The organism is Leifsonia sp. PARNA 1/14 (assembly GCF_055720965.1).
The window spans coordinates 276158-320497 of record NZ_JBVQSP010000005.1; the positions used below are offsets into that span (position 1 = coordinate 276158).

52 protein-coding genes (1 of these 52 running past the window's edge) are annotated in these 44340 nt (G+C 71.2%); 25 read left to right on the top strand and 27 right to left on the bottom strand.

Going from position 1 to position 44340, the window contains the following annotated elements; translation table 11 throughout:
- The 9 genes in view from AC0HS0_RS14970 to AC0HS0_RS15010 are tightly spaced (at most 46 nt apart) and all read left to right on the top strand, a layout consistent with a single transcriptional unit that may run on beyond the window.
- A protein-coding gene (locus tag AC0HS0_RS14970) for a molybdopterin-dependent oxidoreductase (RefSeq protein WP_472964842.1) crosses the window boundary here: on the top strand, positions 1 to 1185 show its 3' portion. The gene continues 342 nt to the left of window position 1, outside the view; 1185 of the gene's 1527 nt are visible here — the last part of the coding sequence; the start codon falls outside the window, past its left edge; it ends in the stop codon at positions 1183 to 1185.
- 26 nt (positions 1186 to 1211) lie between these two features.
- On the top strand, positions 1212 to 2396 hold the full coding sequence (locus tag AC0HS0_RS14975) for a ThiF family adenylyltransferase (protein ID WP_472964844.1): 1185 nt from the start codon (positions 1212 to 1214) through the stop codon (positions 2394 to 2396).
- A 21-nt stretch (positions 2397 to 2417) separates the two neighbouring features.
- Positions 2418 to 3632, top strand: coding sequence for a molybdopterin molybdotransferase MoeA (locus AC0HS0_RS14980; protein ID WP_472964845.1), 1215 nt, complete (start codon positions 2418 to 2420; stop codon positions 3630 to 3632).
- Positions 3629 to 4633 (top strand): bifunctional molybdenum cofactor biosynthesis protein MoaC/MoaB, encoded by a 1005-nt coding sequence (gene moaCB, locus AC0HS0_RS14985; protein WP_472964847.1) that lies wholly within the window; start codon positions 3629 to 3631, stop codon positions 4631 to 4633. The genes AC0HS0_RS14980 and moaCB overlap by 4 nt, the downstream gene beginning before the upstream one ends.
- Entirely contained in the window at positions 4630 to 5043 is a 414-nt protein-coding gene (locus AC0HS0_RS14990) for a molybdenum cofactor biosynthesis protein MoaE (RefSeq protein WP_472964848.1), read from the top strand. The genes moaCB and AC0HS0_RS14990 overlap by 4 nt, the downstream gene beginning before the upstream one ends.
- A 46-nt stretch (positions 5044 to 5089) precedes the next feature.
- On the top strand, positions 5090 to 5494 hold the full coding sequence (locus tag AC0HS0_RS14995) for a TOBE domain-containing protein (RefSeq protein ID WP_472964849.1): 405 nt from the start codon (positions 5090 to 5092) through the stop codon (positions 5492 to 5494).
- Between the two features lie 11 nt (positions 5495 to 5505).
- Positions 5506 to 6315: a molybdate ABC transporter substrate-binding protein gene (gene modA, locus AC0HS0_RS15000; RefSeq protein WP_472964850.1), complete on the top strand. Its 810-nt coding sequence runs from the start codon at positions 5506 to 5508 to the stop codon at positions 6313 to 6315.
- On the top strand, positions 6312 to 7115 hold the full coding sequence (locus AC0HS0_RS15005) for an ABC transporter permease (RefSeq protein ID WP_472964851.1): 804 nt from the start codon (positions 6312 to 6314) through the stop codon (positions 7113 to 7115). Before modA ends, AC0HS0_RS15005 begins: the two co-directional genes overlap by 4 nt.
- Complete coding sequence (locus tag AC0HS0_RS15010; RefSeq protein ID WP_472964852.1) at positions 7112 to 8149, top strand: sulfate/molybdate ABC transporter ATP-binding protein; 1038 nt, start codon at positions 7112 to 7114, stop codon at positions 8147 to 8149. Before AC0HS0_RS15005 ends, AC0HS0_RS15010 begins: the two co-directional genes overlap by 4 nt.
- 84 nt (positions 8150 to 8233) lie before the next feature.
- Here the strand turns inward: AC0HS0_RS15010 and AC0HS0_RS15015 are convergent, their stop codons facing one another.
- From AC0HS0_RS15015 to moaA, 3 genes are all read right to left on the bottom strand, one after another.
- On the bottom strand, positions 8234 to 8572 hold the full coding sequence (locus AC0HS0_RS15015; RefSeq protein ID WP_472964853.1) for a hypothetical protein: 339 nt from the start codon (positions 8570 to 8572) through the stop codon (positions 8234 to 8236).
- A 64-nt stretch (positions 8573 to 8636) separates the two neighbouring features.
- A complete protein-coding gene (locus AC0HS0_RS15020) occupies positions 8637 to 8888 on the bottom strand; it encodes a MoaD/ThiS family protein (protein WP_055919320.1) in 252 nt (83 codons plus the stop codon).
- On the bottom strand, positions 8881 to 9945 hold the full coding sequence (moaA, locus tag AC0HS0_RS15025; RefSeq protein ID WP_472964854.1) for a GTP 3',8-cyclase MoaA: 1065 nt from the start codon (positions 9943 to 9945) through the stop codon (positions 8881 to 8883). Before moaA ends, AC0HS0_RS15020 begins: the two co-directional genes overlap by 8 nt.
- Before the next feature lie 63 nt (positions 9946 to 10008).
- On the opposite strand from moaA, the gene AC0HS0_RS15030 reads away from it, so the two are divergent.
- The 6 genes from AC0HS0_RS15030 (at position 10009) to AC0HS0_RS15055 (ending at position 15783) form a co-directional block, all read left to right on the top strand.
- A complete protein-coding gene (locus AC0HS0_RS15030; RefSeq protein WP_472964855.1) occupies positions 10009 to 10602 on the top strand; it encodes a sulfite oxidase-like oxidoreductase in 594 nt (197 codons plus the stop codon).
- On the top strand, positions 10599 to 11351 hold the full coding sequence (locus AC0HS0_RS15035; RefSeq protein WP_472964856.1) for a ferredoxin reductase: 753 nt from the start codon (positions 10599 to 10601) through the stop codon (positions 11349 to 11351). Before AC0HS0_RS15030 ends, AC0HS0_RS15035 begins: the two co-directional genes overlap by 4 nt.
- A gap of 5 nt (positions 11352 to 11356) precedes the next feature.
- Entirely contained in the window at positions 11357 to 11611 is a 255-nt protein-coding gene (locus AC0HS0_RS15040; RefSeq protein ID WP_472965008.1) for a DUF6510 family protein, read from the top strand.
- 41 nt (positions 11612 to 11652) lie between these two features.
- Positions 11653 to 13149 (top strand): SDR family NAD(P)-dependent oxidoreductase, encoded by a 1497-nt coding sequence (locus tag AC0HS0_RS15045; protein WP_472964857.1) that lies wholly within the window; start codon positions 11653 to 11655, stop codon positions 13147 to 13149.
- A gap of 127 nt (positions 13150 to 13276) precedes the next feature.
- A complete protein-coding gene (locus AC0HS0_RS15050; protein ID WP_472964858.1) occupies positions 13277 to 15301 on the top strand; it encodes an APC family permease in 2025 nt (674 codons plus the stop codon).
- A gap of 47 nt (positions 15302 to 15348) precedes the next feature.
- Positions 15349 to 15783, top strand: a complete 435-nt coding sequence (locus tag AC0HS0_RS15055; RefSeq protein ID WP_472964859.1) for a DUF1622 domain-containing protein — start codon at positions 15349 to 15351, stop codon at positions 15781 to 15783.
- Positions 15784 to 15801: 18 nt separating this feature from the next.
- On the opposite strand, the gene AC0HS0_RS15060 is transcribed toward AC0HS0_RS15055, so the two are convergent.
- Positions 15802 to 16179: a DUF5997 family protein gene (locus AC0HS0_RS15060; protein ID WP_472964860.1), complete on the bottom strand. Its 378-nt coding sequence runs from the start codon at positions 16177 to 16179 to the stop codon at positions 15802 to 15804.
- Positions 16180 to 16233: 54 nt separating this feature from the next.
- Here AC0HS0_RS15060 and AC0HS0_RS15065 point away from each other — a divergent pair, with 54 nt between their 5' ends.
- Together AC0HS0_RS15065 and AC0HS0_RS15070 are read left to right on the top strand one after the other, a co-directional pair.
- The gene (locus AC0HS0_RS15065; RefSeq protein WP_472964862.1) at positions 16234 to 16923 is read left to right on the top strand and encodes a LysR family transcriptional regulator substrate-binding protein; all 690 of its coding nucleotides are present in this window, start codon (positions 16234 to 16236) and stop codon (positions 16921 to 16923) included.
- Between the two features lie 46 nt (positions 16924 to 16969).
- On the top strand, positions 16970 to 18298 hold the full coding sequence (locus tag AC0HS0_RS15070) for an alpha-hydroxy-acid oxidizing protein (RefSeq protein ID WP_472964863.1): 1329 nt from the start codon (positions 16970 to 16972) through the stop codon (positions 18296 to 18298).
- Positions 18299 to 18331: 33 nt separating this feature from the next.
- Here the strand turns inward: AC0HS0_RS15070 and AC0HS0_RS15075 are convergent, their stop codons facing one another.
- The 5 genes from AC0HS0_RS15075 to AC0HS0_RS15095 all read right to left on the bottom strand — a co-directional run bounded on the left by AC0HS0_RS15075 (position 18332) and on the right by AC0HS0_RS15095 (position 22079).
- On the bottom strand, positions 18332 to 18739 hold the full coding sequence (locus AC0HS0_RS15075) for a cupin domain-containing protein (protein ID WP_472964865.1): 408 nt from the start codon (positions 18737 to 18739) through the stop codon (positions 18332 to 18334).
- A gap of 11 nt (positions 18740 to 18750) precedes the next feature.
- The gene (locus AC0HS0_RS15080) at positions 18751 to 19677 is read right to left on the bottom strand and encodes an NADP-dependent oxidoreductase (protein WP_472964866.1); all 927 of its coding nucleotides are present in this window, start codon (positions 19675 to 19677) and stop codon (positions 18751 to 18753) included.
- Between the two features lie 74 nt (positions 19678 to 19751).
- A complete protein-coding gene (locus tag AC0HS0_RS15085; RefSeq protein WP_472964867.1) occupies positions 19752 to 20285 on the bottom strand; it encodes a P-loop nucleotide/nucleoside kinase family protein in 534 nt (177 codons plus the stop codon).
- A 5-nt stretch (positions 20286 to 20290) separates the two neighbouring features.
- The gene (locus tag AC0HS0_RS15090; protein ID WP_472964869.1) at positions 20291 to 21319 is read right to left on the bottom strand and encodes a 6-phosphofructokinase; all 1029 of its coding nucleotides are present in this window, start codon (positions 21317 to 21319) and stop codon (positions 20291 to 20293) included.
- Positions 21320 to 21458: 139 nt separating this feature from the next.
- Positions 21459 to 22079, bottom strand: coding sequence for a CYTH domain-containing protein (locus AC0HS0_RS15095; protein ID WP_472964870.1), 621 nt, complete (start codon positions 22077 to 22079; stop codon positions 21459 to 21461).
- Between the two features lie 74 nt (positions 22080 to 22153).
- Between AC0HS0_RS15095 and AC0HS0_RS15100 the strand changes: the two genes are divergently transcribed.
- Together AC0HS0_RS15100 and AC0HS0_RS15105 are read left to right on the top strand one after the other, a co-directional pair.
- Positions 22154 to 22549, top strand: coding sequence for a DUF3224 domain-containing protein (locus AC0HS0_RS15100; RefSeq protein ID WP_472964872.1), 396 nt, complete (start codon positions 22154 to 22156; stop codon positions 22547 to 22549).
- Between the two features lie 59 nt (positions 22550 to 22608).
- Positions 22609 to 22797: a hypothetical protein gene (locus AC0HS0_RS15105; protein ID WP_472964873.1), complete on the top strand. Its 189-nt coding sequence runs from the start codon at positions 22609 to 22611 to the stop codon at positions 22795 to 22797.
- Positions 22798 to 22806: 9 nt separating this feature from the next.
- Here AC0HS0_RS15105 and AC0HS0_RS15110 read toward each other — a convergent pair whose 3' ends face one another.
- From AC0HS0_RS15110 to AC0HS0_RS15120, 3 genes are all read right to left on the bottom strand, one after another.
- Complete coding sequence (locus AC0HS0_RS15110) at positions 22807 to 24981, bottom strand: DEAD/DEAH box helicase (protein WP_472964874.1); 2175 nt, start codon at positions 24979 to 24981, stop codon at positions 22807 to 22809.
- A gap of 170 nt (positions 24982 to 25151) precedes the next feature.
- Positions 25152 to 25487, bottom strand: a complete 336-nt coding sequence (locus AC0HS0_RS15115; RefSeq protein WP_472964875.1) for a DUF6804 family protein — start codon at positions 25485 to 25487, stop codon at positions 25152 to 25154.
- Between the two features lie 80 nt (positions 25488 to 25567).
- The gene (locus tag AC0HS0_RS15120) at positions 25568 to 26188 is read right to left on the bottom strand and encodes an RbsD/FucU domain-containing protein (RefSeq protein WP_472964876.1); all 621 of its coding nucleotides are present in this window, start codon (positions 26186 to 26188) and stop codon (positions 25568 to 25570) included.
- A 65-nt stretch (positions 26189 to 26253) separates the two neighbouring features.
- On the opposite strand from AC0HS0_RS15120, the gene AC0HS0_RS15125 reads away from it, so the two are divergent.
- The 3 genes from AC0HS0_RS15125 (at position 26254) to AC0HS0_RS15135 (ending at position 28416) form a co-directional block, all read left to right on the top strand.
- The gene (locus AC0HS0_RS15125; protein ID WP_055919275.1) at positions 26254 to 26532 is read left to right on the top strand and encodes a metal-sensitive transcriptional regulator; all 279 of its coding nucleotides are present in this window, start codon (positions 26254 to 26256) and stop codon (positions 26530 to 26532) included.
- Position 26533: 1 nt separating this feature from the next.
- Complete coding sequence (locus tag AC0HS0_RS15130; RefSeq protein WP_472964877.1) at positions 26534 to 27061, top strand: O-acetyl-ADP-ribose deacetylase; 528 nt, start codon at positions 26534 to 26536, stop codon at positions 27059 to 27061.
- A gap of 68 nt (positions 27062 to 27129) precedes the next feature.
- Positions 27130 to 28416: a M20/M25/M40 family metallo-hydrolase gene (locus AC0HS0_RS15135; protein WP_472965009.1), complete on the top strand. Its 1287-nt coding sequence runs from the start codon at positions 27130 to 27132 to the stop codon at positions 28414 to 28416.
- A gap of 21 nt (positions 28417 to 28437) precedes the next feature.
- Here the strand turns inward: AC0HS0_RS15135 and AC0HS0_RS15140 are convergent, their stop codons facing one another.
- The 11 genes from AC0HS0_RS15140 to AC0HS0_RS15190 form a co-directional block, all read right to left on the bottom strand.
- Positions 28438 to 29031, bottom strand: coding sequence for a GDSL-type esterase/lipase family protein (locus AC0HS0_RS15140; RefSeq protein WP_472964878.1), 594 nt, complete (start codon positions 29029 to 29031; stop codon positions 28438 to 28440).
- Between the two features lie 52 nt (positions 29032 to 29083).
- Positions 29084 to 29944 carry an aldehyde dehydrogenase family protein gene (locus AC0HS0_RS15145; RefSeq protein WP_472964879.1) on the bottom strand — a complete coding sequence of 287 codons (861 nt, stop codon included), beginning with the start codon at positions 29942 to 29944 and terminating at the stop codon, positions 29084 to 29086.
- The gene (locus AC0HS0_RS15150) at positions 29941 to 31464 is read right to left on the bottom strand and encodes an aldehyde dehydrogenase family protein (RefSeq protein ID WP_472964880.1); all 1524 of its coding nucleotides are present in this window, start codon (positions 31462 to 31464) and stop codon (positions 29941 to 29943) included. Before AC0HS0_RS15150 ends, AC0HS0_RS15145 begins: the two co-directional genes overlap by 4 nt.
- A 16-nt stretch (positions 31465 to 31480) precedes the next feature.
- Positions 31481 to 32521: a deoxyribose-phosphate aldolase gene (gene deoC / locus AC0HS0_RS15155; RefSeq protein ID WP_472964881.1), complete on the bottom strand. Its 1041-nt coding sequence runs from the start codon at positions 32519 to 32521 to the stop codon at positions 31481 to 31483.
- Positions 32518 to 33492 (bottom strand): sugar-binding transcriptional regulator, encoded by a 975-nt coding sequence (locus tag AC0HS0_RS15160; RefSeq protein WP_472964883.1) that lies wholly within the window; start codon positions 33490 to 33492, stop codon positions 32518 to 32520. Before AC0HS0_RS15160 ends, deoC begins: the two co-directional genes overlap by 4 nt.
- A gap of 65 nt (positions 33493 to 33557) precedes the next feature.
- Positions 33558 to 34790, bottom strand: coding sequence for an MFS transporter (locus tag AC0HS0_RS15165; protein ID WP_472964884.1), 1233 nt, complete (start codon positions 34788 to 34790; stop codon positions 33558 to 33560).
- Positions 34787 to 35731 carry a bifunctional riboflavin kinase/FAD synthetase gene (locus AC0HS0_RS15170; RefSeq protein WP_472964886.1) on the bottom strand — a complete coding sequence of 315 codons (945 nt, stop codon included), beginning with the start codon at positions 35729 to 35731 and terminating at the stop codon, positions 34787 to 34789. Before AC0HS0_RS15170 ends, AC0HS0_RS15165 begins: the two co-directional genes overlap by 4 nt.
- The gene (locus AC0HS0_RS15175; RefSeq protein WP_472964887.1) at positions 35728 to 36240 is read right to left on the bottom strand and encodes a hypothetical protein; all 513 of its coding nucleotides are present in this window, start codon (positions 36238 to 36240) and stop codon (positions 35728 to 35730) included. Before AC0HS0_RS15175 ends, AC0HS0_RS15170 begins: the two co-directional genes overlap by 4 nt.
- A gap of 57 nt (positions 36241 to 36297) precedes the next feature.
- Positions 36298 to 36666 carry a hypothetical protein gene (locus AC0HS0_RS15180; RefSeq protein WP_472964888.1) on the bottom strand — a complete coding sequence of 123 codons (369 nt, stop codon included), beginning with the start codon at positions 36664 to 36666 and terminating at the stop codon, positions 36298 to 36300.
- Positions 36663 to 37586: a tRNA pseudouridine(55) synthase TruB gene (gene truB / locus AC0HS0_RS15185; protein ID WP_472964889.1), complete on the bottom strand. Its 924-nt coding sequence runs from the start codon at positions 37584 to 37586 to the stop codon at positions 36663 to 36665. Before truB ends, AC0HS0_RS15180 begins: the two co-directional genes overlap by 4 nt.
- Complete coding sequence (locus AC0HS0_RS15190) at positions 37583 to 38221, bottom strand: TetR/AcrR family transcriptional regulator (protein WP_472964890.1); 639 nt, start codon at positions 38219 to 38221, stop codon at positions 37583 to 37585. Before AC0HS0_RS15190 ends, truB begins: the two co-directional genes overlap by 4 nt.
- Positions 38222 to 38312: 91 nt before the next feature.
- Here AC0HS0_RS15190 and AC0HS0_RS15195 point away from each other — a divergent pair, with 91 nt between their 5' ends.
- Together AC0HS0_RS15195 and AC0HS0_RS15200 are read left to right on the top strand one after the other, a co-directional pair.
- On the top strand, positions 38313 to 39830 hold the full coding sequence (locus AC0HS0_RS15195) for a DHA2 family efflux MFS transporter permease subunit (protein WP_472964891.1): 1518 nt from the start codon (positions 38313 to 38315) through the stop codon (positions 39828 to 39830).
- A gap of 98 nt (positions 39831 to 39928) precedes the next feature.
- Positions 39929 to 40930 carry a ketopantoate reductase family protein gene (locus tag AC0HS0_RS15200; RefSeq protein WP_472964893.1) on the top strand — a complete coding sequence of 334 codons (1002 nt, stop codon included), beginning with the start codon at positions 39929 to 39931 and terminating at the stop codon, positions 40928 to 40930.
- A gap of 24 nt (positions 40931 to 40954) precedes the next feature.
- Here the strand turns inward: AC0HS0_RS15200 and AC0HS0_RS15205 are convergent, their stop codons facing one another.
- Positions 40955 to 41545: a nucleoside/nucleotide kinase family protein gene (locus AC0HS0_RS15205; protein WP_472964894.1), complete on the bottom strand. Its 591-nt coding sequence runs from the start codon at positions 41543 to 41545 to the stop codon at positions 40955 to 40957.
- 51 nt (positions 41546 to 41596) lie between these two features.
- Between AC0HS0_RS15205 and AC0HS0_RS15210 the strand changes: the two genes are divergently transcribed.
- Positions 41597 to 42469, top strand: coding sequence for an HhH-GPD family protein (locus tag AC0HS0_RS15210; RefSeq protein ID WP_472964895.1), 873 nt, complete (start codon positions 41597 to 41599; stop codon positions 42467 to 42469).
- A gap of 10 nt (positions 42470 to 42479) precedes the next feature.
- Here the strand turns inward: AC0HS0_RS15210 and AC0HS0_RS15215 are convergent, their stop codons facing one another.
- From AC0HS0_RS15215 to rbfA, 3 genes are all read right to left on the bottom strand, one after another.
- A complete protein-coding gene (locus tag AC0HS0_RS15215; protein ID WP_472964897.1) occupies positions 42480 to 42770 on the bottom strand; it encodes a YciI family protein in 291 nt (96 codons plus the stop codon).
- 4 nt (positions 42771 to 42774) lie between these two features.
- Positions 42775 to 43740, bottom strand: a complete 966-nt coding sequence (locus tag AC0HS0_RS15220; protein ID WP_472964898.1) for a class I SAM-dependent methyltransferase — start codon at positions 43738 to 43740, stop codon at positions 42775 to 42777.
- Positions 43741 to 43854: 114 nt separating this feature from the next.
- On the bottom strand, positions 43855 to 44292 hold the full coding sequence (gene rbfA, locus AC0HS0_RS15225; protein ID WP_472964899.1) for a 30S ribosome-binding factor RbfA: 438 nt from the start codon (positions 44290 to 44292) through the stop codon (positions 43855 to 43857).
- Positions 44293 to 44340: the final 48 nt, after the last annotated feature.

Here is a 44340-nt window from a genome sequence, read left to right on the forward strand (position 1 = left end):
GGGATCGTGGATGTGCTGCCGTCGGCCCTAGCCGCGCTGGTCGGCATCCTCTTCCTCGGCTGGCTGATCGGGCTCCTGCGCGGCACGGAGCCGACCAGGGTCGCGCCCGACGGCGCCGTCAGCCGGCGCCGGTTCGTCGCGGCGACCATCGGTACCGCGCTCGGCGGCATCCTCGCAGCGGTCGTGGGCCAGGTGATCGCGTCCGGCTACCGCGGCGCCGCCGCTGCGCGCGCCGCGTTCCATCTGCCGAAGGCGGCCGTCGTTGCGCCGCCGGTGCCGGCGGCCGCCTCGTTCGACATCGCAGGGCTGTCGCCGATCATCACGCCGAACGCCGACTTCTACCGCATCGACACGGCCCTGCAGATCCCCGGCATCCAGCCGCAGGACTGGAAGCTGAAGATCACCGGGATGGTCGAGGAGGAGGTGGAGCTGACCTTCGCCGAACTGCTCGCCCTGCCGCTCGAGGAGTCGATCACGACCCTCACCTGCGTCTCCAACGAGGTCGGCGGCGACCTGATCAGCAACGCGCTCTGGCTCGGCTACCCCATCCGGCACCTGCTCGCGCGGGCGAAGCCGTCGGCCGACGCCGACATGGTGCTCTCGCGCAGCCAGGACGGCTGGACCGCCGGCACGCCGCTGGAGGCGCTGACCGACGAGCGCAACGCGATCCTGGCGGTCGGGATGAACGGCCAGCCGCTGCCGCTCGAGCACGGCTATCCCGTGCGGATGGTCGTGCCCGGCCTGTACGGGTACGTCTCGGCGACCAAGTGGGTGGTCGAGCTGGAAGTCACCCGGTACGACAAGGCCACGTCGTACTGGACCGACCGCGGCTGGTCGGAGCGCGGGCCGGTCAAGCTGGAGTCGCGCATCGACGTGCCCGGCGACGGCCGGCAGGTGAAGGCGGGCACGGTCGCCGTGGCCGGCGTCGCATGGTCGCAGCACGTGGGCGTCGGCGCCGTGCAGGTGCAGATCGACGGAGGCTCGTGGCAGCCGGCGACGCTCGCGGACGCGATCTCGGCCGACACCTGGCGGCAGTGGAAGTACGCGTGGGACGCGACCCCCGGCTCGCACACGATCAAGGTCAGGGCCACCGACGCGCACGGGACGGTGCAGACCGCCAAGGTGGCGGACGTCGTGCCCGACGGCGCGACCGGGCTGCACACGATCAGCGTGAACGTCGCCTAGCCACCAGACGGTGCTTGACTAGCGTTATGGCCTCCCTCGATCGTCCGCCCGCCCTCGTGGCACCCGGCCCCGCGCTCCCGTCGGAGCTCCGCGCACGCTACGCCCGCACCGAGCAGCTGCCGGGCTTCGGCGAGACGGCACAGCGCCGCCTGCGCGCCGCCCGGGTGCTCGTCGTGGGAGCAGGCGGGCTCGGCTCGGCCGTGCTCCCACTGCTGGCGGGCGCGGGTTTCGGCACGATCGGGATCGTCGACGACGACAGCGTGGAGGCGAGCAACCTCCCCCGGCAGACGATCCACGGCGAGCGCGACCTCGGCCGGCAGAAGACGGCGTCGGCGGCCGACGCGATCCGGGCCATCGACTCCGGGATCGCCGTGCGGGTGTTCCCCGAGCGGCTCACGTCGGCGAACGCCGAGCGCATCCTGAGCGGTTTCGACCTCGTCGTCGACGGCAGCGACAACTTTCCCACGCGCTACCTGGTGGACGACGCGGCCCTGTTGGCCGCGCTTCCCGTGGTCTGGGGCGCCGTGCACCGGTTCGGAGGCCAGGTGGGCCTCAGCTGGGCCGGGCACGGACCGCATTACCGCGACCTCTTCCCGCAGCCCCCCGAGCCCGGCACGGTGCCGAGCTGCGCGGAGGCCGGCGTGCTGCCGAGCGTCTGCGGGGTGATCGGGTCGCTGATGGCGAGCGAGGCGATCAAGCTCGTGACCGGGGAGGGCGACCTCCTGCTCGGCCGCGTCATCGTGCACGACGCGCTGCGCGGCACGTTCCGCGAGCTCGCGTATGCCCCGGACCCGAGCGCGGAGCCGGTCACCGAGCTGATCGACTACGACCTGTTCTGCGGCGTCGCGCCCGAGCCCGCCGCCACGGCCTCGGCCGCCTCCAGTCCTGTCATCTCGATCTCGGTCGCCGAGCTCGCCACGCGCCTTGCGACCGGGCAGCCGCACACCCTGCTCGACGTGCGCGAGCCGTGGGAGGCCGACATCGCCGAATTGCCCGGCTCGCTGCTGGTACCGCTCGACGTCGTCGTGCGCGACGCCGCGGGCGTCGCCGATCGGCTGAGCGACGACCCGATCGTCATCATCTGCCACCACGGCGTGCGCGCCGAGACCGCCCGCCGCTCGCTCGACGCTGTCGGCGTGACCAGCGTCGTCCTCGCGGGCGGCCTCGACGCGTGGTCGCGCGAGATCGACCCCGCCCTCCCGCGCTATTGACCATCGCGGGATACTGAACGCATGACCCCACCGCGCAGCGTCGAGGAGCATGCCGACCACGTCACCCGCCTCCTGGCGCCGCTGACCGCCGAGCCCGATGTGGAGGCCGTGCCGCTCGCCGAGGCCGCAGGCCGTGTCGCAGCGACGGACGTGCGCTCCGAGGTCGACCTACCGCTGTTCCGCAATTCGCAGATGGACGGGTTCGCCGTCCGCGCCTCGGACGTCGCGCACGTCCCGGTCGCGCTGGAGGTCACCGGCGACGTGCCGGCCGGGCACGAGGTGCCGCTCGTCCTGGCCGCCGGCACGGCGATCCGCATCATGACCGGAGCGCCGGTGCCGAGCGGCGCCGACGCGATCGTCCCCGTGGAGGACACCGAGCTGGTACTCGGCAGGGACGACGACCTCGAGGGCGCCGTCGTCGAGATCCGCCGGCCGAGGAAACGTGGAGAGTTCGTGCGCGAGCGCGGCAGCGACCTCAGCCGCGGCGAAGTGCTCGTGCGCGCGGGCACGCGGCTCGCGCCGCGCCATCTGGCCGCGCTGGCGGCGGCGGGTGTCACCGCCGTCGATGTGCGGGCGCGCCTGCGCGTCGCCATCCTGACCACCGGCTCCGAGCTCGCCGCGCCGGGCGACAGCGTGCGCTTCGGTCAGGTGTTCGATGCGAACGGCGTGGCACTCGCAGCGCTCGTCGAGGAGGCCGGCGCGGTCGTGTCGCTTCGGGCGAGCAGCGACGACGACCCGGAGGCGTTCGCGCGGATCTTCGACGCCGCCGTCGCCGCCAGCGATCTCGTGGTGACCTCCGGAGGCATCTCGAAGGGCGCCTACGAGGTCGTCCGCGAAGTGCTCCTCCCCCGCGGCGCCGAGGTCACGACGGTCGCGATGCAACCGGGCGGACCGCAGGCGACTGCGGTCGTCGACGGCGTCCCCGTACTGTGCTTCCCGGGCAACCCGGTCAGCACCCAGGTGTCGTTCGCCGTCTTCCTGCGCGCGCCGCTGCGGCAAGCCGCCGGGCTGCCCGAGCTTCCGCTGCGCCACGCGCCATTGACGGAGGCGGTGCGCTCTGTGCCGGGCAAGCGCCAGTTCCTGCGCGGCCGCGCCGGCGCCGACGGGGTCGCCCCGGTGTCGGGCCCGAGCTCGCATCTGGTGGCCGCCATGGCGAACGCCGACGTGCTCATCGACCTGCCCGCCGACGCCGAGGCCGTGGAGGCCGGCACGGACGTGACAGTCTGGACCCTATGAGCGAGCTCACCCACCTGGACGCCGACGGCCGTGCCCGCATGGTCGACGTCGGGGCGAAACCGGAGACCGATCGAGAGGCCGTCGCCCGTGGCCGGCTCGTGACCACGCCCGAAGTGGTGCGGCTCGTCGCGGCCGACGGCCTGCCCAAAGCCGACGTGCTGCCCACGGCGCGCATCGCCGGGATCACCGGCGCCAAGCGCACGAGCGAGCTCATCCCGCTCTGCCACCCGCTGCCGCTCACCTCGGTGCGAGTGGACTTCGCCCTCGACGAGACGGCCGGCACGATCGAGGTGGAGGCCGTCGCCCGCACCCGCGGCCGCACCGGCGTCGAGATGGAGGCGCTGACCGCGGTCGCCGTCGCCGGGCTGACCCTGCACGACATGGTCAAAGCCGTCGACCCGGCGGCCAGCATGACCGACGTGCGGCTGGTCGCCAAGAGCGGCGGCAAGCGCGGCGACTGGCGACGCCCGGGCGAGGACATCGAGGCGGCGGCGCAGCCGGCCGCGCCGGCCGCGGCGCGACCCGACGCCGCTGTGGTCATCGTCGCCTCCACCCGCGCGGCCGCCGGAGAGGCGGCCGACACCACCGGCCCGCTGATCGCGGACTGGCTCGCCGGCCAGGGCCTCCGCCCCGAGGTGCGTGTCGTCGCTGACGCCGACATCGCCCCCGCGCTGCGGGCCGCGGTCGCCGAGCGGCCCGGCGTCGTTCTCACGACCGGCGGCACCGGGGTGTCTCCCGACGATCGCACGCCGGAGGCCACTGCCGCGGTGCTCGACCGCGAGCTCCCCGGGCTGGCGGATGCCTTGCGGGCGCGCGGTGCGGCCTCCACCCCGCTCGCCGCACTGAGTCGCGGCCGCGCCGGCGTCGCGGGGACGACCCTCGTCGTGAACCTCCCCGGTTCTCGCGGTGGCGTGGCCGATGGGCTGGCCGTGCTGGAGCCCGTGCTCGCGCACCTGCTCGACCAGCTGCGCGGCGGCGACCACGAGGGAGCGACGCGATGAACGATGTGTTCGCGGACGTCTCCGACCGCCCGCTCGACCCGACCACGCTGGACGAGTTCGTCTGGCGTCGCGAGGCCGGCGCCGTGGTCTCGTTCCAGGGCATCGTGCGCGATCACGACGGCGGCCGGTCCGTCGTCTCGCTCGACTACCGCGCTCATCCCGAGGCGGACGACTTCCTGCGCGCCTGCTGCGAGGAGGTCGCGTCGCGCACCGGCCTCCGCGTCGCCGCCGTGCACCGGGTCGGCTCGCTCACCATCGGCGACCTCGCCCTCATCGCCTCGGTCGCCGCGCCCCACCGTGCTGAGGCGTTCGCCGCGTGCGCGGAGCTCGTGGAACTCATCAAGTCGCGCGTGCCGATCTGGAAGCGGCAGCACTTCGCCGACGGAGAGTCGGAGTGGGTCGGGCTCTGAGCGATTCCGCTCGATTCGCCGCGTCTGCCGGTCTAGAGTTCTTGTCATGCCGCAGATACGGGTTAAGGACGCCGCCGCGTTTCTCGGGGTGAGCGACGACACCGTGCGCCGTTGGATCGACGCCGGGGTGCTGACGAGCGCGAAAGACGAAGGCGGGCGAACGGTCGTCGACGGTCTTGAGCTCGCCAGGATCGCCAAGCAGAACGCCGTGCTGCCGCCGGACCCGTCCAATGTCGGCCGCTCCGCACGCAACCGGTTCGTCGGGATCGTCACCGACATCGTCATGGACAAGGTCATGGCGCAGGTCGAGCTGCAGTGCGGGCCGCACCGCGTCGTGTCGCTGATCAGCAGCGAGGCCGTACGCGATCTGGGACTGGAGCTGGGCTCCGTCGCTGTCGCCGTCGTCAAAGCCACCAACGTCATCGTCGAGACCGCAGCGGTCAAGGAATGAGGAGCACCGGAATGAGCACCAGAACGAGGGCGCGCAGCAGACTCGCGATCGCTGGAGCAGCGCTCGCGGCCGTGCTGCTCGCCGCGACCGGCTGCTCGTCCACCGCGTCCGCGCCGGCGTCGCAGACACCCACGAAGCACGCGATCACGGGCACGATCACCGTCTTCGCCGCAGCCTCCCTCACCAAGACCTTCACCGAGCTCGGCCGGGAGTTCGAGAAGACGAACCCCGGCAGCACCGTCACGTTCAGCTTCGCCGGCTCCTCCGACCTGGTCACCCAGCTGAGCGGAGGCGCTCCCGCCGACGTCTTCGCCTCGGCGGACGAGAACAACATGAAGAAGGCCGTCAGCGCCGGAGTCACCAGCGGCGACCCCGTCGACTTCGCGACGAACGTGCTGGCGATCGCCGTGCCGCCGGGAAACCCGGCGCACATCACGTCGTGGGCCGACCTCGCCAAACCGGGCGTCAAGACGGTCGTCTGCGCGCCGCAGGTGCCGTGCGGCGCCGCGACCGTCAAGGTCGAGGCGAACACCGGCGTTACCCTGGCCCCGGTGAGCCAGGAGTCGTCGGTGACCGACGTGCTCGGCAAGGTGTCCTCCGGGGAGGCCGACGCCGGCGTCGTCTACGTCACCGACGTCAAGGGCGCGGGCAAGAGCGTCGACTCGGTTCCGTTCCCGGAGGCGAAGGCCGTCGTCAACACCTACCCGATCGTCGCGATCAAGCAGGGGCCGAACGCCACCGGCGGCGCCGCGTTCATCGCGTACGTGACCGGGCCCGAAGGAAAGAAGGTGCTCGAAGCCGCCGGTTTCGGCACGCCGTGACCCGGCGACGCCCGCCGGGCGGCACCACGACGGGCATCCCGGACTGGATCCTCGTCGTCGCCGCGCTCGGCGCACTTTTCGTGCTGCTGCCCGTGATCGCGATGGTGACGCGCGTGAACTGGGCGCAGTTCGGCGCCCTCATCACCTCGCAGGAGTCGATCGACGCGCTCCTGCTCAGTCTGCGCACGTCGGTGACCGCGACGGTGGCCTGTCTCGTGCTCGGCATCCCCATGGCCGTCGTACTCGCCCGTGTGCCGTTCCGCGGACGCGGGCTCGTGCGCGCCATCGTGCTGCTGCCGCTCGTGCTGCCGCCGGTGGTCGGCGGGATCGCGCTGCTGGCCCTCTACGGCCGGCGCGGCCTGCTCGACGGCGCGATCCCGATCGCGTTCTCGACGCCGGCCGTCATCATCGCGCAGACGTTCGTCGCACTGCCGTTCCTCGTGCTCAGCCTGGAGGGCGCGCTGCGGACGACCGGCGAGCGCTACGAGGCCGTCGCCGCGACCCTCGGCGCGGGGCCGTCATCGGTCCTGTTCCGGGTGACGCTCCCGCTGGTCACCCCGGCCATCGTCTCCGGCGCGATCCTGTCGTTCGCCCGCGCGCTCGGTGAGTTCGGCGCGACGCTGACCTTCGCCGGCAGCCTCCAGGGCACCACCCGCACCCTCCCCCTCGAGATCTACCTGCAGCGCGAGACCGACCCGGACGCCGCGATCGCCCTGTCGCTGGTGCTCATCGCCGTCGCGATCGCCGTCGTCGCGGTCGCGCACGGCGCGGGCGAGCCCCTGCGCCGGAGGACGACATGACGCTGCGCCTCTCGGCCCAGGTGGCCGAACGCGACGTCGACGTCGAACTGAGCCTGGCCTCCGGCGAGACACTCGCCCTGCTCGGCCCCAACGGCGCGGGCAAGTCGACCGTGCTCGGCGTGCTGGCCGGCCTGATCCGGCCCGACGGCGGCAAGGCGACGCTGGGCGAGGAGACCCTCTTCGACCTCCCCTCGACCTGGCTGCCGCCGCACAGGCGCGCCATCGCCCTGCTGGCTCAGGACGCCCTGCTGTTCCCGCATCTGACCGTGCGCAGGAACGTCGAGTTCGCCCCGCGGTCGTCCGGGGCTTCGCGCGCCGAGTCCCGCGCGAAGGCCGACGAGTGGCTGAGCCGCACCGGTGTCCATCCGTTGGCCGACCGCCGGCCGAGCGGGCTCTCCGGAGGCCAGGCCCAGCGGGTGGCGATCGCGCGTGCGCTGGCCGCCGAACCGGACCTCATCCTCCTGGACGAGCCGCTCGCCTCCCTCGACATCGCCGTCGCGGGAGAGCTCCGCGGAATGCTGGCGGAGGTGCTCGCCGGGCGCACCGCCATCGTCGTCACGCACGACGCGCTCGACGCCTATCTGCTTGCGGACCACGTCGCGGTGCTGCAGGGTGGGCGCGTCGTCGAGCAGGGCGCGGCGCGGGAGGTCCTGACCCAGCCTCGGCACCCGTTCACGGCCGAGCTCGCCGGACTCAGCCTCGTCACCGGGGCGCGGACGGCGAGCGGCCTGCTGACCGACGACGGCCTCGCGCTCGACGGTGCGCCGACAGCGCCGATCCCGGAGGGCCGTGCCGTCACCGCCGTGGTGCGGCCGTCGTCGGTGACCCTGCGGGCGGGCGCGCCCGTCGAGGGCGCGGCGGGCATCGCCGCCATCGTGACCGCCCTCGAGCCGCGCGACGACCTCGTGCGTGTGCGCACCGACCGCCTCACGGCTCTGGTGCCCGCCGCCGTCGTCGCCGAGTTGCGCCTCACGATCGGCGCGCGCGTCACGCTCACCGTCCCGCCCGCCGAGGTACGCATCTCCCCCGCCTGACGCCCTGAGTACCGAGTGATTTGCGCCGAATGTGGCGTTACGCAGCGCCCAACGGCACATTTGCCGCAAATCACGTCCTCGTCGTCAGTGGGAGCCGAGCTGCATGCCCGCTGTCGAGTAGCCGCCGACGGGGTTCTTCGACGGCTGCGGCTCGTCGAACGCCGGGTTCGCTTTGCCCGGGAGGCTCTGCAGGACCACCCGCGACCGCACCGCGCCGACGATCGCGACCGCGCACGCCGCGACCAGCACGACACCGGCGGCGACGAGCGCCCAGCCGGCCGCTTCGCCACGGGTCAGCAGCACGATCCCGAACGGCAGCACCGCCCACGCGGCGACACCCGCGAGGACCGCGGCCACGATCAGCAGCCGGACCCGTGCTCTCCGCCTGGCGACCCGATCGAACTCCTGCATGTGCGCGCTCATGGCGACCTCCCCCGGTCAGGCCGAAGCCTGTTGACCGGAGCATACTGCACGAGCACCGGAGGGATCAGCCTCCCGCGAATGGCGGCAGCACGTCCACCCGCTCGCCGATCACCGCGGCGGGGTCGCGCGAGACCACGCCGTCGACCAGGAACGACCCGTTCCGCAGCACGAGCCGCATCGCGTCGCCGTAGCGGTTCGCGAGCTCCTCGCGCAGCGCGGCCACCGTGGGCTCGCTCAACGCCAGGCGCTCCTCCTCGCGTCCCGCGGCCTCCTCGGCCGCCGCGAAGTATCGCACCAGCACAGCCGTCTCAGCCACCGATCGCTCCCATGCTCCGAACCGGAGGCACGAACCCGGCGCGCTCCATCCCGTGCCCGGACTGCTTGTTCCACATCGCGCCGCGCCACCAGCGGGCGATCTCGGCGTCGTCCGCGCCACCGCGCAGCAGCCTCCGGAGGTCCGTCTCGTCGTCGCCGAACAGGCACGAGCGCACGGTGCCCTCCGCCGTGATCCTGGTGCGGTCGCACGCCGCGCAGAACGACCGCGTCACCGACGCGATGATGCCGACGGTCTGCGGACCGCCGTCGACCAGCCACTCCTCCGCAGGCGCCGACGGATCGTCGCGGCCGACCTCCTGCAGCTCGAACCGGGTGCGGAGGACGCCGAGCAGCTCCTCCGCGGAGACCATGTTCTCGCGCATCCAGGTGTGGTCCGCGTCCAACGGCATCTGCTCGATGAACCGCAGCCGGCAGCCGTGGTCGAGCGCCCAGGCCAGGAGGTCGGGAGCGCCCGCGAGGGTCTGGCGCATCATCACGGCGTTGAGCTTGAGGGGGGTGAGCCCCGCAGCGTGCGCAGCGGCGATCCCGGCGAACACGGCGGGAAGCCGGTCCCGTCGGGTGAGCGCGGCGAAGTGCTCGCGATCGACCGTGTCGAGCGAGATGTTGACGCGGTTCAGTCCGGCGGCCACCAGTGCGGGCAGCCGATGGTCGAGCCCGATGCCGTTGGTGGTGATGCTGATGTCGAGGTCGGGGGCGGCCGCGTGCGACAGCCCGATGATCTCGGCCAGGTCGGCGCGCATGAGCGGCTCGCCTCCGGTGAAGCGCACCTCGCGGATGCCGAGGTCGTCTGCGCCGATGCCGACCAGCCGTGCGATCTCGGCGGGCGTGAGGAGGTCGTCGCGCGGGATGGCCGGAAGCCCCTCGGCCGGCATGCAGTACGTGCAGCGCAGCGAGCACTTCTCGGTGACGGAGACCCTCAGGTCACGCGCGACCCGGCCGAACTGGTCGACGAGTCCGGCCACGTCGGGTCGCCCGTCCACCCGCGGCTCCGCGCCGGCGCGGGTGCTGCGCGGGAGTCCGAGGTTGACGGCGGTCATGCCATCAGCGTAGACCGACGGAGGCTGTAGACCAGCGGTCGGTCCCCGGAATAAGCTGCGCGCATGGGAATCATCTCGTCCGGCTTCCTCGGCCGGCGACGCTCCGAGGACCCGCGTCTCCCACCCGGTCAGTACCTGACGGAAGGCTTCCCCGTGCTCTCCGCCGGGCCGACGCCGCGCATTGCGAAAGACGACTGGGCGTTCACGATCACGACCGAGAAGGGCGTGGTGCACCGCTGGAGCTGGGACGAATTCCTGGCTCTGCCGCAGGACGATGTCGGCACCGACATCCATTGCGTGACCAGCTGGTCGAAGCTCGGGACGTCGTGGCGCGGCGTCGCGCTCGACACGCTGTTCGAGAACGTCGACACCGACTACGAGTTCACGATGGCGCACTCGTACGGCGGCTACACGACGAACGTGCCGCTGAAGGACCTCCTCGACGGCAAGGCCTGGGTCGCCCACACCTTCGACGGCAGCGACCTCCCGCCCGAGCATGGCGGCCCTGCGCGCCTGCTGGTGCCGCACCTGTACTTCTGGAAGAGCGCCAAGTGGGTCAGCGGGCTCGAGATGCTCCCGAAGGACGAGCCCGGCTTCTGGGAGCAGAACGGCTACAACATGTACGGGGATCCCTGGAAAGAAGAGCGCTACTGGTGACGACGGCGTGGCGGGTGGCCGAGGTCGTGGCCGCGCACGAAGAGACGGCGACCGCGCGCACCATCCGGCTGCGCATCCCGGGGCTCGCGGGCCATCTGGCGGGCCAGCACGTGGACGTCCGCCTCACGGCGCCCGACGGCTACCAGGCGGTGCGCTCCTACTCGATCGCGTCGGCCTCCGGCGCGGGCGGCCTGGCGCCGGACGAGCTCGAGCTCACTGTGGAGGAGCTGCCCGACGGCGAGGTGTCGCCGTACCTCGTTCACGGGCTCGGGGTGGGCGACCAGCTGGAGGTCCGCGGCCCGGTCGGCGGCTGGTTCGTCTGGCGCACCGCCGACGACGGCCCCGTGCAGCTGATCGCGGGCGGCTCGGGTGTGGTGCCGTTGATGTCAATGGCCCGGGCGCACGCCGCCGCGGGAAGCGCGGCGCCGTTCCGGCTGCTCTACTCAGCGCGGACGCCGATGTCGGTCTACTACCGCGACGAGCTGATGGCGCTCGGCGAGGGTGCCGCTCCCCTGCACGTCGACTACGTGTACACGCGGGAGGCACCGCTAGACTGGCCGGTCGCCGCCGGCCGACTGACGGCCGAGGCGCTGGGCTCGCTCGTGCTCCCGGCCGCGGACTCCCCCGCGTTCTACCTCTGCGGGTCGACCCCGTTCGTGGAGGCCGTCTCCGGCTGGCTCGTCGACGCCGGGCACGACCCGGACCGCATCCGCACCGAACGCTACGGCGGGATCGGAGGGGCACAGTGAGCGACATGGACTACCTCGACGGCAACGCGGCCGCCGGGTTGCTCTCCGAGGTGTTCGCGGTCGACGTCACCTCCGCTCGGGCGAAGTGCGCCCACTGCGGCGACGTGGCGGTGATCGCGCAGGCGCACCTCTACACCGACGACCACGGGATGGTGCTGCGCTGCCGCGTCTGCGGCGATGTGGTGGCGATGGCGTCGGAGCGAGCCGGCCGGCTCTGCCTCGACCTGCGCGGCCTCAGCTGGCTCGAGCTGGAGGTCTGAGCCCTCAGCCGGCGGTCATCCGCTGCCCGTACAATCGTCCGGTGCCAGCCGAAACCTCCGCGAGCCTCGACCCCGACGATCTCGCGACGACCCTCCGCGTCCTCGCCCAGCTTCACGAGCTCGACCAGGAGCATCCCGACTTCGTCTCGGTGCGCCGGGCGACCGCGCACATGTTCAAGGCCGTCAAGCAGGCCAGGCGGCGTGAGCTGCGAGAGGCGGAGCTCGCCGCCGACCGCGCCGTGATCGCCGCGACCGCCACCGGCGCGCCCGACCGCATCGACGACGAGACGCGCGGCCGCGACCTGACCTCCCCGACCACCGGGGCGACGACGGCCGGCACCCTCCTCAACTCGCAGGCCTGCTACATCTGCAAGCAGCACTACATGCACGTCGACTGGTTCTACCACCAGCTCTGCCCGTCGTGCGCCGCCTTCAGCCACGCCAAGCGCACGGCGCGCACCGACCTGACCGGCAAGCGCGCCCTCCTCACCGGAGGCCGCGCCAAGATCGGCATGCACATCGCGCTGCGACTGCTCCGCGACGGCGCCGACCTCACCATCACCACGCGCTTCCCGCGCGACGCGGTGCGCCGGTTCTCGCAGCTGCCCGACGCCTCCGAATGGCTGCACCGGCTGCGCGTCGTCGGCATCGACCTCCGCGACCCCGCCCAGGTGATCGGCCTCGCCGACTCCGTCGCCTCGCGTGGCCCGCTGCACGTGCTCATCAACAACGCCGCGCAGACGGTCCGCCGCTCCCCCGGCTCGTACTCGCTGCTGGCGGAGGCCGAGTCGCACCCGCTGCCGGACGGCCCCCTGCCCGCGCTCGAGACCTTCGGTCACACCGCGGACCCGCACCCGCAGGCGCTGCAGGCGTCGGTCGCCGCGCACCCGCTGCTCTCGTCGGCGAACGTGCGCGGCACGGTCGCCGAGCTCGTCGGCGCCGCGGCGCTCACAGCCGACGACCTCGCCTCGGCCGCGATGGCGGCCGGCTCGTCGTCGCTGGAGCGCCACCACGACGGCACCGCGATCGACGCGGGCGGATTGGTGCCCGACATGCAGCGCGTCAACACCTGGACCCAGGCCGTCGGCGCCATCGACCCGCTCGAGCTGCTGGAGGTGCAGCTCTGCAACACGACCGCTCCGTTCATCCTGATCGACCGCCTCCGCCCGTCGCTCGCCGCCGCCGGCCGCTCGTACGTGGTGAACGTGTCGGCCATGGAGGGTGTCTTCGGCCGCCGTTACAAGGGGGCGGGGCACCCGCACACCAACATGGCCAAGGCGGCGCTCAACATGCTCACCCGCACGAGCGCCCAGGAGCTGTTCGACACCGACAACATCCTGATGACGAGCGTCGACACCGGCTGGATCACCGACGAGCGCCCGCACTACACGAAGGTCCGCCTGGCCGAGGAGGGCTTCCACGCCCCGCTCGATCTGGTCGACGGCGCCGCCCGCGTCTACGACCCGATCGTGCGCGGCGAGTCCGGCGAGGACCTCCAGGGCGTCTTCCTGAAGGACTACAAGCCCTCCGCGTGGTGAGGCCCCGGCCCCACTAGACTGGCGTGCGGCATCGCGGGGAGGCCGGAGCGACCTCCGCGAAGGTCCGTCTTCCAGGCGCCTGCGTGCAGAACGTACAGTGAGCACGAAGGCAAACGAAGGGCAGCCGATGTCGAGCAGTTCCCCCTCTGGCGACAAGGCGCAGGGCGTTCGGCCCCGGGAGGCCGTCCCCCTTCCCGGGCAGGCGTATCCCGTCGCGTCCCAGACGGTGCACGGCGGCCGGTTCAAGCACTGGCTGCTCCGCGGCATGGTCGACGAGAAGGGCACCCAGCAGGGGCCGCACGGCCAGAACCCGGAGCGCACGCACTCCTGGTGGCAGGTCATGTGCCTCACCGGCGTGGACTACTTCTCGACCCTCGGCTACCAGCCCGCCATCGCCGCTCTCGCGGCGGGTCTCATCTCGCCGTTCGCCACCCTGGTGCTCGTCGCTCTGACGCTGCTCGGCGCCCTCCCCGTCTACCGCAGGGTCGCCCGCGAGAGCTTCCGCGGGTCCGGCTCGATCGCGATGCTGGAACGGTTCCTCCCGTGGTGGGCCGGCAAGCTGTTCGTGCTCGTGCTGCTCGGGTTCGCCGCGACCGACTTCATGATCACGATCACGCTGTCGGCCGCCGACGCGTCGGCTCACGCCATCGAGAACCCGTTCGCCCCGTCCTGGTTCCACGGCAACAACGTCATCATCACTCTCGTGCTGCTCGCCCTGCTGGGCGCCGTCTTCCTCAAGGGGTTCCGCGAGGCCATCGGCATCGCCGTCGTCCTGGTCGCCGTCTACCTCGCGCTCAACGTCGTGGTGGTGTCCACCTCCATCGTCGAGGTGTTCCACCACCCGACGGCGGTCGACGACTGGTGGAGCGCTCTGTTCCAGCAGAACGGCAATCCGCTCGTCATCGTCGGCGTGGCCCTGCTGGTGTTCCCGAAGCTCGCGCTGGGCCTCTCCGGCTTCGAGACCGGAGTCGCCGTCATGCCGCAGATCAAAGGCAAGCCGGACGACGACCCCAACCACCCCGAAGGCCGGATCAAGGGGGCGCACAAGCTGCTCACCACGGCGGCCATCATCATGAGCGTCTTCCTCATCACGTCCAGCTTCACGACGACGCTGCTCATCCCGCAGAAGGAGTTCCAACCGGGAGGCGCCGCCAACGGCCGCGCGCTCGCGTATCTGGCGCACGAGTACCTCGGCAACGCCTTCGGAACGGTCTACGACATCAGCACCATCCTCATCCTGTGGTTCGCGGGCGCCTCGGCGATGGCCGGCCTCCTCAACCTGGTGCCGCGCTACCTGCCGCGGTACGGGATGGCGCCGCAGTGGGCACGCGCCGTGCGTCCGCTCGTGCTCGTCTTCACCGCGATCGCCTTCCTCATCACCCTGGTCTTCGACGCCAACGTCGACGCCCAGGGCGGCGCGTACGCGACCGGCGTCCTGGTGCTGATCACGTCGGCCTCCCTCGCCGTGAGCCTCTCCGCCTGGCGCAAGAAGCAGCCCAAGCGCACGGTGGTCTTCGCGATCATCACGGCGATCTTCGTCTACACGACGATCGACAACATCATCGAGCGGCCCGACGGCCTCCGCATCGCGACCCTGTTCATCCTGGCCATCCTCGTCGTCTCGATCGTGTCGCGCATCGGCCGGTCGTTCCAGCTGCGCGCCACCAGCGTCACCTTCGACGTGTCAGCACTCGACTACATCCTGGAGGACGCGGAGGAGGGCGAGATCCGCATCATCTCGCACGAGCCCGACGTCGACACCACCAAGGAGTACGAGGAGAAGAACAAGGACGAGCGCCGGTTCAGCCACATCCCGCAGCGCTCCCGCACGATCTTCCTCGAGGTGATGAAGTCCGACTCATCGGACTTCGAGGAGGACCTCGTCGTGCACGGCGTGGTCAAGTACGGGTACCGGGTGCTGCAGGTGACGAGCGGCAACGTGCCCAACACCATCGCCGCGGTCCTCCTCGAGATCCGCGACGTGACCGGGGTGGTGCCGACGATCTACTTCGAGTGGACGGAGGGCAACCCGATCTCGAACATGTTCCGCTATCTGATCACGGGCGGCGGGGAGGTCGCGCCGGTGACGCGCGAAGTGCTGCGGGAGGCCGAGAAGGACGTCAAGCGGCGCCCGGCCGTGCACGTGGCCTGAGCGGCACGCCTCTCACCGCGCAGCACACGCTGTGGCACGATGACCGCATGGACACCCACGCGTTCTTCGAGGCGGTTGGCGTCGCGTTCGAGTTCGCCGGCGTCGCGGCGCTGGCGGTCGGGTTCGTCGTCGCGCTCGCGATCTCGCTATCCGTCTGGGTGCGCCGGCGCAGCGGACGCGACGCGTTCCGCACGCTGCGCGAGAGCTTCGGCGGCGTGATCCTGCTCGGCCTGGAGCTGCTCGTCGCCGCCGACCTGGTCAAGACCGTCACGTCGAACCCCACCCTGACCGACGCGCTCGTGCTCGGGATCATCGTGCTCATCCGCACTATCCTGAGCTTCTCGCTGCAGGTCGAGATCGACGGCGTGGCCCCATGGCGACGTGCGTTCGTCACTGGTCCGGAGGTGCTGGCGCACGCGGTGAAGAAGGCTGGAGCCGGAGGGCAGGACGCGTCAGCCGCGACGAGCACGCCGCAGATCTGACCCTTCAGCCCCGCGGATTCAGCCGCGGGCGGCGCGCTCCGCGTTGCGCTGCTTGACGCGCGCGTTCTCGGCGCGCACCTGCGCCTGGGTCGCCCGCTCGGCCACCAGCCACGCGGGCGGGTCGGCGAGGAGTGCCTTGATCTCGGCCGTCGTCAATGGCTCGGTCACGCCTCCCCGGGCCAGGCCGGAGTTGCTCACGCCCAGCTTGCGCGAGACGACGTCGCGTGGGTGCGGCCCGTCGGCGCGCAAGGCGACCAGCCACTCCGGCGGGTTCGCGTTCAGCTCGTCGAACTCGCTGCGGCTGATCTCGCGGTCGCGGAACTCCTCCGGCGCCGCCGACAGGAGGATGCCGAGCTTCTTGGCCGCGGAGGCCGCCTTCATGGTCTGGTCCTTCATGGGTTCAAGGGTATCGTCCGCCGACCCCTCCGGCCGTTCGGTAGCCTGGCCTGCATGGCCTCCCGCTTCACCCTCGCGTTCCCGCTCGGCGTCACGATCGGCAAGTGGACGCGCCTCTTCGCCGAGCGGCAGCCGACCGTCGAACTGGTGGTGCGGCCGTCGGACGACCCGCTCGCGCTCCTGGAGGCCGGCGAGGCGGACATGGTGTTCGCGCGCGACGCCCGGGCGCAGGACGACCGGCATCTCATCCCGCTCTACTCCGAGGACGTCGTGGTGGTCATGAACCACGAGCACCTGCTGACCCTCGTGGAGAAGCTGCACCTGGCCGACCTGGAGGGCCAGCCTCGGGTGGAGGGCGAACCGTCCGAGGCGCTGATGCGCAGCGTCGCGGAGGGCGACGGCATCGCGCTGATGCCCGCCTCCGTGGCCAAGGCGCTGCGGCGCAAAGACGTGGAGGCGGTCCGGCTGCAAGACGGCCCGGTCTCGCATGTGGGCCTCACCTGGCCGCGCGACCATCAGCATCCCCTCGTCGACGAGTTCATCGGCATCGTGCGTGGCCGCAAGGCGCACAGCTCGCGCAACCCGGAGGTCGCGGCCACGCAGGCCGCCCAGTCGGTGCAGGACGCCAAAGCGGCCAAGGCGGCGAAGGTGGCGGCCACGCAGTCCGCACGGGCCGCGAAGCAGGCCAGGCGCGCGGCGGCGGCGAAGCGGTCTTCGGGCAAGCGCCCCCGGCCGAAGCGCTGATCGAATTGGCCGAAGCGCTGATCGAATTGATGGGGAGAATGGCTGCATGACGGGCAACGACGGCAGCGCGAACACGCTCACGACGAGCATCGGCACCAGCATCGGACGTGCAGCGCAGAGCGCCGTCTACCGCGCGGGCGTGGCCGGCAGGCGCCCCGCGATCCCCGTCGCGTTCCCCGAGCTGGAGCGGGCTGCGCGCCGACGTCTGTCGCGGGCCGCGTACGCGTACATCGCCGGCTCCGCCGGGCTCGAGCGCACCGACGCCGCCGACACCGCCGCTTTCGGCCGGCATCGCATCCTCCCGCGCGTGCTGCGCGACGTCGCGGAGCGCGACCTCTCGACCGAGCTGTTCGGCCGCACCCTGACCGCTCCCCTGCTGCTGGCGCCGATCGGCGTGCTCGAGCTCGCCCGCCGAGGCGGCGACACCGCTGCCGCCCGAGCCGCTGCGGCGGAGGGCGTGCCCTTCACGATCTCCAACCAGGCCTCGGCGCCGATGGAGGACGTCGCCGCCGCGATGGACGCGGTCCGTCCCGGCGCCCCACGCTGGTTCCAGCTCTACTGGAGCTCGTCGCGCGACCTGGTCGCCAGCCTCGTGGAGCGAGCGGAGGCCAGCGGTTGCGAGGCGATCGTGGTCACCCTCGACACCCACGTGCTCGGCTGGCGCCCCCGCGACCTCGCCCTCGGCTACCTCCCGTTCAGCCGCGGGCTCGGCATCGCCCAGTACACCAGCGACCCGGTGTTCCGCGGGCTCGTGCGCGAGCGGATGTCCACCGCGGGACCGCGCAAGCGCACACCGGTCACGCCCGCTGCGGTCGCGTCGTTCGCGAGCATCCTGCGCCACCACCCCGGCGAGTTGCGGCAGAACCTCCGCTCGGGTGAACCGCTCGCGGCGGTGGAGACCTTCCTCGACGTCTTCGCCGACCCCTCCCTCGACTGGCGCGACCTCGCCTTCCTGCGCGAGCGCACCCGCCTGCCGATCGTGCTGAAGGGCGTGCTGCACCCCGACGACGCCCGGCGCGCCATCGACGCGGGTGTGGACGCCGTGCAGGTCTCGACGCACGGCGGTCGCCAGATCGATGGGGAGGTCGCGGCGCTCGGCGCACTGCCCGGCGTCGTGGAGGCGGTCGCCGGTCGCCTCCCCGTGCTCTTCGACAGCGGGATCCGCGGCGGCGCCGACGCGGTCATCGCGCTCGCCCTCGGCGCGCGCGCCGTCGCGATCGGCAGGCCGTACGCGTACGCGCTAGCGGTCGCGGGCGAGCGAGGTGTGCGCGAACTGCTCAGGAACGTCCTCGCGGAGCTCGACATCACACTGGGCCTCGCCGGAGTGCGTCGCGTGGCCGAACTGGACGCGTCCGCGCTCGCGGGGCGACCGTAGCGCGTCCCGTCCGTGCCGCTACGCCGCTACGCCTTACGCCACTGCGGCCGCGATCAACGACAGCAGCGCCTGAGCATACGCCGTCGCCGCATCGTCCTCCTCGAAGAACCGCTCGGCGCCCTCGAGCTCCAGTGTCACCCGATAACCGTCCGGCGTGCGCGCGAGGTGGCGGAACGACCCGCCGAGCAGCTCGCGAAGCTGGTCCTCCCGCGGGATCCAGAGAGCGTCCTCGACCGCGAGCGAGTCGAGCGCCCACTCGGTCGTGCCGTTGAACCCCAGGATCGTGCCGGTGTCGAAGTGATGCGGCTCGATCGTCATCTCGCTGACGGTGAACCGCTCGCCTCCCATGCCCGGCCGGTCGATGGCGAAGGTGTCGCCCGACGCCGGCTGCCAGCGCAGGCCGGCCGCACGAAGCAGGCGTGCGATGTCCTCGTCGATCATGGTGGATCCTCTCAGTCGGTGACGATCACGATCTTGCCCCGCACATGCCCGGCCTCCAGACGCCCGTACGCCTCGGCGGTGCGCTCGATCGGGAAGATCGAGTCGATCGGCAGCATGATCTCGTTCTGGGCCAGGAGGTCGGCGAGCTCAGCGAGCTGCGCGTTGCCGGCCGTGCGGCCTCCCACGGTGCGGGCGCCGCGTGCGGACGGGCCGAACGCCGCGATCGTGTTGATCCGCTCGGGAGGCACACCCAGTTCGATCGCCGCATCGATCGTGTCGGCGCCGTGGTTGTCGAGCACGGCCGTCACGGTCTCGCCGTCGTCGAGGAGCTCCCTGACCCGCTCCGCGAGCCCGTCGCCGTAGGCCACCGGCGTGATGCCGAGCGTCTCGAGGAACTCGTGGTTGTCCTCGCTCGCGGTGCCGATCACGGTCGCGCCGCAGTGCACGGCCAGCTGTGCGGCCAGCACCCCGACACCGCCGGCGGCTGCGCTCACCAGCACCACGTCGTTCTCGTTCAGATCGAGGGAGGCGTCGCTGGCCATCGCCGTGCGCCCGACGACACCGAGCGAGCCGGCGACCTCGAAGGTCAACGGGTCGGGCTTCTCGATGATCTGGCCGTCCTCCGGAACCACGACGAAGTCGGCGATCGACGCGAACGGGGCTGTGCCGAGCACGGCCTGACCCGGCTGGAAGCGCGTAGCGCTCTCACCGACCTCCTCCACGAACCCGGCGAAGTCCTGCCCCATGCCGCTCGGCAGAGTGACGCCCATGCGCGCCGCAGCCTGCTCACTGCGGTAGGCCTTGTAGTCCATCGGGTTCAGACCGGCGGCCAGCACCCGCACGAGGACCTGACCGGGACCGGGCCACGGCCGCTCGCGCTCCACGAGGTGGAGGTAATCCCGGGATCCGAACTCCTCGAGCTGGATGAATCTGGGCACGGCCGCTCCCTTCCACTGGTACGCAGGAGCCTAGCCCTGCGTCGTCCGGGACGGCAGGGACCCTGGCGGACCTCTCAGCGAAGGGCCGCCGCGATGGCGGCGACCGTGTCCTCCGACGCGCCGTTCGCGTCGACCCACGTCGCGCCCGGCCGGGTCGACCGCAGTGCCTCCAGCGACCGGATCAGGTCGGGCACATCGGCCGGCCCGACCAACCCGTTGTTGACGGTGTGCTCCGGGCGCGTCGGCGACTGCGCGCGACCGTGCAGCCGTGCGGCCAGGTGCTCGGCGTCCACCTCGAGGACAAACTCGTGGAAGGGAACCGAGCGGCGCAGGGCCAGCCCCTCGAGCGCCTCCAGGAACTCCGGACGCGCGAGGTACTGCCCGACGAACACGCTCCTGCCGGAGCGGAGGTTCTCGTCTGCGAGGGCGATCGCCAGCCGGCGAGCATGGAGGCCGGACGCGGTCGGGTCCGACTCCCACCCGCCGAGCGCGTGCTTGAGCTGGTCGACGTCGAGCGCCAGCGCCAGCGGCTCGTGCTCGGCCAGGGCGCGCGCCACTGTCGACTTCCCCGAGCCCGGGGCGCCGTTGATCACGACGAGGCGCGCCACCACGGTCAGCCGAAGAGGAGCGCGGCCTCTTCGTAGCGCGCCGGAGGAACCGTCTTGAGGCCGCCGGTCGCGTCGGCGATCGACACGTTGACGACGTCGGTGCCGCGCAGCGACACCATCGAGCCCCAGCGGCCCTCGTACGCGGCGTCGACCGCGGCCATGCCGAGGCGCGTGGCGAGCACGCGGTCGTAAGCGCTCGGGACGCCGCCGCGCTGCATGTGGCCGAGGACGGACGCGCGCGACTCGATGCCGGTGCGCTCCTCGATCATCGGTGCCAGCAGGTCGCCGATGCCGCCGAGGCGCGGACGGTTGAAGGCGTCGAGTCCCTTGTGCGAGTGCGCCTCCTCCATCGTGTCGAGGTGGAAGCCCTCGGAGACGACGATGACGGGTGCGCGGCCGCGGTCGCGCACCGACTCGACCCACTCGCAGATCTGCTCGATCGACTGCGGCTGCTCCGGGATCAGGATGGCATGGGCGCCGCCGGCCATACCCGAGTGCAGCGCGATCCAGCCGACGTGGCGGCCCATGACCTCCACGACCATGCAGCGCTGGTGCGACTCCGCCGTGGTGCGCAGGCGGTCGATCGCCTCGGTGGCGATCTCGACGGCCGTGTCGAAGCCGAACGAGTAATCGGTCGCGGCGAGGTCGTTGTCGATGGTCTTGGGGACGCCGACGATCTTCAGACCCGCGTCGGTGAGCCGGCGCGCCGCGGTGAGCGTGCCCTCACCGCCGATCGCGATGATCGCGTCGATGCCGTGCTCGTCCATCATCCGCTGGATGTTCTCGGGGCCGCCCTTGTCGCCCTCGAACGGGTTGGTGCGGCTGGAGCCGAGGATCGTGCCGCCCTGACGCGAGAGCCCGCGGACACTGTGGCGGTCGAGCGGCATGATGTCGCCCTCGACGACGCCGCGCCAACCGTAGCGGAACCCGGCGAATTCCGAGCCGTACACGCGGTCGCCCTTGAGGACGGCCCCGCGGATGACCGCGTTCAGCCCGGGACAGTCGCCACCGCTCGTGAGGATGCCGATCTTCATGCTGCTCCGTTCCTCGGTGCGCTGCTGTGCGAGTCAGTGCGCGCCGTCTGCTCTGTTTGACGCCCCTGTGCTGCATTGCACCCCTGAGCATCATGCCCGACGCATACCGGAGCGCCAAAATCCGGTCGGGCGGCGCCCGTCAGAGGCCGAGGGCGCGCTGCAGCTTGGAAGCGCTCGCCGAGGGGCGCGCACCGGCGGCCAGCAGCTCGGCCTCGATGCCGTCGAGCAGTGCGGTGCGCCGCTCGCGCGAGTCGGGCGCCCCGCTCAACAGCTCGACCTCCCACTCGCGCCAGGCGTCGGTGGCGCCGGTGCGGAGGTTCTCGCTGCGGACGTGGTCGTCGCACAGCTCGGCCAGCTCGAAGCCGGCAGCGTCGGTGAGCACCCTCGTGTCGCGCACGTTCGTCACCCGGGCGACGGGCACCAGCCGGCCGTCGCCGAGCTCATCGGCGATGACCTCCAGCAGGTCGGAGGGCGGCTGCTCGCCGTCGCCGAGCGGCCAGTGCAGCTCGGGCCTGCCTTCGTCTCCCGGCGGCAGCTTGACGTGCCAGCCTTCGTCGGATCCCCCGCGCCGGGACCGCACGGCGATGCGCTGACGGGCGAGCACGAGGTCCTCCGTGTCGTAGTACGTCGCGACCAGCTCTGCGGTGTGGGGCTCGCCCTCGACGGCCACCGCCCCGACGCCGACGAGAGGGGGGGTGGGGAGGTCGGCGTCCACGTCGTACTTGCGCTCGATCTCGAGCTGGGAGCGGTGCTTCGCCATGTCCCCTGTTTAGTCCACTTCGGCCGAGTCACGAAATCACGCCGGCCGCGGACACCGTTCTCTATGCTCTCGACATGGAGAATCCGACGACCATCACCGCCCGTTTCGAGGTCACCGGCTGGGACCAGGAGGAATTGGCCGGCATCCCCGGCGACTGGCTCGGAGCCGTCGTCATGCGCAAGACCTACACCGAGGGCCTCGTGGGCGAGTCGATCGCGCACTTCGTCTCGTCGGGCACCGAGGAGTCGGGGCGCGGCTACCTGGCTGCCGAGCGCATCACGGCCGCCCTCCCGGACGGCGGCTCCGGCTCGTTCACGGTGCACCACGGCGCCCTCCAGCACCCCGACGACCCGTCGGCATTCGGCTACATCGTGCCCGGGACCGGAACCGGCGCCTTCGAAGGGTTCGCGGGCGCCGCGCGCATCCGGCACGACGACCGCGGCGCCTACTTCGTGTTCGAGCTCGACTGAGCTCTTCGATGGCGCAACCGGCTCTCCCGCGCTCGGGCGCGGCGAGGTACCCTCGTCGCATGAGCGACACCGAGCGCAACCAGGAGGACGACGACTTCCTCGAGGCGCAGGAGGGCGACTACGAGCCGGAGCCCGTCATCCACGACCCGGACGACCTCCCCGTCGACGACGACGAGGACGACGACCGCATCGTGCCCGACGACGACCGCCCGGTCCCGCTCGACCCCGACGACGCCGAGATCGCCTGACCCGTCAGCTCACGCTGCCAGCGCGTCCTCCAGCAGGTGGATGAGGGCGTCCAGCTGCACCGAGTCGGCCGAGCCGATCTCGACATCGCTGCCGTCGAGCGCGCGCGCCGCCAACCCCTGCTTGGAGTCGATCAGCTCGGCGATCTTCGAGTCGATCGTCTGCGCCGCGATGATCCGCCATGCCGTGACGGGCTCGTCCTGGCCGATGCGGTGCACGCGGTCGATCGCCTGCGTCTGCTCGGCGGCCGTCCACGAGAGCTCCGCCAGCACCACGTTCGAGGCCGCCTGGAGGTTGAGCCCGACGCCCGCCGCGGTGAGCGAGCAGACCGCGACCGCGACCTCCGGGTCGTTGTTGAACGCGTCGATCTCCTTCTGCCGCGCCAGCGCCGACTGGTCGCCGCGGATCGAGATCGTCTTGAGGTCGCGGGCGGCGAACGCCTCCTCCGCGGCGTCCATCACGTCGATGTGCTTCGCGAAGAAGACCACCTTGCCGACCGAGCGCGCCAGTTGGGCGGTGTAGTCGGAGGCGAGGCCGGCCTTCGCCTGACCGATCTTGCGGACCATGGTGAAGACGTTGTCGCCGGTCTTCGCCGACTTCGACTCCTCGAGCTCCGACTGGGCGACCAGGCGGATGAGGTGCTTGCGGTGGGCCTCGTCGTCACCGTCGAACGAGTCGGGCCGACCGGCGGCCGCCGCGCGGTGGAAGCGGGCCACCAGGCGCGCGGCGAGCTCCTTCTCGGCCTGCATGATCGAGCGGCCGAGGTCGTCGTCGAGCTCGACGGGGAGGTCGACGACACGCCGGCTCGGGAGGTCGGCGGCCACGTCGACCTTGCGCCGGCGGACGATGCCCAGGTCGATGACCGACTCACGTGCCGCGGCGTAGAAGCCGAAGTCGGCCGGGGTGAGCCCCGTCTCCTCCAGGCTCTCCATCAGCTCGGCGGTCGGCTTGTCGCCGTCGATCCAGCCGAGGAACTGCCAGATCGCCTTGAAGTCGTCGATGTCGTTGATGAGCGGCGTTCCGGTGAGCGCGATCAGCAGCGGGTCGGCCGCCTTCTCGCGGATCGCCTCCGCCAGCCCGAGCACGAGGCGGGAGCGCTGCGAGTGCAGGTTCTTGATGAAATGCGCCTCATCGACGACCATTCCCTGGAAGCCGAGAGTACGCAGCCACGAGAGGTGCCGGTCGAGCACCTCGTAGTTGACGATGACCACGTCGGCGAACGCGTCGAGACCTTCGCCGTCGCCGTGGATGACCGTGGCCCGGCGGTGCGGCGTCCAGCGCTCGACCTCCCGCACCCAGTTCATCTTGACGACGTTGGGCACGACGGCGAGCAGCGGGTAGGCGTTGGCCACGGACGCGCCGAGCACCGACTGCGCCGTCTTGCCGAGACCGGGCTCGTCGGCGAGGAGGAACCGGCGGTGCCCCTGCCGCACGCTCTCGATGAAGCGGGACTGGTGGTGCATGAGCTCCAGCCCGGGAGGCGAGTAGCGGTCGATCAGCGGCGCAGGCGGAAGCTCCATACTCGCGGCCTGGCCTCCCGCGCCGTACTCGAACGACTTGAACAGCGGACCGAGCAGCTCCCACGAGTCGAGGCGCCGGCGCGGGGCGGGTGCAGCCGTGGCGGCGCGGCTGAAGTCGGGGGCGAGGAACGGGTTGGAGAGCTGCCGGGCCTTCACCGAGGCGGGAACGACCTGCTTCTCGGCCAGCTCCGGCGGGATGACGCTGTCGGGAGCCACCGGTCGCTCCACCGTGATGATGAGATCGTCGGGGCTGAGCTCGGTGCCGGACTCCAGCAGCCAGTCGCGCCGGATCTTCTGCGCGGTGGCCGTGGGAGGCGCCTCGCTCTCGAGCAGCGAGATGAGGGAGGTGTCGCGCGCCGCGGTCTTGGCGAGGATCGTCGCGATGCCGTCGAGCCGCTTGAGCTGCTCGGCGCGGGAGGCGTCGCTCAGCTCCGGGTCGGCTTTGGCGCGGGCGCGCTCCTCACGCATGAGGAACGCGATCACCTGGAACTTGGTGCGGTTGGTCGGACCGAGCTTCTTGCCGTCCGCCGCCTTGGCCTCCACCTCGCGCACCTTGCGCGCGAGCACGGGGATGAGCCCGTCGTTGTTGGCGTGGCGGTTGCGCCGCTGCTGCTGCGGGCGACTCGCCGTGCGCTGATTCGACGTACGCTGACCCGATCGAGACATGGTCCTCCAGTGGAGGCGCCGCGCGCTGACAGAGGACGCGACGCCGTAGAGCGTGAGGGCCGGCGGTGCGGCAGGGAACGGAACCGAGTGGTCCGCACCGAGCATCGACGAACGCCGGGCGCACGGCAAAGGACCGCCGTGCAGGTTTCATTTTACCGTATGCGGACGCCTCAGCGACGTGTGTCGGCGGGAATCTTGATAGTGAGTCCCGCGATGACGAAGACCACCGCTGCCGCGAGACTGAGCACGGCGAGCGCCGGAGCGAGGCCGGGGATCGGCCAGATCGGGTTCCAGAGCACGGCGATCGGGATCAGCCCGACCAGCCACCACCTGCGCTTGGCCTGCCAGGCGAACACGCAGAGGATCAGCGCGAGCACGCAGACCGCGTACTGCACCCAGACGTACCAGGCCGCGAGTCCGAGGCCGAACAGCAGCGCGAGGGCGCCGATGAGCCCGGGCGCGAGAGCGGCGCGATTGTAGGCGGGCGGCTGCGGGGTGTATGGCACCTCACAACTCTAGGTGAACGGCCCGCGCCCCGGGACGAGACCTCTCCCGGGGGCGCGGACGGCTGTTCGTGCGATGCGCCTCAGAGGATTCCGCGGCGGAACAGGAACGCGCACGGCGGCGCGTCCGATCCCACGCGGACGATGACTGCGGAACGCGACGCGAGCTCGACGAACGGCTCGAGGTCGAGCCGGGCCATCGGGATGCGACGGAGCTCCGCGTCCGAGGCGATGCCGTTCACCGCGAAGGCGACGTCGGGAACGTCGTACGGCTCGCCGGCGAGGTCGAGGAAGACGATCGGCGACGGGTCTGCGGTGTCGAGCGGGAACACACTGAGGATGGCCTCTGCGGCGGCTTCAGTGGTGACGTCCTCCCCCAGGTGGACGATGGGCGCATTCAATGATTCTTCTGGATAGCCGCTGCCGACAAGGGTAAGTGTGTCGCCATCCTTCAAAGAGTCGAGCGCACTCAAGAGCGCACCAGACAGCAGCGGGCTGAGGTTCTTCAGCAAAGTCGGGCCTTTCCTGTAAAACGAATATTTCTCAACCCCTACAGGGAGGATAGACCAGGCGGTATGTCCTCCCACACCCCCCGTTAGGGGGTGTCTTGACGGCGCGCCGTTCCGCATCACGACGCGGATCCCTCCGATCTGATACGTCTGCATGAACTTCGCAGCATATGACGATCGCTCATCATGCATCATCGTGAATACGAGCGCGCCCTCCGATACCTGGCCGGGGTATCGTCGGACCGCGGTATCCTGGTGCCGTGATCGCAGACATCAAGAAGCGGGCCCTCCACCGCACGCGCATCCTCGAGGGGCAGCTCCGCGGCCTGGAGAAGATGATCGAGAACGAGGACTACTGCGTAGACATCATCACTCAGTCCCTCGCCATCCAGAAGTCGCTCGGCTCGCTCAACAAGCTCCTGGTCGAGAACCACCTCAAGACCCACGTCTCGGCGATGTTCGAAGAGGGCGGCGACCAGCGCGACGACGCCATCCTCGAACTCCTCAAGGTGTACGAGCTCTCGAACAACCGCGGCTGACGTGTCGGACCCCATCGAGATCGTCCGAGGCGACATCACCGAACAGGCCGTCGACGCCGTCGTCAACGCGGCCAACAGCTCGCTGCTCGGCGGTGGCGGCGTCGACGGCGCCATCCACCGCCGCGGCGGCCCCGCGATCCTCGCCGCCTGCCGCGACTTGCGCGCCACCACGCTGCCCGCCGGTCTCCCGACCGGCCAGGCCGTCGCAACCACCGCGGGCGATCTCCCCGCCCGGTGGGTCATCCACACCGTCGGGCCGGTCTGGGCGCGCAGTGAGGACCGCACGCCCGACCTCCAGAACGCCTATCGTTCGTCCCTGCGGGTCGCCCGTGAGCTCGGCGCCGTCACCGTCGCGTTCCCCGCTGTCTCGGCGGGCGTCTACGGCTGGCCGATGGACGACGCCGCCCGCATCGCCGTCAGCACCGTGCGTGCCGTGCTGTCCTCCGGCGTCGGCTCGGTCGAGCTCGTGCGGTTCGTGCTCTTCAACGACGACGCGCTGTCCGCGTTCCGCCGGGCGGCCGGCGAGTGACGGCTGCGAACGGGACGGCCGACGGCGCCGCCCTCGAGCGCTTCCGCGCGCTGCTGCGCATCCCCACCATGTCCCGCAATGCGGTCGACGAGACCGACTGGGCCGCGTTCGACGAGTTCGTCACCGCCCTGCCGACCCTGTACCCGTTACTGCACACCGCGCTCGAGCGCGAGCAGCTCGGCGACGGCGGCCACGCCCTCCTCTACCGCTGGCGCGGCCGCGACGCCGCCGCGGCCCCTGCCGTGCTCCTGGCCCACTACGACGTCGTGCCCGCCACCGCCGAGGGCTGGGCGCATCCTCCGTTCGCCGCCGACCTCACCGGGCAGGGCGACGAACGCCTGCTCTGGTCGCGCGGCACGCTCGACGACAAGGGGGCGGTCGTCGCCATACTGGAGGCCGTGGAGGCCCTCGTCGCCGACGGGTTCACTCCCGGGAGCGACGTCTACCTGTCTTTCGGGCACGACGAGGAGACCGTCGGCTCCGGGGCCCGCGCCATCGTCGCCGCTCTGCACGATCGGGGCGTGCGCCCAGCAGTCGTGGTCGACGAGGGCGGAGCGGTCGTCGAGAAGGTGTTCCCCGGCGTCCACAAGCCGATCGCGGTCGTGGGGGTGGGCGAGAAGGGCATCACCACCGTGCGGCTCACCGTCGAGCAGCAGGGCGGTCATGCGTCCACTCCCCCGCGGATGACGGCGACCGTCCGCCTGGCCAGGGCGGTCACTCGCGTGAACGCGCATCCATTCCCCTCCCGGCTGACCGAGACGAACCTGCGCATGGTCGAGACCCTGGGAGCGCACGCCAGCGGCCCACTGCGGTTCGTGTTCACGCGCGCGCGCCGCCTCCGACCGGTGCTGCGCGCCGTGTTCGCGCGCCTGAGCGACGAGACCCGCGCCATCGTGCGCACCACCACGGCCGTCACGCAGCTGCGCGGCAGCCTGGCGGCGAACGCGCTGCCCGAGACGGCGGAGGCGGTCGTCAACGTCCGGATCGCCGTCGGCTCGAGCGTGGCCGAGACCCTCGCGCATCTGAAGGACGCCGTCCACGACCCGCACGTGCGCATCGAAGCCGTCGACGCCAACGAGCCGTCGCCGGTGTCGCCGGTCTCCGGCCCGCAGTGGGAGCGCCTCGCTGCGGCGATCGGCGCAGTGCACCCGGACGCCGTCGTGACCCCGTACATCATGCTCGGCGCCAGCGACAGCCGGCACTTCACGACCATCAGCGACGCCGTCTACCGGTTCACTCCCTTCGAGATGAGCGCGGAGGAACGCGGCACCCTGCACGCCAGGAACGAACGCATCCGCGTCGCCACCTGGCTGCGCGGGATCACGTTCTACGAGACGCTGCTGCGGTCGCTCTGAGAGCGGCCCGGCGCTGGGAGGTCAGGCCGCCCCGCCGAGGTCGGGCAACTGGATGGCGCGACTGTTCGGCGGCAGCTGCCTGGCGCGCTCGAGACCGGGGACGAGCTCGTTGAGCCACGCCCGGTAGCCGTCGTCGTTCAGGTGCAGGCGGTCGTCGGTGAATGCGGGGTTCAGCTCGCCGTCCTCCAGAGCCATCGCCGGCCACAGGTCGAGCCACGCCGCGTGCACCGTCGGGGCGAACTGCCAGAGGTGGCGGTTGATGTCGCGGATCTGGTCGGCGAACTCGTGGCCGCGCGGCATCACCGACTGCACGAGGATGCGCGCCTCAGGCAGCTCCTTGCGCAGCGTCACCAGAATCGTCTCCACATTGCGGACGACGTGCTCGGCCGACCGCCGCCAAGCCAGATCGTTGGTGCCGATCAGCAGCGCGACCGTGCCGGGCTGCTCCTCGATCACGATACTCAGCCGGGCCACGACGTCGTCGGTCGTATCGCCGGCGACACCGTGGTTGCGGACATCCTCACCCGGCAGCCAGGCCACCCAGTCGCCGCCCTGCGTCAGACTGTCGCCCACGAGGGCGAGCGCTCCGTGTACCGATCCCCACCCGTCGCTCATCTTCCCATCCTCCCTCAGATGAGAGGGTGCGGGAAGGGAACCACAGGGGACTCTAAAGCAGCGACTTGGTGTGCCAGACGGTCTTCGTCTCGGTGAAGAATGCGATCCGGTCCAGCGACGGAGCCGCTGCGTCGGCTCCGTTCTCCGGGGCGAGCACGCGCTTGAGGGTGTCGGCCGCGGCGATCTGCAGGTCGACCCAATCGAGCGCTCCCGCGCCGACCAGATCCAGCGCGTTGACATCGGCGTGGGAGGCCAGCCACGGCGCGACCTCGGCAGGCGAACCGGTGAGGATGTTGACCACACCGCCGGGCACGTCGCTCGTCGCGAGCACCTCGCTCAGGCTGATCGCCGAGAGCGGGAAGCGCTCGCTCGCCACCACGACGACGGTATTTCCGGCGACCAGGGCCGGCGCGACCGCGCTGACGAAGCCGAGCAGGCTGGAGTCCTGCGGGGCGACGATCGCGACGACGCCCGTCGGCTCCGGCACCGAGATGTTGAAGTAGGGGCCGGCGACAGGGTTGGCGTTGCCCGCGACCTGCGCGAACTTGTCCGCCCAGCCCGCGTACCAGACCCAGCGATCGATCGCCTCGTCCACCTGCGCGCCGGCGGCAGCCGCCGATGCGCCCTCCGCCTTCTGGATCTCATCGACGAACTGCGCCCTGCGGCCCTCCATCAGCTCGGCGATGCGGTACAGCACCTGACCACGGTTGTACGCGGTCGCGCCGGCCCAGCCTGAGAGCGCGGCGCGCGCAGCGACGACCGCGTCGCGCGCATCCTTGCGGGAGGCCTTCGCGGCGTTCGCCAGGAAGGCGCCCTTCGTCGAGACGACCTCGTAGGTGCGCCCGGACTCCGAGCGGGGGAACTTGCCGCCGATGTAGAGCTTGTAGGTCTTCGGCACGGCCAGTCGGCTCATTTCGTGACTCCCTTGCGGGTGGAGGTGCGGGTGGAGGTGCGAGCGGCGGAGGTGCGTGCCGACGTGATGGCGGCGGGCAGCGACCGTCCCGGCACCAGGTAGGCTCCCAGACCGTGACGACCGCCCTCGCGGCCGTAGCCCGACTCCTTGTAGCCGCCGAAGGGGCTGGCCGGATCGAAGCGGTTGAACGTGTTGGCCCAGACGACGCCGGCGCGCAGCTTGTCGGCCACCGCGAGGATACGGCTGCCCTTGTCGGTCCAGATGCCGGCCGAGAGGCCGTACGGCGTGTTGTTCGCCTTCGCGATCGCCTCCGCCGGGGTGCGGAAGGTGAGCACCGACAGCACCGGCCCGAAGATCTCCTCGCGGGCGATCCGGTGGCTCGTCGACACGTTGTCGAAGATCGTCGGCGCGAACCAGAAGCCGTTCTCGGGGATCGCGCACTCGGCGGTCCAGCGCTCCGCGCCCTCCGCCTCTCCGATGTCGGAGAGCTCGCGGATGCGTTGCAGCTGCTCCGCGCTGTTGATCGCGCCGATGTCGGTGTTCTTGTCGAGCGGGTCGCCGAGGCGCAGCGTCGAGAGCCGGCGCTTGAGGCGGTCGACGACCTCGTCGTGGATGCTCTCCTGCACCAGCAGCCGGCTGCCTGCGCAGCACACGTGGCCCTGGTTGAAGAAGATGCCGTTGACGATGCCTTCGACGGCCTGGTCGATCGGGGCGTCGTCGAACACGATGTTCGCCGCCTTGCCGCCGAGCTCCAGCGTGAGCTTCTTCTCGGTTCCCGCCACCGAGCGCGCGATCTCGCGTCCCACTGCGGTCGACCCGGTGAAGGCGACCTTGTTCACGTCGGGGTGCGCGACCAGGTCGCGACCGGTCTCGCCCGCGCCCGTGACGATGTTGACGACACCGGCGGGGAGGTCGGCCTGCTGCACGATCTCCGCGAACAGCAGCGCGGTCAGCGGCGTGGTCTCGGCCGGCTTGAGCACGACGGTGTTGCCCGCCGCGAGCGCCGGGGCGATCTTCCACGCCAGCATCAGCAGCGGGAAGTTCCACGGGATGACCTGCGCTGCGACGCCGAGGGCGCGCGGCGCCGGGCCGAGTCCGGCGTGCTCGAGCTTGTCGGCCCAGCCGGCGTAGTAGAAGAACCAGGCGGCGACGAGCGGCACGTCGACGTCGCGGCTCTCCTTGATCGGCTTGCCGTTGTCGAGGCTCTCGGCCACTGCGAGCTCGCGGGCGCGCTCCTGGATGATGCGGGCGATGCGGAACAGGTACTTGCCGCGGTCGCTGCCGCTCATGCGCGACCAGACGCGGTCGTAGGCGCGGCGGGCAGCGGCGACGGCCCGGTCGACGTCGGCGGAGTCGGCCGTCGCGATCGTCGCGATGCGCTCCTCCGTCGCCGGGGAGATGGTCTGGAACGGCGTGCCGTGGCCGTCGACGAACTCGCCGTCGATGAAGAGGCCGTACTGGTCGCGCAGGTTCAGGATCGCGCGCGACTCGGGGGCCGGTGCGTACTCGAGGAAGCTCATGGTGTTGTCGTCCGTCTCAGTCGATCGTCACGTAGTCGGCGCCGGAGTAGTGGCCGGTGCGCAGCTTCTGGCGCTGCAGCAGCACATCGTTCAGGAGGCTGGACGCGCCGAACCGGAACAGGTGCGGCTGCAGCCAGCGCTCGCCGACCGTCTCGGCGACGGTGACGAGGTACTTGATGGCGTCCTTGGACGAGCGGATGCCGCCCGCGGGCTTCACGCCGATCTCCTCGCCGGTGAGGTGGTGCCAGTCGCGCACGACCTCCAGCATCAGGAGGGTGACCGGCAGCGTCGCGGCCGGCGAGACCTTGCCCGTCGACGTCTTGATGAAGTCGGCGCCGGCGAGGATGCTCAGCCAGGAGGCCCGGCGGACGTTGTCGTACGTGTTCAGCTCGCCGGTCTCGAGGATCACCTTGAGGTGGGCGTAGCTGCCGTCGTCGCGGCGGCAGGCCTCCTTGACGGCGACGATCTCGTCGAAGACGAGGCCGTAGCGGCCGGAGAGGAACGCGCCGCGGTCGATGACCATGTCGATCTCGTCCGCCCCGGCGGCGACCGCGTCGGCCGTGTCGGCGAGCTTGACCGGGAGGGAGGCGCGACCGCTCGGGAACGCGGTCGCGACGGCCGCGACGTTGATGCCGCCGGCCTGACCCGTCTCGCGGGCGACGCGTCCGGCGTGCGCGGCGCCGAGCGCCTCCACCGCGTACGGGACCATGTCTCCGTACACGCAGACCGCGGCAGGCCGCGGCGCGGTCAGATCGCTCGGGTCGGGCGTGAGCGCCTTCGCGACGAGCGAGCGCACCTTGCCCGGGGTGTCGGCGCCCTCGAGCGTCGTGAGGTCGATGAGCTCGATCACCTTGTCGAGCGCCCAGGCCTTGCTGGTGGTCTTGATGGAGCGGGTGCCGAGTCCGGCAGCGCGCTGCTCCAGCCCGACGGCATCGACGCCGGGGATGCCGCCGAGGTAGCGCCGGAGCGATCCCTCGGTGAGGTCGCCGCCCAGCACCTCCACGGCGCGGGCCGCCGGTGCGAGCGTGCGCACGGGCGGTGTGGTCTCGATGGTCATGTGAGTTCGTTCCTTTCACTCGGCACGGTGCGGCCGAGGAGGTCGTTCGCCGTCGACTCGTCGGTGATGATCGTGGTGCACAGCCCGCTGGCGACCACGGCGTGGGCCACGCGGTGCTTGGCCTCCCCCGCGATCACGGCGATGGAGGTGCGAGCGTTTCGCAGCTCGTCGAGGCTGATCCCGAGCGTGCGGCCGTCGAGCTCGGGATCGGCCACCTGCCCGTCGCCGTCGATGAAGCGACCGACGACATCGCCGACGGCGCCCCTGCCGGCCAGCGCCAGGACGTCGTCCGACGACAGGTAGCCCGAGTCGACGTGCACCGAGCTGGTGTCGACGACGCCCGCGCTGAAGAGGTAGGCGCTGGCGCTGCGGGCCAGCTCGAGCACCGACTGCACCGACCGGTCGGCCTCGATGGCACGGCGCGTCGCCGCGTGCTCGAAGATCGCCGGGCTCGGGAGGAGCGTCGCGGTGCCCTGCGCCTTACGGGCGATCACCACGGCGGTGTCGGCTGCGGCGGTCGCCTGGCGGGTGCTCGACACACTCCCGTTGATCTGCACCGGGTTGACGCCGACGGCCCAGCCCGGTCGCAATCGGGCGGCGACCGCGTGCAGCGTGCGGCCCCAGCTCACGCCGAGCGTGCGCGGCACCGGTCGGAGCGTGGTCAGGTAGTCGGCTGCGGCCTGGGCGACGCGCGCCTGCACGTCGGAGTCGGACTCGGCGGCGGGCACGACGACGGCGTCGTCGAGCCCGTAGAACCCGCACAGCTCACGCTCCAGCGAGAAGCGGCGCGCGCTGGGGTGCACGATCTCGATGCGTACGAAGCCGTGCTCGCGCGCCGCCACCAGCAACCGGCCGACCTTCCAGCGCGAGACGTTGAGGGCGACGCCGATCTCGTCCTGGGTCTTGCCGGCCTCGTAATAGAGTTCTGCGGCTTTGACGGCGAGGATCTCGTCGGTATCGTTCAGGGCCACCCGACCAGCTTAGGACGGCGTGCAACGCTTGCGCACGGCCCGCTCAAATGAGCAGTCGGGTCGCTTCAGCGGTCTTCGAGCGGCACCGGGCGCGCCACGACCGCCCCGGCCGCGGCGGCGGTGAGCGCGGTCGCGGTCAGCACCAGCAGCGGCACCGTCCAGCCCCCGGTCACCTCGTGCAGGACGCCCACGGCCAGTGGTCCGAGCGCTCCCAGGGTGTAGCCCAACCCCTGCGTGAAGCCGCTCAGCGCCACCGAGCCCGCGTGCGTGCGCGTGCGCACGTTGATCAGCACGAGCGACAGCGGGAAGAGCAGCGGCCCGAGGCCCGCGAACGACACCCACAGCCAGGTCGCCGTGCCCGGCGCCAGGATGAGTCCCGCGTAGCCGGCGAGGAAGAACGCGACGCCCGCGTAGACGAGCACGGCGACGTTGCGCATCCGAGCAGCGAGCAGCGGCACCAGCAGCCCCGCTGGGATCCCCATGCCCGCGTAGATCGACAGGAGGGCGCCCGCCTCCGCGGGCGGCGTCCCCGCGACGTCGTGAACGATCTGCGGCAGCCACGCGAACATCGCGTACGCGTTGAGACTCGACACGGCGAACACCACCGCCATCGCCCAGGCGAGGCCCGAGCGCCAGACACGCGCGACCAGCGAATGGTCGGCCTCCTCGACCTCCACGTCGTGCGAAGGATGCGCCGGCCGATGAGTGACGACGATGCGCAGCCAGGGAAGGATGGCGAGCACGCTCATCAGCGCCCACATCCCCACCGAGACATGCCAGCCCGCGGCATCGGCCACCGGCACGGCCACCAGCGGCGGGATCAGCGTGCTCAGCGACATCACGGTCGCATACAGCGCCGTCACGAGGCCGATGCGATCCGGGAAGTAGCGCTTCACCAGCGGGGGCAGGAGGACGTTGCCGACGCCCATGCCCGCGAACGTGACGGCCGAGCCGATCGCGAGCACGGCGAACGAGCCGGCCGTCGCCCGGAGGACGTGGCCGGCCAGCATCACGCCGAGCGCGATCAGCAGCACCGTCTCCAGCGAGAGTTGGCGTGTGAACACCGGCGCGAGGAGCCCGAACAGCGCGAAGCAGACCGGCGGAAGCATCCCGAGCAGGCCGACGCCGACGGCCGACACGGGGAACTCGGCCCGGATCTCCGAGAAGATCGGCGACAGCGCGGCGACCGCGGTGCGGAGGTTGGCCGCGACCAGCAGGATGCCCAGCAGCGCGATCGCACGCCCGTGCCAGAGCGGTCGGGGCGTCTGCCCTGCGGTCGCGGGCCGCTCCGACGTCACGCGCGCTCTGCGGTCAGAATTCGGCGCGCGTCCTCGACGTCGGCCGCGATCTGGGCGATCAACGGCTCGATGCCGGAGTAGGCCACCATGCCGCGGATCCGCTCGGCGAACGCGACATCGACGGTGTGCCCGTAGAGGTCGAGCTCGCGGTCGAGGACGTAGGCCTCCACCTGCTTCTGCGGAACGCCTTCGAAGGTGGGGTTGTTGCCGACCGAGATCGCCGCGGGGTACCGCGTGCCGTCGTCGTCGGTGAGCCAGCCGGCGTACACGCCGTCGGCGGGGATGAGACCTTCGTTCTCGGGAGACAGGTTGGCCGTGGGGAAGCCCAGCTCGCGGCCCCGCGCGGCACCGTGCACGACGACGCCGCGCACGGTCGGCACGGTGCCGAGCAATTCGGCCGCGTGCCCCACATCTCCGTCGGCCAGCAGGTCGCGGATCCAGGTGGACGAGACCCGGCGGCCGTGCTCCGGGCGAACGTCATCGATCAGCTCGACCATGAAGCCGTAACGCTCGCCCAGCGACCTCAGCATCGCGACGTCGCCCGCGCCCTTGGCGCCGAAGCGGAAGTCGCTCCCGACGAGGACCGCGGCCGCGTGCAGGCGGTCCACCAGGATGCGGTGCACGAACTCCTCGGGCGAGAGGTCGGCGAGCGCGCGGTCGAAGGTCACCATCAGCGTCGCGTCGACGCCGGTCTCGGCGAGAAGCTCGAGCTTCTGCCGGTTGCTCACCAGCGACGCCGGGCATTTCTCGGGCGCCAGGAGTTCCAACGGGTTGCGGTCGAAGGTGATGACCGTCGCGGTCAGACCGCGCTCTGCGGCGACGGCGCGCAGGCGCTCGATCACGGCACGGTGGCCGGTGTGCACGCCGTCGAACTTGCCGATCGTGACGGCGCTCGGCCCGAACCCGTCCGGCACTTCCGCGACGGAGTCGAAGACCTTCACGAACGCGGCCCGTCGTCGGTGGCGCCGGAGTGTTCGGAGCCGTCCGGTGCCGGATGGTGCTTCGACAGCCAGAACAGGCCGAGGATCGGCAGCGCGAGCGGGATGAACAGGTAGCCCATCCCGAAGACCGACCAGACCGTCGCGTCGCGCCCGAACGGGTCGATGTCGTGGAGGCCGAGGACCTCCGGCGCGAACAGGCTCAGTGCGCCGATGATGAGCACTCCGGCCAGCTCGAAGCTGATCGTGATCCATGCCACGCGGTACCAGACCGCGCCCGGAGCCACGAGCGCGATCGTAGCGACGATGTAGACCACCGCCGAGAGGGCGGACAGCGAGAACGCCACCGGCGCCTCGTGGAAGCGGTCGATGATCTGGAAGACGCTGCGACCGGTGGCTGCGAGTGCCAGCACGCCGTACACGAACACGAGGACGCGCCCGACGCCGGAGATGCGGCGCCGCGGTCGCTGGCCGTCGGTGCGCTCGCGCGCGGACATGGTGTGGTGTGACATCGCTACCGATTCTATTCGCGCCGTGTCGATGGCGTCGGCCGCCTCTGCCCCGCCCGTTCAGGCGCCCTGGACGAACCAGATCTGCCCCATCCGGTAGACCATGACCGCGATGGCCAGGCACACGCCGCCGAGGATGACGGTGCTCCAGCGATTGCGCTCGATCAAGGCCCAGAACCCTCCGGCAAGCGGGAGGAGCAGGGCTGAGACCAGATAGATGTAGAACTCGGCCAGGCTGCCGGTGGGAGGGTTGCCGGCGAGCGGCGCGATGATGGCCATCACCAGCTGGACGATCAGGAGCAGCTCGACCAGTGCCACTGCCCCCATCGTGAGGTCTCCCGGCACGCGCCCGGCGAGGCCGAGCACCAGGCAGAGCACGCCGGCGATCACGGCGACGCCGACCTGCAGCGCCACGAACCACTCGATCATGCGGAGGCGATCTCGTCGGTGGGGAAGTTCACGAGCGTCCTGGCTTCCTTTCCGCGGAACTCGACGAGTCCCACCAGGGCGCCGCCCGGGGCGATGGCCGCGACCGGTGCGCCCGAATCGCCCTCCCGATCCGCGACGTGGATGCGGCGACCGTGGGTGAGGTCGATCGCCTGCTGGTCGGTCAGCTCCAGCCTCTCGAACAGCTCGGTGGCCGCCTGGGCGGCGGGGATCAGTGCGGCACCGGGATCGAGGCTATCGAGTTCGCCGGCGTCCCGCACATCGAACGGGCCGACGCGCGTGCGCCGCAGGGCCGTCAGATGGCCGCCGACGCCCAGCCCGGCCCCGAGGTCGCGCGCAAGCGACCGGATGTAGGTGCCGGACGAGCAGACGACGCGCACGTCCAGCTCGATCGCGACCGGTGCGTCGTCGCCGGGCAGGCGGCGCGTCTCGAGGAGGTCGAACCGCTCGATCGTGACCGCCCGCGGCCGGAGGACGACCTCCTCCCCCGCCCGTACGCGCGCATACGCCCGCTTGCCGTCGACCTTGATCGCGCTGACCGAGCTCGGAATCTGCTCGATCTCTCCGGTGAGGGCGGCGACCCCGCTCGTGATCGCGTCGTCGGTCACCGCGGCGACCGTGGCCGCATCGGCCTCAGCCGTCACCTCGCCCTCCGCGTCGTCCGTGGTCGTCGTGGCGCCGAGCCGGATGGTCGCCAGGTACTCCTTGTCGGTGCCCACGATGTAGGTGAGCAACCGCGTCGACGAATTGAGGCCGAGGATGAGGAGCCCGGTGGCCATCGGGTCGAGCGTTCCGGCGTGGCCGACCTTGCGGGTGCCCGCCAGCCGGCGCACGCGCGCGACGACGTCGTGGCTCGTCCAGCCTCCCGGCTTGTCGACCAGGATGAGACCGCTGCCGGTCATGCGTTCTCGCCGGCGACGTCGAGGACCAGTTGCAGCTTGGTGCGGAACGTGGACTCGATGATCTCGGTGGCGCAGACATCCTTGCCGTACTCCGCGGGCAGCTTGAGGCCGAGGAGGGTGTTCAGGAGCATGCCCTCGGCGAGGAAGGTGCGCGCCTCGTCGGGCGAGAAGCCGACCTGGTCGCGGACCATCTTGTAGATGGCGAGGAAGCCCTCCCTGGCGCGCTCCCCGATGACGGCGTCGTTGCCCATCCCGAACGCCTGCATCAGCGACAGGAGGATGCCGCGGTCCTCGATGAGATTGACGTACGCGAGCCCGAGCCGGCGGCCGATCTCGTGGTGCTCGCCCACGGCTCCGTTCTCGCCGATCGGCGACCCGTCGGCCTTCCAGCCGTCGATCGTGCTCTGGAAGCTCGCCATCAGCTTGTCGAGCGCGCGCTGCAGCACCTCCACGAAGAGGTTCTCCTTGCTGCCGAACATGCGTACGACGTAGGGCTGGCTGATGCCGGCCGCTTTCGCGATCTGGTCGGTCGTGGCGCCGAAGTAGCCGCGCTCCCCGAAGACGAGGCTCGCCGCACCGAGGATCTGCTCGCGCCGCTCGGCCGAGGGGATCCGTTCACTGATCGCGGAACTCATGGTTGACAGGTTATCAGTCGATTACTAGAGTTCGATGTAATCATTCGATTACTACCGAATTCACCCGATCCTCCAGGAAGCGATGCGTCCCATGACCACTACCCGCTCCGGTACCGCAGGCGCTGCTCTTCGTCCTTTGCGCCGCATCCCCGTCTGGCTCGCGATCGTCGCGGCCTCCCTCCCCATGTTCATGGCGACGCTCGACAACCTCGTCGTCACCAGCGCACTGCCGGTCATCGCCCGCGATCTCAGCGCCTCCATCGAGGAACTGCAGTGGGTGGTCAACGCGTACACGCTCAGCTTCGCGACGCTCATGCTGATGGCCGTCGGCCTCGGCGACCGGCTCGGCCGGCGCTCGGTGTTCCTCGGCGGGATCATCGTGTTCACCCTGGCGAGCGCGGCCAGCGCCTTGGCGACCGAGCCGTGGATGCTCATCGCCGCCCGCGCCGTGCAGGGCGCGGGCGCCGCAGCGCTCCTCCCGCTGTCGCTCACGCTGCTGGCCGGCAGCGTCAGCCAGCGGCTGCGACCGGCCGCGATCGGCATCTGGGGAGGCATCTCGGGCCTCGGCGTCGCCCTCGGCCCGCTGATCGGCGGCGCCGTCGTGCAGGGCTGGAACTGGCAGGCGATCTTCTGGCTCAACGTGCCGCTCGGCGTGATCGCCGTGCCGCTCGTGCTGCTCGCGCTCCCGAACAGCTTCGGCGACCGGGTCCGCGCCGACGTCGTGGGCCTCCTGCTGGCCGCCCCCGGCGTGCTCGGGCTGGTCTACGGGATCGTCCGCGGCAACGACGCGGGCTGGGACAGCGCGGAGGTCCTGTTCTCCCTGATCGCCGGCGGCGCGCTCCTGATCGCGTTCGTGTTCTGGGAGTCGCGCACCTCCGCCCCACTGCTGCCGCTGCGGCTGTTCCGCGACCGGAGCTTCACAGTGGCCAACCTGGTCGGCATGACGTTCAGCTTCGGCATCTTCGGCGCGATCTTCATCCTCATCCAGTTCCTCCAGGTCGTGCAGGGGCACACCCCGCTGGAGGCCGGAGTGATGACGATGCCGTGGACGCTCGCGCCGATGGTCGTGGCGCCGCTCACCGGCCTGGTCTCCGGCCGCACGGGGACGCGCCTCCCGATCGTGATCGGGCTCGTGTTCCTGGCCGGCGCCATGGCCTGGATCGCGGGCACCCTCTCCGCCGACCTGCCGTACTCCCAGATGTGGCCGCCGTTCCTGCTCGCCGGGGTCGGGATGGGCCTGGTCTTCGCGCCGAGCTCGACCGCGGTGCTGGCGAACATGCGCACGGCCGACCACGCCAAGGCGTCGGGCGCCAACTCCACCCTGCGTGAGATCGGCGTCGCCCTCGGCGTGGCCGTGCTCACGGCCGTCTTCACCGGCGCGGGAGGCACGCTGACGCCGACCGGCTACGTCGACGCGGCCATCCCGGCGGTCTGGGTCGGGGCCGGCGCGCTCGCCATCGCCGCGGTGATCGCGCTCGCCCTGCCGAGCCGCCGCCGCGCGGCAGCCCTGGCCGCCGCCGTCACGCACGACGAGGCCGCGGCCGTCGACCTCCCGCCCGCCGCCGCGGCCGAGGCCACTGCCGAACCCACCCCCGTCCTCGCCGACTGACCTCCGCCCATCGGTCCCGACGCGCCGTCACAGCCCACACCGTGACGGCGCGTCCGGACGAACCGTCCCCTGCGACGCCACGGCATAGGCTGGAGCCCGTGCGTATCGGCGTGATCGGAGCAGGAGCCATCGGCGGGACGGTCGCGACGCTGCTCGACCGCGTCGGACATCTCGTGGAGGTCACCGCCCGCGGCGACCACCTCGCGGCGATCCGCGCCGACGGGCTGCGGCTCGACGGCGGCTGGGGCACGCACGCCGCGCGCGTCGCGGCGGCCGAGCGACTGCAGACCCGCCCCGAGCTCGCGTTCCTCTGCACCAAGGCGCAGGACGCCGAAGCAGCCATCCGAGAGAACGCCGAACTCCTCGACGGCATCACCGTCGTCGTCGTGCAGAACGGGCTCGCGGGCCTCCGGCTGGCGACCGAGCTGCTGCCCGGTTCCGACTGCGTCGGCGCGCTCGCGCTCTACGCCGCCAGCTACCTCTCCCCCGGCCGGGTCAGCGTGACGACCACGGCCAACACGTACCTCGGGGCGGGGGACGGCGAGCCGCCGCAGCCGGCCGTGGACGCCGCGCACATCCTCGACGCCGCCATGCCGAGCTTCGCCGTCGACAACTTCATCGGCTGCCAGTGGACGAAGCTCATGGTCAACCAGGTGAACGCGATGCCCGCCATCACCGGGCTGAGTGCGCAGGAGACCCTCGGTAGCGGCACGCTGCGTCCCATCATCACCGCGAGCCTCCAGGAGGCGGTGCGCGTCGGTATCGCCCGCGGCGTCCGGTTCGGCAGCATCCAGGGCCTCGACGACCGCATCCTGCGGTTCGTCGCCTCCGCGCCGCGCTGGATCGCGCAGGCCGTGCCGCTGCTGATGCGCCGACGGATGGGCGCCAGGCCGAACCCCGGCTCGACGCTGCAGAGCATCCGCCGCGGCCAGCCGAGCGAGATCGACTACCTCAACGGCGCGGTCGTCGCAGAGGCCAGGGCGAACGGCGGCGAGGCGCCCGTGAACGCCGCCCTCACTGCGCTCGTGCACGAAGTGGAGGCCACCCAGGCCTTCATCGCGCCAGCGGACGTCGCGCGCCGGCTGCAGCCGTTGCTCTGATCGACCCGCCGCCGGCGCCGCCGATCATGCCTCGTCGGCTCGCGACACGCGAACGGGCGTGAGAGGATCCGAGTCATCGACGAGGATGGTCGCGAAATCGCGCGGCCGCGCGTCCTCCTCGTAGATCGCGCGCTCGGGGGCGTTCACGAGGTGCACCGACGCGTTCCACTCCCGCCGCAGTTCCGGGCGCAGAAGGAACTCGCCGTCGATCACGAGCACCGCGTCAGGGCCGGCGGTCTCCCACCTGCTCCCTGCGGGGACGTCGCGCGCCTCGTCGAACGCCGCCGTCTGGAAACCGGTGCTGCCCGCCATCCGGAACGGGTCGATCAGCACGCGCCGCAGCGTGACGTAGTCGAAGGCGTCGCGGTAGTAGCCCGTCGGCGTCTCCGGGCCGAGCAGCGTGCGATCGGCACGCGAGCGATGGAAGTCGCCAACGGACGCACGATGCGTGTCGGAGCCGGCCTCCCGGAACACCGCGGCGAGGTCGTCGGCGAATGCGGCCGTGCCCCCGCCTCCGTCGACGGCGACGATCACGCGCCCCCGGGAGGCGAGCGAGCGCACCTCCCCGACGATCTCGCGCAGCGCGAGCACCCGCGGAGTCGGAGGCAGCATCATGCGATGAGCATAAGCCGTCAGCGGGCACGGGCGAGCCGGTAGCCTCGAAGCATGCCCGAGACGTTCGCCTCCACGGTGGTGGACTGGTACCGCGCCAATCGGCGCGACCTCCCGTGGCGACGCGACGGGTTCACCGCGTGGGGCACGCTCGTCAGCGAGTTCATGCTGCAGCAGACGCCGGTGTCCCGCGTGATCCCGCGCCTCGAGGAATGGCTGACCCGGTGGCCGACGCCCGCCGATCTGGCGGCCGTGCCGCCCGGAGAGGCGGTGCGCGCCTGGCAGTCGCTCGGCTACCCTCGCCGGGCGCTCTGGCTGCACGCCGCCGCCGTCGCGATCACCGAACGTCATGGCGGTGTCGTGCCCGACGACGTGGAGGCGCTGCTCGCCCTGCCGGGAATCGGCGATTACACCGCCCGAGCCGTGGCCGTCTTCGCCTACGGGGCCCGACATCCCGTCGTCGATACGAACGTCCGCCGCGTCATCGCCCGGGCCGTCGACGGTCAGGGCGAGCCGCCGCCACCGAGTGCCCGGCGTGATCTGGCGGCGATGTCGGCGCTCCTCCCCCACGACCTCCCCGCGGCGGCGGCGTTCAACGCCGGCATGATGGAACTCGGCGCGATCGTCTGCGTGGCCCGGTCGCCCCGCTGCCACGACTGCCCGTTGGCGCAGCGCTGCGCGTGGAGGACGGCGGGCTATCCGGCGTACGAGGGCCCGCGCAAGGCGGTGCAGAAGAAGTACGAGGGAAGCGACCGTCAGGTGCGCGGCCGCATCCTCGGCGAGCTGCGGGCGTCGCACATCCCGGTCACCCCGGCGGAGCTGGAAGCGGTGTGGCCCGACGCCCCGCAGCGGGAGCGCGCGCTGCGCGGGCTCGTGGAGGACGGCCTGGCCGTCGCCGAGGGCGACGGGTACACACTCCCCGGCTGACGCGCCGGAGTCACGCCTCCGCGAACACCGCGGGGTTCCAGTCGAGGATGCGCGAGCGGTACACGAGCCCCTCTGTCCAGAACGGGTCACCGGCGCGGAACCGCTCGGCGGCCTCCCTCGACCGGAAGATCGCCATCGACCCCTGGCTCGCGGGGTCGCCGAACGTGCCGATCATGAGCACGTCGCCGCCCTTCGCGAACTCGTCGAGGTAGGCCTTGTGGCGCGGGTAGGTGTCGACCAGCCGCTGGAAGTGCTCCGGCCCGGCATCGGGGTCGGCGTCGTAGAACGAGACGGCGTACATGACCTCAGCGTACGAAGGTCTCAGCGAACGACGCCAGCAGCTTCTTGCGCGCGGCCGCCGCTCGGGGCCGCTCGCGCAGCTCGCGCAGTTCGGCCCAACCCGGCCAGGCGATCAGCTCGCGGCCGTCGACGGCGTGGGAGCGCTCGATCACGTGGTCCGGGACGTCCTGCGGGTCGGCGGAGGTCAGTGCGGGGAGCAGTTTCTCGTATCGGTCCGCGAGCACCGTCGACGACGGGTCGAGGGAGAGCACGAGCACGACGCCTGTCGGGAAGGTGTTGACCGGAACCACGATCAGGTCGGGGCGCTCCGTTCGCAGCAACTCGACGACCTTGTAGACGTCGCCGGCCCAGGAGTCCGTGTAGCGGTCGCGGGCGGCCTCATGGATCGAGCGCGGCATCATGTCGTCGAGCACGATCGCGCTGAGCGGGCTGACCAGCTTCTCGACGTTGATGAAGTCGCGGTAGGCGAACTCCGCCCAGTGCATCCCGTCGATGAACGCAAGGTCCAGAGGCGTGCCGTCGAGGTGATTCTTGGCCTGCGCGGAGTCGAAGAAGTCGTCACTGGTCTGGCGTGCAAGAAGCAGATCGGAATGCAGCGGGCTCACGATGTGGAAGGCCGGGTCGATACCGATCGTCTTTGTGCGAGAGAGCGTCAGGGAGCGGCCGTCGTCGACACCGATCTCCAGGTATGCGCGCGGCTCGAGGACGCGGTGCAGTCCGGTCAGGAACTCATGGCGGGTGAGCGTCGGCTCCGGGAAACGCGACCCGTCGAACGGGTAGATCCGGTAGCCGTTCGGCGCGAGCGGAAACGGCGCGTCCTCGGTCTCGGCCGCGGCTGCAGGACGCTCGGACGGCGCGATCCAGGAGGCCAGGGAGGCCCGGGCCTTCGATTCGGCGTTCACAAGGCGGTCGACCCGCTCGGAACCGATCACGGGCGAAAGGCTCTTGCGCACACTGTTTCTCACACTCACGAAGCCAGACTAGCGGCACCGTCGAGGGTGCCCCGGCTTCGTTACCCCACCTCCCCGGGACATGAGAATGACCCGGGGGATCACCACCGGGTCATTCTCGTGTCTCGAATCGGGTCAGTCTTCGTCGTCGACGTCCCTCGGCTTGACGTACGGGTCCTCCTCGCCCGCGTAGCTCGCACCGGCGGCCAGACCGGCCACCTCGGTGTCGCGCGCGTGGGCTTGACGCAGGAGGTCCTCGATGTGCGCCGCGTTCTCGGGGATGGCGTCGAGCTGGAACTCCAGCGTCGGCGTCAGCCGGGCGGTGATGTTCTTGCCGACCTCACTGCGAAGCATGCCGGTGGCCGCCTGCAGTGCCGCGGCCGTGTCGGCACGCTCCTGGTCGGTGCCGTACACCGTGTAGAACACGGTGGCGTGCTGGAGGTCGCCCGTCACCTGAACATCGGTGATCGTCACGAAGCCCAGGCGCGGGTCGCGCAGACCGCGATCGAGCCTCTTCGCGATGATGACCTTGATTCTGTCGGCGAGCTTCCTCGCCCGTGCCGGATCGGCCATGTGGCTGTATCTCCTTTCGGGGCGAGGGGGGGGGGGGGGGGGGGGGGG

Bases quoted from the DNA above. Each gene is read 5' to 3' on its own strand.
- AC0HS0_RS14975 (WP_472964844.1), top strand. From the start codon at position 1,212: ATGGCCTCCCTCGATCGTCCGCCCGCCCTCGTGGCACCCGGCCCCGCG.
- AC0HS0_RS14980 (WP_472964845.1), top strand. From the start codon at position 2,418: ATGACCCCACCGCGCAGCGTCGAGGAGCATGCCGACCACGTCACCCGC.
- moaCB (WP_472964847.1), top strand. From the start codon at position 3,629: ATGAGCGAGCTCACCCACCTGGACGCCGACGGCCGTGCCCGCATGGTC.
- AC0HS0_RS14990 (WP_472964848.1), top strand. From the start codon at position 4,630: ATGAACGATGTGTTCGCGGACGTCTCCGACCGCCCGCTCGACCCGACC.
- AC0HS0_RS14995 (WP_472964849.1), top strand. From the start codon at position 5,090: ATGCCGCAGATACGGGTTAAGGACGCCGCCGCGTTTCTCGGGGTGAGC.
- modA (WP_472964850.1), top strand. From the start codon at position 5,506: ATGAGCACCAGAACGAGGGCGCGCAGCAGACTCGCGATCGCTGGAGCA.
- AC0HS0_RS15010 (WP_472964852.1), top strand. From the start codon at position 7,112: ATGACGCTGCGCCTCTCGGCCCAGGTGGCCGAACGCGACGTCGACGTC.
- AC0HS0_RS15015 (WP_472964853.1), bottom strand. From the start codon at position 8,572: ATGAGCGCGCACATGCAGGAGTTCGATCGGGTCGCCAGGCGGAGAGCA.
- moaA (WP_472964854.1), bottom strand. From the start codon at position 9,945: ATGACCGCCGTCAACCTCGGACTCCCGCGCAGCACCCGCGCCGGCGCG.
- AC0HS0_RS15030 (WP_472964855.1), top strand. From the start codon at position 10,009: ATGGGAATCATCTCGTCCGGCTTCCTCGGCCGGCGACGCTCCGAGGAC.
- AC0HS0_RS15040 (WP_472965008.1), top strand. From the start codon at position 11,357: ATGGACTACCTCGACGGCAACGCGGCCGCCGGGTTGCTCTCCGAGGTG.
- AC0HS0_RS15050 (WP_472964858.1), top strand. From the start codon at position 13,277: ATGTCGAGCAGTTCCCCCTCTGGCGACAAGGCGCAGGGCGTTCGGCCC.
- AC0HS0_RS15055 (WP_472964859.1), top strand. From the start codon at position 15,349: ATGGACACCCACGCGTTCTTCGAGGCGGTTGGCGTCGCGTTCGAGTTC.
- AC0HS0_RS15060 (WP_472964860.1), bottom strand. From the start codon at position 16,179: ATGAAGGACCAGACCATGAAGGCGGCCTCCGCGGCCAAGAAGCTCGGC.
- AC0HS0_RS15065 (WP_472964862.1), top strand. From the start codon at position 16,234: ATGGCCTCCCGCTTCACCCTCGCGTTCCCGCTCGGCGTCACGATCGGC.
- AC0HS0_RS15070 (WP_472964863.1), top strand. From the start codon at position 16,970: ATGACGGGCAACGACGGCAGCGCGAACACGCTCACGACGAGCATCGGC.
- AC0HS0_RS15075 (WP_472964865.1), bottom strand. From the start codon at position 18,739: ATGATCGACGAGGACATCGCACGCCTGCTTCGTGCGGCCGGCCTGCGC.
- AC0HS0_RS15090 (WP_472964869.1), bottom strand. From the start codon at position 21,319: ATGAAGATCGGCATCCTCACGAGCGGTGGCGACTGTCCCGGGCTGAAC.
- AC0HS0_RS15095 (WP_472964870.1), bottom strand. From the start codon at position 22,079: ATGGCGAAGCACCGCTCCCAGCTCGAGATCGAGCGCAAGTACGACGTG.
- AC0HS0_RS15100 (WP_472964872.1), top strand. From the start codon at position 22,154: ATGGAGAATCCGACGACCATCACCGCCCGTTTCGAGGTCACCGGCTGG.
- AC0HS0_RS15105 (WP_472964873.1), top strand. From the start codon at position 22,609: ATGAGCGACACCGAGCGCAACCAGGAGGACGACGACTTCCTCGAGGCG.
- AC0HS0_RS15110 (WP_472964874.1), bottom strand. From the start codon at position 24,981: ATGTCTCGATCGGGTCAGCGTACGTCGAATCAGCGCACGGCGAGTCGC.
- AC0HS0_RS15120 (WP_472964876.1), bottom strand. From the start codon at position 26,188: ATGATGCATGATGAGCGATCGTCATATGCTGCGAAGTTCATGCAGACG.
- AC0HS0_RS15135 (WP_472965009.1), top strand. From the start codon at position 27,130: ATGTCCCGCAATGCGGTCGACGAGACCGACTGGGCCGCGTTCGACGAG.
- AC0HS0_RS15140 (WP_472964878.1), bottom strand. From the start codon at position 29,031: ATGAGCGACGGGTGGGGATCGGTACACGGAGCGCTCGCCCTCGTGGGC.
- AC0HS0_RS15145 (WP_472964879.1), bottom strand. From the start codon at position 29,944: ATGAGCCGACTGGCCGTGCCGAAGACCTACAAGCTCTACATCGGCGGC.
- AC0HS0_RS15150 (WP_472964880.1), bottom strand. From the start codon at position 31,464: ATGAGCTTCCTCGAGTACGCACCGGCCCCCGAGTCGCGCGCGATCCTG.
- deoC (WP_472964881.1), bottom strand. From the start codon at position 32,521: ATGACCATCGAGACCACACCGCCCGTGCGCACGCTCGCACCGGCGGCC.
- AC0HS0_RS15175 (WP_472964887.1), bottom strand. From the start codon at position 36,240: ATGTCACACCACACCATGTCCGCGCGCGAGCGCACCGACGGCCAGCGA.
- AC0HS0_RS15180 (WP_472964888.1), bottom strand. From the start codon at position 36,666: ATGATCGAGTGGTTCGTGGCGCTGCAGGTCGGCGTCGCCGTGATCGCC.
- truB (WP_472964889.1), bottom strand. From the start codon at position 37,586: ATGACCGGCAGCGGTCTCATCCTGGTCGACAAGCCGGGAGGCTGGACG.
- AC0HS0_RS15190 (WP_472964890.1), bottom strand. From the start codon at position 38,221: ATGAGTTCCGCGATCAGTGAACGGATCCCCTCGGCCGAGCGGCGCGAG.
- AC0HS0_RS15195 (WP_472964891.1), top strand. From the start codon at position 38,313: ATGACCACTACCCGCTCCGGTACCGCAGGCGCTGCTCTTCGTCCTTTG.
- AC0HS0_RS15205 (WP_472964894.1), bottom strand. From the start codon at position 41,545: ATGATGCTGCCTCCGACTCCGCGGGTGCTCGCGCTGCGCGAGATCGTC.
- AC0HS0_RS15210 (WP_472964895.1), top strand. From the start codon at position 41,597: ATGCCCGAGACGTTCGCCTCCACGGTGGTGGACTGGTACCGCGCCAAT.
- AC0HS0_RS15215 (WP_472964897.1), bottom strand. From the start codon at position 42,770: ATGTACGCCGTCTCGTTCTACGACGCCGACCCCGATGCCGGGCCGGAG.
- rbfA (WP_472964899.1), bottom strand. From the start codon at position 44,292: ATGGCCGATCCGGCACGGGCGAGGAAGCTCGCCGACAGAATCAAGGTC.